This is a genomic window from Thermostichus sp. MS-CIW-25 (assembly GCF_054060015.1).
Window position 1 is genome coordinate 1 of record NZ_JBSSCS010000019.1, and the last position, 56,472, is coordinate 56,472.

At 58.5% G+C, this 56,472-nt stretch carries 50 protein-coding genes and 2 pseudogenes; 23 read left to right on the forward strand and 29 right to left on the reverse strand.

All coding sequences use genetic code 11. The annotated features are described in order from the left end of the window. Together ACVWZ1_RS08245 and ACVWZ1_RS08250 are read right to left on the reverse strand one after the other, a co-directional pair. Window positions 1–122 (reverse strand): annotated as a pseudogene (locus ACVWZ1_RS08245) (RNA-guided endonuclease TnpB family protein); the annotation flags it as partial. A 152-nt stretch (window positions 123–274) separates the two neighbouring features. Further along, entirely contained in the window at window positions 275–1,243 is a 969-nt protein-coding gene (locus ACVWZ1_RS08250) for an isopenicillin N synthase family dioxygenase (protein WP_457503092.1), read from the reverse strand. A 589-nt stretch (window positions 1,244–1,832) separates the two neighbouring features. Between ACVWZ1_RS08250 and ACVWZ1_RS08255 the strand changes: the two genes are divergently transcribed. From ACVWZ1_RS08255 to ACVWZ1_RS08285, 7 genes are all read left to right on the forward strand, one after another. Next, on the forward strand, window positions 1,833–2,306 hold the full coding sequence (locus ACVWZ1_RS08255) for a hypothetical protein (protein ID WP_457384155.1): 474 nt from the start codon (window positions 1,833–1,835) through the stop codon (window positions 2,304–2,306). A gap of 156 nt (window positions 2,307–2,462) precedes the next feature. After that, on the forward strand, window positions 2,463–3,545 hold the full coding sequence (locus ACVWZ1_RS08260) for a leishmanolysin-related zinc metalloendopeptidase (protein ID WP_457503093.1): 1,083 nt from the start codon (window positions 2,463–2,465) through the stop codon (window positions 3,543–3,545). Window positions 3,546–3,687: 142 nt separating this feature from the next. After that, window positions 3,688–3,966: a hypothetical protein gene (locus ACVWZ1_RS08265; RefSeq protein WP_414342915.1), complete on the forward strand. Its 279-nt coding sequence runs from the start codon at window positions 3,688–3,690 to the stop codon at window positions 3,964–3,966. A gap of 60 nt (window positions 3,967–4,026) precedes the next feature. Then, complete coding sequence (locus ACVWZ1_RS08270; protein WP_457503094.1) at window positions 4,027–4,374, forward strand: hypothetical protein; 348 nt, start codon at window positions 4,027–4,029, stop codon at window positions 4,372–4,374. Next, window positions 4,374–5,273, forward strand: a complete 900-nt coding sequence (locus ACVWZ1_RS08275) for a DMT family transporter (protein WP_457503096.1) — start codon at window positions 4,374–4,376, stop codon at window positions 5,271–5,273. The genes ACVWZ1_RS08270 and ACVWZ1_RS08275 overlap by 1 nt, the downstream gene beginning before the upstream one ends. Before the next feature lie 409 nt (window positions 5,274–5,682). Further along, window positions 5,683–6,795 (forward strand): glycosyl transferase, encoded by a 1,113-nt coding sequence (locus ACVWZ1_RS08280; RefSeq protein ID WP_457466377.1) that lies wholly within the window; start codon window positions 5,683–5,685, stop codon window positions 6,793–6,795. A 54-nt stretch (window positions 6,796–6,849) separates the two neighbouring features. Then, a complete protein-coding gene (locus ACVWZ1_RS08285; RefSeq protein WP_457503097.1) occupies window positions 6,850–8,175 on the forward strand; it encodes a class I SAM-dependent methyltransferase in 1,326 nt (441 codons plus the stop codon). Between the two features lie 141 nt (window positions 8,176–8,316). On the opposite strand, the gene ACVWZ1_RS08290 is transcribed toward ACVWZ1_RS08285, so the two are convergent. Further along, window positions 8,317–9,012 carry a hypothetical protein gene (locus ACVWZ1_RS08290; protein WP_414357768.1) on the reverse strand — a complete coding sequence of 232 codons (696 nt, stop codon included), beginning with the start codon at window positions 9,010–9,012 and terminating at the stop codon, window positions 8,317–8,319. A 687-nt stretch (window positions 9,013–9,699) separates the two neighbouring features. Here ACVWZ1_RS08290 and ACVWZ1_RS08295 point away from each other — a divergent pair. Then, window positions 9,700–10,983, forward strand: a complete 1,284-nt coding sequence (locus tag ACVWZ1_RS08295) for an efflux RND transporter periplasmic adaptor subunit (protein WP_414375006.1) — start codon at window positions 9,700–9,702, stop codon at window positions 10,981–10,983. Between the two features lie 118 nt (window positions 10,984–11,101). Beyond that, a complete protein-coding gene (locus ACVWZ1_RS08300) occupies window positions 11,102–14,311 on the forward strand; it encodes an efflux RND transporter permease subunit (RefSeq protein ID WP_457503099.1) in 3,210 nt (1,069 codons plus the stop codon). A gap of 63 nt (window positions 14,312–14,374) precedes the next feature. Here ACVWZ1_RS08300 and ACVWZ1_RS08305 read toward each other — a convergent pair whose 3' ends face one another. The 4 genes from ACVWZ1_RS08305 to ACVWZ1_RS08320 all read right to left on the reverse strand — a co-directional run bounded on the left by ACVWZ1_RS08305 (window position 14,375) and on the right by ACVWZ1_RS08320 (window position 16,731). Then, entirely contained in the window at window positions 14,375–14,632 is a 258-nt protein-coding gene (locus ACVWZ1_RS08305; protein ID WP_457503100.1) for a DUF2949 domain-containing protein, read from the reverse strand. A 193-nt stretch (window positions 14,633–14,825) separates the two neighbouring features. Further along, window positions 14,826–15,620: a hypothetical protein gene (locus ACVWZ1_RS08310; RefSeq protein WP_414344360.1), complete on the reverse strand. Its 795-nt coding sequence runs from the start codon at window positions 15,618–15,620 to the stop codon at window positions 14,826–14,828. A 108-nt stretch (window positions 15,621–15,728) separates the two neighbouring features. After that, the gene (locus ACVWZ1_RS08315) at window positions 15,729–16,472 is read right to left on the reverse strand and encodes a low-complexity tail membrane protein (protein ID WP_457503101.1); all 744 of its coding nucleotides are present in this window, start codon (window positions 16,470–16,472) and stop codon (window positions 15,729–15,731) included. 34 nt (window positions 16,473–16,506) lie between these two features. Next, a complete protein-coding gene (locus ACVWZ1_RS08320; RefSeq protein ID WP_457503102.1) occupies window positions 16,507–16,731 on the reverse strand; it encodes an NAD(P)H dehydrogenase subunit NdhS in 225 nt (74 codons plus the stop codon). Window positions 16,732–16,953: 222 nt separating this feature from the next. Between ACVWZ1_RS08320 and ACVWZ1_RS08325 the strand changes: the two genes are divergently transcribed. Then, a complete protein-coding gene (locus ACVWZ1_RS08325; protein ID WP_457503103.1) occupies window positions 16,954–17,541 on the forward strand; it encodes an FHA domain-containing protein in 588 nt (195 codons plus the stop codon). Between the two features lies 1 nt (window position 17,542). Here the strand turns inward: ACVWZ1_RS08325 and ACVWZ1_RS08330 are convergent, their stop codons facing one another. Then, window positions 17,543–19,012, reverse strand: coding sequence for a cation:proton antiporter (locus ACVWZ1_RS08330; protein ID WP_457503104.1), 1,470 nt, complete (start codon window positions 19,010–19,012; stop codon window positions 17,543–17,545). Between the two features lie 304 nt (window positions 19,013–19,316). Next, on the reverse strand, window positions 19,317–19,991 hold the full coding sequence (gene pth, locus ACVWZ1_RS08335) for an aminoacyl-tRNA hydrolase (protein ID WP_457503105.1): 675 nt from the start codon (window positions 19,989–19,991) through the stop codon (window positions 19,317–19,319). A 187-nt stretch (window positions 19,992–20,178) separates the two neighbouring features. Between pth and ACVWZ1_RS08340 the strand changes: the two genes are divergently transcribed. Together ACVWZ1_RS08340 and ACVWZ1_RS08345 are read left to right on the forward strand one after the other, a co-directional pair. Beyond that, window positions 20,179–21,396, forward strand: a complete 1,218-nt coding sequence (locus ACVWZ1_RS08340) for an HD domain-containing phosphohydrolase (protein WP_457503106.1) — start codon at window positions 20,179–20,181, stop codon at window positions 21,394–21,396. Window positions 21,397–21,678: 282 nt separating this feature from the next. Continuing rightward, window positions 21,679–22,800: a methyl-accepting chemotaxis protein gene (locus tag ACVWZ1_RS08345; RefSeq protein ID WP_414329063.1), complete on the forward strand. Its 1,122-nt coding sequence runs from the start codon at window positions 21,679–21,681 to the stop codon at window positions 22,798–22,800. 52 nt (window positions 22,801–22,852) lie between these two features. Here the strand turns inward: ACVWZ1_RS08345 and ACVWZ1_RS08350 are convergent, their stop codons facing one another. Next, on the reverse strand, window positions 22,853–23,254 hold the full coding sequence (locus ACVWZ1_RS08350; RefSeq protein ID WP_457466385.1) for a DUF4359 domain-containing protein: 402 nt from the start codon (window positions 23,252–23,254) through the stop codon (window positions 22,853–22,855). A gap of 322 nt (window positions 23,255–23,576) precedes the next feature. Here ACVWZ1_RS08350 and prfB point away from each other — a divergent pair. Then, window positions 23,577–24,705 (forward strand): peptide chain release factor 2 gene (prfB, locus tag ACVWZ1_RS08355; RefSeq protein WP_414375016.1). Its coding sequence is split into 2 segments (ribosomal slippage): window positions 23,577–23,648 and window positions 23,650–24,705, totalling 1,128 coding nucleotides; the frame shifts between segments, so codons are not numbered across the junction. Here prfB and ACVWZ1_RS08360 read toward each other — a convergent pair. The 4 genes from ACVWZ1_RS08360 to ACVWZ1_RS08375 all read right to left on the reverse strand — a co-directional run bounded on the left by ACVWZ1_RS08360 (window position 24,702) and on the right by ACVWZ1_RS08375 (window position 30,205). After that, window positions 24,702–25,808: an o-succinylbenzoate synthase gene (locus ACVWZ1_RS08360; RefSeq protein ID WP_457503107.1), complete on the reverse strand. Its 1,107-nt coding sequence runs from the start codon at window positions 25,806–25,808 to the stop codon at window positions 24,702–24,704. The genes prfB and ACVWZ1_RS08360 overlap by 4 nt on opposite strands. A gap of 312 nt (window positions 25,809–26,120) precedes the next feature. Next, complete coding sequence (locus tag ACVWZ1_RS08365; RefSeq protein WP_457503108.1) at window positions 26,121–27,431, reverse strand: M16 family metallopeptidase; 1,311 nt, start codon at window positions 27,429–27,431, stop codon at window positions 26,121–26,123. Window positions 27,432–27,491: 60 nt separating this feature from the next. Next, a complete protein-coding gene (locus ACVWZ1_RS08370) occupies window positions 27,492–28,796 on the reverse strand; it encodes a M16 family metallopeptidase (RefSeq protein ID WP_457466388.1) in 1,305 nt (434 codons plus the stop codon). A 194-nt stretch (window positions 28,797–28,990) separates the two neighbouring features. Next, window positions 28,991–30,205, reverse strand: a complete 1,215-nt coding sequence (locus ACVWZ1_RS08375; protein ID WP_457503109.1) for a site-2 protease family protein — start codon at window positions 30,203–30,205, stop codon at window positions 28,991–28,993. A gap of 405 nt (window positions 30,206–30,610) precedes the next feature. On the opposite strand from ACVWZ1_RS08375, the gene nrdJ reads away from it, so the two are divergent. From nrdJ to ACVWZ1_RS08390, 3 genes are all read left to right on the forward strand, one after another. Further along, window positions 30,611–35,218, forward strand: a complete 4,608-nt coding sequence (gene nrdJ, locus ACVWZ1_RS08380; protein WP_457503121.1) for a ribonucleoside-triphosphate reductase, adenosylcobalamin-dependent — start codon at window positions 30,611–30,613, stop codon at window positions 35,216–35,218. 133 nt (window positions 35,219–35,351) lie between these two features. After that, on the forward strand, window positions 35,352–36,353 hold the full coding sequence (gene pheS, locus ACVWZ1_RS08385; protein ID WP_457402369.1) for a phenylalanine--tRNA ligase subunit alpha: 1,002 nt from the start codon (window positions 35,352–35,354) through the stop codon (window positions 36,351–36,353). 144 nt (window positions 36,354–36,497) lie between these two features. After that, window positions 36,498–37,691, forward strand: coding sequence for an RNA-guided endonuclease InsQ/TnpB family protein (locus tag ACVWZ1_RS08390; protein WP_457503110.1), 1,194 nt, complete (start codon window positions 36,498–36,500; stop codon window positions 37,689–37,691). 18 nt (window positions 37,692–37,709) lie between these two features. On the opposite strand, the gene ACVWZ1_RS08395 is transcribed toward ACVWZ1_RS08390, so the two are convergent. The 14 genes and pseudogenes from ACVWZ1_RS08395 to ACVWZ1_RS08460 form a co-directional block, all read right to left on the reverse strand. Continuing rightward, window positions 37,710–38,006: a PipX family protein gene (locus tag ACVWZ1_RS08395; RefSeq protein ID WP_457503111.1), complete on the reverse strand. Its 297-nt coding sequence runs from the start codon at window positions 38,004–38,006 to the stop codon at window positions 37,710–37,712. Between the two features lie 191 nt (window positions 38,007–38,197). Continuing rightward, window positions 38,198–38,773, reverse strand: a complete 576-nt coding sequence (locus ACVWZ1_RS08400) for a TIGR04376 family protein (protein WP_457503112.1) — start codon at window positions 38,771–38,773, stop codon at window positions 38,198–38,200. 202 nt (window positions 38,774–38,975) lie between these two features. Beyond that, window positions 38,976–39,731, reverse strand: coding sequence for an ABC transporter ATP-binding protein (locus ACVWZ1_RS08405; RefSeq protein WP_011432379.1), 756 nt, complete (start codon window positions 39,729–39,731; stop codon window positions 38,976–38,978). A 54-nt stretch (window positions 39,732–39,785) separates the two neighbouring features. Continuing rightward, window positions 39,786–41,597: an MBL fold metallo-hydrolase gene (locus tag ACVWZ1_RS08410; RefSeq protein ID WP_457466392.1), complete on the reverse strand. Its 1,812-nt coding sequence runs from the start codon at window positions 41,595–41,597 to the stop codon at window positions 39,786–39,788. Window positions 41,598–42,109: 512 nt separating this feature from the next. Next, window positions 42,110–43,612: a cellulose synthase gene (locus tag ACVWZ1_RS08415; RefSeq protein WP_457503113.1), complete on the reverse strand. Its 1,503-nt coding sequence runs from the start codon at window positions 43,610–43,612 to the stop codon at window positions 42,110–42,112. A gap of 235 nt (window positions 43,613–43,847) precedes the next feature. Next, window positions 43,848–44,031, reverse strand: a pseudogene (locus tag ACVWZ1_RS08420) (hypothetical protein); the annotation flags it as partial. 86 nt (window positions 44,032–44,117) lie between these two features. Then, window positions 44,118–44,387 (reverse strand): 50S ribosomal protein L27, encoded by a 270-nt coding sequence (gene rpmA / locus ACVWZ1_RS08425; RefSeq protein WP_011432382.1) that lies wholly within the window; start codon window positions 44,385–44,387, stop codon window positions 44,118–44,120. Between the two features lie 76 nt (window positions 44,388–44,463). Further along, window positions 44,464–44,889 carry a 50S ribosomal protein L21 gene (rplU, locus tag ACVWZ1_RS08430; RefSeq protein ID WP_414398774.1) on the reverse strand — a complete coding sequence of 142 codons (426 nt, stop codon included), beginning with the start codon at window positions 44,887–44,889 and terminating at the stop codon, window positions 44,464–44,466. A gap of 271 nt (window positions 44,890–45,160) precedes the next feature. Then, window positions 45,161–45,910 (reverse strand): PRC-barrel domain-containing protein, encoded by a 750-nt coding sequence (locus ACVWZ1_RS08435; protein ID WP_457503122.1) that lies wholly within the window; start codon window positions 45,908–45,910, stop codon window positions 45,161–45,163. A gap of 43 nt (window positions 45,911–45,953) precedes the next feature. Next, complete coding sequence (locus ACVWZ1_RS08440; protein ID WP_011432385.1) at window positions 45,954–46,235, reverse strand: chaperone modulator CbpM; 282 nt, start codon at window positions 46,233–46,235, stop codon at window positions 45,954–45,956. Continuing rightward, entirely contained in the window at window positions 46,232–47,167 is a 936-nt protein-coding gene (locus tag ACVWZ1_RS08445; RefSeq protein ID WP_457503114.1) for a DnaJ C-terminal domain-containing protein, read from the reverse strand. Before ACVWZ1_RS08445 ends, ACVWZ1_RS08440 begins: the two co-directional genes overlap by 4 nt. Before the next feature lie 155 nt (window positions 47,168–47,322). Next, entirely contained in the window at window positions 47,323–48,084 is a 762-nt protein-coding gene (locus ACVWZ1_RS08450; protein WP_457503115.1) for a ChaB family protein, read from the reverse strand. 259 nt (window positions 48,085–48,343) lie between these two features. Then, window positions 48,344–49,198, reverse strand: a complete 855-nt coding sequence (locus ACVWZ1_RS08455; protein ID WP_457503116.1) for a M28 family peptidase — start codon at window positions 49,196–49,198, stop codon at window positions 48,344–48,346. Further along, on the reverse strand, window positions 49,195–49,977 hold the full coding sequence (locus ACVWZ1_RS08460; protein WP_457503117.1) for an HAD family hydrolase: 783 nt from the start codon (window positions 49,975–49,977) through the stop codon (window positions 49,195–49,197). Before ACVWZ1_RS08460 ends, ACVWZ1_RS08455 begins: the two co-directional genes overlap by 4 nt. A gap of 125 nt (window positions 49,978–50,102) precedes the next feature. Here ACVWZ1_RS08460 and lpdA point away from each other — a divergent pair, with 125 nt between their 5' ends. From lpdA to ACVWZ1_RS08485, 5 genes are all read left to right on the forward strand, one after another. Further along, complete coding sequence (gene lpdA / locus ACVWZ1_RS08465) at window positions 50,103–51,485, forward strand: dihydrolipoyl dehydrogenase (protein ID WP_457503118.1); 1,383 nt, start codon at window positions 50,103–50,105, stop codon at window positions 51,483–51,485. Between the two features lie 81 nt (window positions 51,486–51,566). After that, window positions 51,567–52,862, forward strand: coding sequence for a class I SAM-dependent methyltransferase (locus tag ACVWZ1_RS08470; RefSeq protein WP_457503119.1), 1,296 nt, complete (start codon window positions 51,567–51,569; stop codon window positions 52,860–52,862). Window positions 52,863–53,095: 233 nt separating this feature from the next. Beyond that, the gene (locus tag ACVWZ1_RS08475; protein WP_011432392.1) at window positions 53,096–53,233 is read left to right on the forward strand and encodes a hypothetical protein; all 138 of its coding nucleotides are present in this window, start codon (window positions 53,096–53,098) and stop codon (window positions 53,231–53,233) included. Window positions 53,234–53,318: 85 nt separating this feature from the next. Further along, window positions 53,319–54,392: an A/G-specific adenine glycosylase gene (gene mutY / locus ACVWZ1_RS08480; protein WP_457503125.1), complete on the forward strand. Its 1,074-nt coding sequence runs from the start codon at window positions 53,319–53,321 to the stop codon at window positions 54,390–54,392. A 100-nt stretch (window positions 54,393–54,492) separates the two neighbouring features. Beyond that, entirely contained in the window at window positions 54,493–54,768 is a 276-nt protein-coding gene (locus tag ACVWZ1_RS08485; protein WP_011432394.1) for a hypothetical protein, read from the forward strand. 63 nt (window positions 54,769–54,831) lie between these two features. On the opposite strand, the gene ACVWZ1_RS08490 is transcribed toward ACVWZ1_RS08485, so the two are convergent. Beyond that, window positions 54,832–55,164 carry a ribbon-helix-helix domain-containing protein gene (locus tag ACVWZ1_RS08490; protein ID WP_011432395.1) on the reverse strand — a complete coding sequence of 111 codons (333 nt, stop codon included), beginning with the start codon at window positions 55,162–55,164 and terminating at the stop codon, window positions 54,832–54,834. A gap of 153 nt (window positions 55,165–55,317) precedes the next feature. Between ACVWZ1_RS08490 and rnc the strand changes: the two genes are divergently transcribed. Then, entirely contained in the window at window positions 55,318–56,040 is a 723-nt protein-coding gene (gene rnc, locus ACVWZ1_RS08495; RefSeq protein WP_414399536.1) for a ribonuclease III, read from the forward strand. Continuing rightward, the gene (locus ACVWZ1_RS08500) at window positions 56,037–56,264 is read left to right on the forward strand and encodes a hypothetical protein (protein ID WP_414399535.1); all 228 of its coding nucleotides are present in this window, start codon (window positions 56,037–56,039) and stop codon (window positions 56,262–56,264) included. Before rnc ends, ACVWZ1_RS08500 begins: the two co-directional genes overlap by 4 nt. Window positions 56,265–56,472: the final 208 nt, after the last annotated feature.

Here is a 56,472-nt window from a genome sequence, read left to right on the forward strand (position 1 = left end):
TCTGGTGTGTTTTGGTTGACCCAGTTCAATGCCTGTACAAAGGCATCCATCGTCGCGTCCAATTTGGCGGCTTGCGACGGGGACACCTTGAGCTTGCAGGATATAGTCAGGACTTGGCTCATAAGTTCATTGTACTTCATCAAAGCGCATTCCTCCCGGCAGTGACCCTACGGGTACAGTGCGGGGCTCCTGCGATTTCTAGCTGAGACAGGCTGGGAACTTCATACTCGTAGGGCAGGGCTGGGATCCGAAACATAGAGACCCCCAGTTGGGATCAATGCTGGGGCGGGGATCCTGCCTCGGCCAGGCCGATTTCCCTCAACCGCTGGGCCAAGTATTCTCCGGCAGTCAGGGAAGGGAACCGAGGGATCCCGCCGGTGCGGGCCACACAAGTCGGCAAGGGTGTGAGATCCACTTCTGCACGCGGATGCACAAAGAAGGGAATGGAAAAGCGGCGCTCTTGGGGGTTGTCGGGGTTGGTCACCCGATGGGTGGTGCTGCGCAGCAGGCCATTGGTGAGGTTTTGCAGCATATCCCCAGCATCGACAATGATCTGACCAGGGAGGGCCGAAATGGGCAGCCAAGATCCATCTCGTTGCAGAAGCTCTAGACCTGGCGCGGTGGCTTCACACAAGAGCGTAATCAAGTTGATGTCTTCATGGGCTGCAGCTCGTAAACTCTGGGGAGGGGCTTCAGCAGGGATCGGTGGATAATGAATCACCCGCAAGAGATTGGCTCCTCCTTCCGCCGCTTTGGGCAGGTATTCGGCAGGCTCCCCCAGATACAGAGAGATTGCTTGCAACAGTCCCTGGGCACAGGTTTCCAATTGGGCGAACAGCTCTAGCATCACCCTGCGAAATTGGGGCACCTCCCGAGGCCAGATGTTGGCAGGAAGGTGGGGATCCCCTTCGCGCCCGATGTGCCAAAACTCTTTCAAGTCAGGGTAGGGGTGATTTTTGGCATGTTCTTTGCCGAAGTGGGTGTACCCTCGTTGCCCCAGCAGCGCCGGATCCTCATAGGCTCTCTTGGTCGGCTCTGGCAAAAGAAAAACGGCTTCTGCGGCTTCATAGGCTTCCCGGATCAATTCCGGCAATAGGCCATGGTTGACCAAGGCAAAAAAGCCAATCTGTTGCAGCGCTTCCCCCACCTGGCGGACAAACTGCTCCCGCTCACCTGACGTTCCGTTTTGAAAGGCGGCGAAATCGACAACTGGCAGGGTCTGGCGTTGGGGAGTGGTTACCACGGCAAAAGTCGTCTCCGGCGAAGAGTCAACGCTATTTCTAGGCAGCGGGCTTGGTGTCCTATGCTATCCTTCCTAGGGGGACAAGGGGAGAGGTTTGAACCGAAGATGATCTGTTCGGGGCCCATCTGCGATATCTAGAGTCTAAAGCCGCTCGGCTATTCACCTTCCCACAAGATGTAGGTAAAACCCTGCCAAACCTCTGTTGCCTTTGCCTGGAGATTGCACCTTAGTAGTGATTAGTAGTGACCTGTGCCCTTTTCGGGAAGGCTGTGATAGAGTCGATAAAAGCAAAGTTATGACTGAGTTTTCCCCAAGAGCAGTTTGAGCGCTGGGTAGGCGAAATGGAGGGAGTTGTTCTGTTGTTGCAGTGGCTTAACTTGGTAAGGCAGGGCAGGCTACTTCTTCCCTCTTTAGCCGATTAAAGTTTTTGTGAAGTTAGGGATTAAGTTGGGGTCTCTGTTGCTTGTCAACCATAACCGCGCCTAGAATTGCCGAGGATTGATGTTTCTGGAGATGGTTTGCAGACACTATTGATTTTGCTTTCCTTTGCTTGCTCTCAATCTATTGACCTTTCGAGACCGACTGCCCTATGACAGACACTCATCCCTGTGCCCCCTGTATTGTGAATACGGGAACTCTGGTCAATAAGCGGGATATTTACCGACTCCTATCCGATTTGGCCCGTGTTCGCTACTTCGATATTGTCGATGGCTCAGTGCGGAAGCAAGGGGAAGGCTGCGTGGTGGATGTTTTTCAGGATCCCACTGCTGCCACACTGGTGGTAAACCGTAGCCTCTACTTAAATGTGAACAGCTTTGACTATGCCTGTCTGCGGGATCCCGCTTCCGAAGAAGAGATTGCCAACCTGGGCAAGGAGCAGCCGGGCGTGGTTATCGACTTGGTTCAGGACGGACGTATTCTGCGCTTGGTTCCCCTGGTGGAGCCGCGCTCGGATCCCGAGGAGCTCTTGGGGGATAACCAGGCGCTGCGGGCAGCGGTGGATGTTTTGGCTGCGGGCTGGGGCATAGAAGAAGAAGGATCTTCTGACTCTTTGGATTGTTAGATTGAGGGCTTCCGACCTGAAGATATAGACCTCCAAACCCACCTCTTCCTGGCCTTGAAGTTGACCGGTGCGGTGTGGCGCAAATCATGCTCAGGAGGAGGGTCGCAACCGGTATGATCCAACTGGGCCGTGAGGCTCTTTGCGTTTGGGGGTGGTGTGAAGGTTTTTTCGGGGCAGCGACTGCTTTTGGGCAGAGTGTGGGGCCTGCGCCTGCTTGGATCCCTGGTGGCTGTGCTTCTGGTACTGGCGCTCAAGGCTTGCGGCGGAAGTGGTGGCTCCTCTTCTGTGAGTGTCATTCCCACTCCCATTCCAACCGTCATTCCCACTTCTACTCCAACTGTCGTTCTCACCCCTACTCCGACTGTCGTTCCTACCTCTTTGCCCTCGCCGACGGCTGCCCCTGTTTCCCAGTTCACCATTGACGTTCGCTTTCCCGACAACAGTCTCACCCCCACCCAGCAGTCGATCATCCGCAGTGCTGCTCTGCGCTGGCAACAGCTCATCGTTGGCGACCAGCCGGATCTGCCTCCCACCACCATTCGGGCCGACGAATGCGATCGAGGGTTTCCCAGCACGCCACTCAATTTCCCCATCGACGATCTGCTGGTGGAGGTGCGGGCCAGAAACCTCGGCGACGAGCGAATTTTGGGGGGAGCTGCTCCCTGTTTTGTGCGGGCCTCTAACGGTCTGCCTTTCTACTCCGTCATTTTGTTCAACAGCCAAAACCTATCGGCTTTGGAAGAACGAGGGGATCTGCCCATTACCGCCCTGCACGAGTTGGGCCATGCCTTGGGCTTCTTGCCCATCGTCTGGGATCCCAAGGGGCTAACGGTGGGCTTGGTGGGACGGGATCAGCCTACGCCCCCTAGCTATGATCCCCGCTTCATCGGCCCCAGGGCGGTCAGCGCCTTCGCCACGCTGGGAGGAAACGCGCCCTCTGTTCCTTTAGAAAACGAGTTTGGGGAGGGATCCCGAGATTCCCATTGGCGGGAGAATGTCTTGGGCCGCGAGCTGATGACCAGCCGCATCGACCGGGGGGTAGCCAACCCCTTGAGCATTCTCACGGTGGGAGCAATGGCAGATATCGGCTATGAGGTGAATCCAGCAGCGGCGGATGGCTTTGCTTTGGGGCGCGGCAGGGGGGTCTCTCAACCTTTGGAGCTGCAAGAGCTGGAGTTGACCCTACCCCTACAGCGATTTGACGCCGAGGGCAGGCGGGTGGGGGATCCCCAGGCCTAAGAAAAGGAGTATATCTACTCATGGCCAAGAGGCTACCTTTTAACAATAATGAAGGTCGAGTTGTATAACTTCACAACATCGACATAACATCGACAAGTTCTCAACATCGACAAGTTCTCACCTCATCTCTTTGCAATTAGCTATGGGTATCCTCAAAAAGCTTTTCGGCGGCCTGTTCTCCTTCTTCGGCATTCTCTTCGGCGGCTTGGTGGATTTTGTTACCGGGCCTTTTCGTCCTGCACCGGCTTCCCCCAGCTCTGCTCCGGTGGCTACAGCTGTTCCTGCCAACAAGCCCAAGGTGGTGGTGGAGAAGCCTTTTGTGCCCAATGAGATCTCGGCTCCGCGTCCTAACCGTCGCCCTGGCCCGGCTTTGGATGTGTTCCGGGCTATGGTTCAGGAGATCCCTTCGGCGCGAGCTTAGTCTGCCCATCTTCGGGAGCAGCCCGTAAGATGGAGGTGACACCGCTGGAGACTGCTCTCTATGTCCGATCTCTCTTTCTCAGAACAAGAACGGCTGAAACAGCTTGAGCGTGAACTGGAGCAAGCGGCGGCGGCCTCTGGGGATCCAGGAACATCCGTTGCGTCTCGGGGGAAAAGTGCCGTTCGAGCTTGGATTGAGACTTGGGGGCGTCCACTGGTGACGGTCTTCGCCATTCTGGGCTGTATTCTTCTGGTTGGGCTGTTCTTCCGGGTTTTCGGCACTGTTCTCAGGTGGGCGGTGGTGGCGGGGTTGGGCTATCTGCTCTATGCCTGGGTGGTGGCACCGCGGCTGGGCCTTCCCACCGGAGCTAAGTCGAAGCCAGAGGACAGCAATCTCGACAGCTTTTGATGCCTAGGGATCCCTGGCGAGCCTATGTTTACTTGGCGGCGGCCATCTTGGGCTGGGCCACGGCTGCCAGCGCTTTTAAGTTTGGGTTGCGGTACCTGTCGCCGACGGTTCTGCTGATTTTTTCGGCCTTTAGCTCTTGCCTGATCCTGGGGATCGTTTTGGTGGTTACAGGGCGGGCAAGGTTGATCGGCAGGCAGAAGGGATCCCAAGTCCGCCTATCGGCTCTTCAGGGGCTGCTCAACCCCCTTGGCTACTATGGGGTGTTGTTCCAGGCTTATGACCGCCTGTCGGCTCAGGCGGCGATGGCTTTGAACTACACCTGGCCGCTGGTGCTGGCTCTTTTGGCGGTGCCGCTGTTGGGAGAGCGCTTTCGCTGGCGGCTGGTGTTGGCCTTGGGGGTGAGCCTGCTGGGAGTGGTGCTGGTGGCTACGGGGGGATCCTGGGGCACCTTGCAGGTGGAGGATCCCTGGGGGGTGCTGCTGGCGGTGGGCAGCTCTGGACTCTGGGCGCTCTATTGGCTACTCAATGTGCGGGATGGGCGAGATGCGGTGCTGAAACTATTCATGGGGTTTCTCTTTGGCAGCCTCTACGGTCTGCTGCTGCTGCCGTTGCAGGAGGTCTCTTGGAGCCTTGCCGGGCTGGGTTGGGCAGCTTACATTGGTCTGGCGGAGATGGGCTTAACTTTTGTGTTTTGGCTGCGGGCTTTGGAGTTGGCGGGCCACCGGGGATCCCTGGCCAACTGGGTGTATGTGACGCCTTTTTTGTCGTTGGGGTTGATTGCGGTGCTGTTGGGCGAGACGATTGCGCTGGGATCTGTGGTGGGCCTGGGCTTGATCTTGGCGAGTAACCTGTGGGGATCCCATAGGGAAAAGCCCCCCGCGGATCCTGTTCTGTCTTGAGGTGGTCGCGTTCGCGCCAGCGGGACGGAGTCCTATCGCGTTAGCGGGACGGAGTCCTATCGCGTTAGCGGGACGGAGTCCTATCGCGTTAGCGGGACGGAGTCCTATCGCGTTAGCGGTGCAGAGCATGACTCTAGTCAATAATAAGCTCAACTATACTGAAAATAATGTATAATATGTTCAGTACGGATTACTACCAGTTGATCTTTCTGTTTACTTTCGAGTCTGCCAACATGGTAGCCAAAGCAAAGCAGAAAATTGGTAGTAAGACGACACGGAAACTGCGCTTTGGGTATTCTACTCAAAGCTTTGCGGGATACCGCCATTCTGTTTGGAAACAAACAGAATGCTATCGCTGCATAGTTGAACAGTGATGTTCAGCAGTGTTCAGCGTAAATGTATCAGCACAATGAATCCCGTTCCTCTCTATGTGGCGGCAACAGCTCACGGGTTTGGGCACGTTACCCGTCTGGCGGCGGTCGTGAATGCTTTGCTGCGGCGGGATCCCCATGTTCTGCCCATCTTTGTTACGCCGGCTCCCCGCTGGCTCCTGGAGCGTTACGTGGAGGGGAAGTTTCTCCATCGGCCGCGGGCGTTGGATGTGGGGGTGGTGCAGCCGGATGGGCTGCAAGCGGATCTGCCGGCTACGTTGGCTGCCCTCAAGGCGTTTAAAGCCAGCGCTGCGGAGCTTGTTCGAGAAGAAGCGGATTTCATTCGAGCCCAGGGGGTGCCTTTGGTGTTGGCGGATGTGCCGCCCATTGCTGCGGCGATTGCCCAGGCTGCTGGGATCCCTTGCTGGATGGCCAGTAATTTTGGCTGGGATTTCATCTACCAAGAATACGGCCCTGAGTTTCAACCGTTTGTGGCCTGGGTTCGGGAGCTCTATGGGCAATGTGACCTTCTGTTTCGCCTGCCTTTTAGCGAGAGCATGGTCGCGTCAGCGGTGCGGAGCACTAGCGCTTTTCCGCGTCAGCAGGAGGTGGGGCTGACGGGATCGGATCCCCGCTACGGGCCGGAGGAGGTTGCCGCCCAGTTGGGGTTACACCCGGAGCAACCCAGGGCTTTGTTTACCTTTGGCGGGCTGGGGGTGCAGGGGTTTCCTTACGAGCGGCTCCAAGATTTTCCCGACTGGCAGTTTCTCACCTTTGATCCGGAAGCTCCTCCCTTGCCCAACTTGCGGGTTTTGGATGGGCAGGTGTGGCGACCGGTGGATGTGATGCCCCTCTGCCGCTGGGTGGTGTCCAAGCCGGGCTATGGCACTTTGGCGGAGGCCCTGCGCAGCCGCACACCTATGGCCTGTGTTACCCGCTCTGGGTTTGCCGAGTCGCCGTTGCTGGTTGAGGGTCTGCAGCGCTACGGCTGGCATCGCATCCTCTCCCCAGAGGAGTTTTTTCAAGGATCCTGGGACTTTTTGCAGGATCCCGCCCACCCGCCCCAGAGGCCGGATGGGTTGGATCTGCAGGGGAATGAAACCCTGGCTGCGGCCTTAGAGGCATTCCTGCGGGGGAGGGATCGCGGGTAGGATAGGGGGCAGCTTTCTGCAGCGGATCCCTTCACGGTAGCGGTGTGGAGCCCTATGGCTAGCAGCTCGTTCGGGTCAGCGGTGCGGAGCACTGCGGAATCTTTGCGGCAACTGTACGAAGAACTGCCCTACCCCAATGTTTCCATTGAGGCCTCGGGCCGCAACGCCATTGAGGGGCTGTACCGCCTGAGCTTGACGACGGCTCAGTACGCTCGCACTCGCGCCATTGTGCCCAGCGAAGGCGCTCTCATTTTGAATGCTGGCTGCGGCTCGGGCTGGGAAACGTTGATCTTGGCGGAGGCCAATCCGGGGGCGCGGCTGGTGGTGTGCGACCTGTCGGCAGAGTCGGTACGGGTGACGGAGCGACGCTTGCGCTACCACGGTTTTGGAGAGGTGGAGTTGTATGTTCTCGACCTGTTGGATATCGAACAGTTGGGGTTGGAATTTGATTTCATCAGCCTTAACGATGTGCTCTATCTGCTGGACGATCCGGTGGCGGGGCTAAAAGCCCTCAAGCGGGTTCTCAAACCTGACGGGATCCTGCGGGCCAACCTGCACCACGCCTACCAGCGGGAGGTCATCTTCCGCATGCAAGAGGCGTTTCGGCTGCTGGGGCTGTTTGATCTACCCACTCCTGAGGCCTGTCAGCGGGTACGGGAATTCATGGCCAGTTTGGCCTCGGACGAAATGCGGGCAGCCCTGCGCTGGAACCCTGAGATCTACAAAGACGACACCAACATCCGGGCCAACTACCTCTTGCCAGGAGACAAGGGCTTCCTGATCCCCGACCTGATGCGCATGCTCGAGGAAGCTGAGCTGGGCCTGGTTTGTCTGGTGGACTATGCCGACTGGGATCCGGCGCTTTTGTTCAAGGAGAGGGCCATGCCCCCCTGGTTGCAAGCTGAGTTGGACAAGCTCTCGCCTGCGGATCAAAATCACTTTTATGAGCTGATCTACCCCAACCATCGCCTCATTGACTTTTGGGCGGAACACCCCGGCTCTTCCTTGGTCTTGCCCTGGAGCGACGCCGATTGGCTGGGGGGCAGAGTGCAGCTCAACCCCATCCTGACCGACAACGTCGAATTTCGCCAAAACTTTGCCAAAGCTCACGAGAAAAAGCTGGAGTTTGCTATGAATTGGCCGGGGGCTAGCTATGGGCGCCTGACCATCTCAGCCCCTCAGATGGCTTGGTTGGGATCCCTGTTGCAGGGGCCAACGGCAGTGAAAGCCTTGATTGAGCAAGCGGCCCAGGTCAACACGTTAGAGCCGGAAGCGGCCCAGGAGGAGGTGCTCACCTACCTGGCGGGGCTGGAGTCGTTTTTGTTTGTGATGTTGGATCCTGCACCCGTTCCAGGAGAAGGAGTTTTTCCAATCGCTTGAGATCCCCGAGCCTTTCTCCCAAGGGTAGAGGGAAGCCAATGGGCCGGTTCACGGCAACTTGGAACGACTATTGAGGGATTGAGGCTCTGCCGGGCTGCAAGAACGGTCTTGGGCAGATGTCAGATGGGAAGAGATCCCTCTCTAGCGATCCACCAGGCGCAGCTCGAAGGTGAGGATGTTGGCGGCCAAAATCTCCAAAGCCCCGCCCTCAATGAGGTCGCGAGTGAGGGCAGCCCCGGAGCCACTTTGTTGGATCAATTCGCGGCTGCGGCGCACCGTCTCCTGTCGCTGGGGATCATCCACAACCACCTGCCGCTGATTGGACAGGCTGAGGCGATAGAAGTTGGGCAAATCTCCCCGGGTGGCATCAATGGCCAGATTGGTCTCTTCGGGGGCCACACGGAAGGGGGCGCGAGCGGTGAGCAGAGCCACCTGAATATCTTGATCCCGCCCATCGAGACCCTGCAGCTCGGAGATATCGATCTGGAAGTTGAGGGTATCGCGGTCGCGGGTGAGGCGATTGACCCGTACCTGGTTAAAGCCGACCGCAAACTCTCGTTCCGGCTCTCCAAACCGCTGGATGGTGGCCTGCAAGACCGACTCTTCGTTGAGGGGGGTAACCCGAATGAGGTAATCCCAGTCCCGCACAAAGGTGTACTCGTTGGGCCCCACACGGACGTTGGGATCCACCAAGTTGGCGGTGGGACCGGGGCTACCGGCCCGGCTGAGGGCCACCACGTACCAGTAGTTGGGGCTGATGGGCAAACCCAGAGTCATGCGTACTTCCAACACAGGCCGGGCCCAAGCTGCAACAGCCGTGAGAGCTGTTATGGCCATGGCCCCGAAGCAACTCCACAGCCAGCGCTGGGGAGGAAAATTAAGCTGCGGCGGGCGAGAGCAAGTGATGGCTGTAGTTCTCATTCAAGCCTTTTCAAGGGCAGTTGCCTGTCTGATACATTCACGCTGAACTCTCCTGAACATAGTTCAGGAAAGAAGCGATCGCATCCTGCCTATCTCTGAGCAGGAAGGCGGTATCCCGCAAAGCCCTGAGGAATACCCCCGAGCGCTTTCCCCCTTCACTTCCCGGCAACCGTTGCGGTGGACTTAAGGATCAGGGGGAAACTTGGTCTACTATATCCCTCTCAATGACTTTTGCCAAACCGCCTAAAGCTCAGTAAATTCAGCAAAGTTCAGGGTTTTGGGGGTTAGAGGCATGCTCTCCGGCAGGGGGTGGAAGCCTGAACTCCTTTCCTGCTGATCTGGGAACAGTCTAGCCAGGAGTGGCGTGCCCTCAAAGGGTATCCTTATCGCGTTAGCAGGACGAAGTCTCATTGGGGTGGGGCGAAGCGCGGCGAAAGTTTTTGTTAAGCATACACCTTAGTTCCGGACTGGGAAGATTTCAAGCGCTTTTGCACAGGTTTGGGGAGGCTCTCGTTCATTACCTTGGTTGGTTAAGCAAGTGCAGGGGTGGGATCCCTTTGTCCACCTACCTGTCCCTATGCCTATTGTGGGAGCAACTTGACGATGCGAGCGCGAACGGCCTTGCCGCTGCTGTGTCTTTCTTTGCTGTTAACTGCCTGCCGAGCTGGAAGGCCGCCCCAGGAGATGGAGGGGGACGGCCAACCCCCCACGCCAGTGGGAATAGGAGTGGTGGAAGAACGGATGATTGAGGAGGCGTCGGAATTTATCGCCAGCCTCGGATCCCAGCAGGTGGCCAGCATCCGGCCCCAGGTGAGCGGACAGGTGACTCGGGTGTTGGTGCAGTTGGGATCCCAGGTGGCTGCTGGGGCACCTCTGTTTGAGATCGACAGCCGTCAGCAACAGGCGGCGGTGGCCGGCCAAACGGCGGGGATTGCCGCGGCCCAAGCCAACCTGGAGAGCAGCCGTGCTCTGCTCAGCCAGTTGCGGGCGGATCGGATGCGCCTAGAGGCAGCGGCGGAGTTTGCCCGGGATCTGCACGAACGTAACCTGCGCCTATTGGCGGAGGGGGCCATCAGCCAGTTGCAGGTGGATCAGTCCAGCCGCGATCTGCGCCAGGCGGAGGCGGCTTTGGCAGCGCAACAGGAGCAGATCCGCGCCCAGGAGGCAGCGATTTTGCGGGCAGAGCGAGAGGTGCAGCGGGCCCAGGCAGAGGCGGAGCGGCAGCAGGTGCAATTGCAGTTTTTCCAGGTCACGGCTCCCTTTGCGGGCATTGTGGGGGATGTTTTGGTGAGGCAGGGAGACTACGTGACACCGCAAACGGTTTTGACTACCCTGACCCAAAACCAGGCACTGGAGATCAACCTCAATATCCCCCTGCAGCGGGCCCCGCAACTGCGCATCGGCACCCCAGTGCAGCTCCTGGACAGCCGCGGCGAGGTGATCGGCACCAGCCAGATCTCCTTTATTGCTCCCGAGGCGGAAGCCAGCACGCAGTCGGTTTTGGCCAAGGCCCTTCTGGAGAATCCAGCCGGGCAGTTGCGCTCGGCGCAGTTTGTGCGGGCTCGTGTCATCTGGGAGGAGCGACCGGCCTTGCTGATTCCGGTGACAGCGGTGGCCCGCTTGGGAGCGCAAACCTTTGTCTACACAGTGCAAACGACGGAGCCGCCAGCAGAGGGCATGCCCCCGGGGGCGGTGGCGGTGCAAAGGCCGGTACGGCTGGGATCCATCCACGGGAACAGCTATGAGGTGCTGGAGGGCCTAGAGGCCAATGAGCCAATTGTGCTCACTGGCCTGCAAAAAATCCGCGATGGCGCACCGATTATTGATGAGGTGATCCTTCAGCAGAGGGGGCAGCAACAAGGTGGAGAGGGGGGATCCCCGCCCTAGAAGAGGCTGTGCATTCTCAGCAATTCTTATTTGCCCCAGTTTTGGCCCAGTCATCCAAGCTTCAACTTGAAGGGCGACCAGCTCAACCGGTATCTCATCGCAGCGGATCCTTAGACTTATGTTCGTTGACTTTTTCATTCGCCGTCCTGTTTTCGCTACCGTCTGCTCCATCATCATTGTGCTGGTGGGGGCGGTGAGCATTCCCCTACTGCCGGTGGACTACTACCCTCAGGTGGCGCCGCCAGCCGTAACTGTGACAGCCGTTTACCCTGGGGCCAATGCCGAGACGGTGGAGACGACGGTGACCAACGTGCTGGAGCAGGAGATCAACGGCGTCGAGGGCATACGCTACCTCTCTTCGGTGAGCAGCAGCAACGGTACCAGCCAAATCACGGTCACCTTCAGCCCCGATCGGGATCTGGACATAGCGGCTGTGGATGTGCAGAACCGAGTTGCCCGAGTTCAGGCGCGGCTGCCGGCAGAGGTGATCCAAAACGGCATCAGCGTGGAAAAGGCCGGCGACAGTGCTTTCGTGCAGGTGGTGGCGCTGCGTTCGCAGGCAGGGGAATATGATGAGCTGTTTTTGAGCAACTACGCAGAGCTGTTTGTGCGGGATGCTTTGCGGCGCATCCGGGGCGTGAGCGATGTCATCATCTTTGGAGAGCGCACCTATGCCATGCGCATCTGGCTGGATCCGACGCGGCTGGCCAGCTATGGTCTGACAGCTCTGGATGTGGTGAACGCGGTGCGCCAGCAGAATATCCAGGTGCCTGCCGGCCAAATTGGCAGCCAGCCCAGCCCGCCGGATCAGGAGTTTCAGATCAGCGTCCAGGCAACGGGGCGGCTCTCACAGCCGGAGGAGTTCGCCCAGATTGTCCTCAGGGCCAACCCCGATGGCAGTTTGGTACGCATTGCCGATGTGGGTCGGGTGGAGCTGGGAGCGCAAAGCTATGATACGTTCTTCCGCATCGGGGGACAGGAGGCGGTGGGGATCGCCATTACCAAGCAGCCGGATGCGAATGCCTTGGAGGTCTCGCGGCAGGTGGAGCAGACGTTGGAGGAGCTCTCCCGCAACTTTCCGCCCGGCTTGATCTACGAGATCCCCTTCGATGCCACCCTGTTCATTACCGAGTCGGTGCAGGAGGTGATTTTCACTCTGTTGCAGGCGATTGGCCTGGTGGTGTTGGTGCTGTTTATCTTTTTGCAGGATTGGCGCATCACCCTCATTCCCACCATCACCATCCCGGTAGCGCTGCTGGGTACTTTTGCTTTTGTGCGCCTGTTTGGCTTTTCCATCAACACTCTGACCATGTTTGGCCTGACTCTGGCCACCGGTCTGGTGGTGGACGATACCATCGTGGTGGTGGAAAATATCTCCCGCTATATCCGTGATCGCGGCATGCGGCCTCTGCAGGGGGCCTCGGCGGGGATGAATGAGGTGTTGGGGGCGGTGATTGCCACTACGTTGGTGCTGTTGGGGTTATTCCTGCCGATTGCCTTTTTTCCCGGCACCAGCGGTCGCATCTATCAGCAGTTTGCCGTCACCATTGCGGTGGCGGTCTCTCTGTCCACGTTCAATGCCATTACTTTGGCCCCGGCGTTGTCGGCACTGCTAATTCGCCCCCGCTCAGAGCAGATGTTTTGGCTGCTGCGCTGGTTTGACCGCGCCGTGGAAGGGATCCGAGCGGCCTACTGCCGCCTGCTGGAGCTGGTGGTGAGGCTGCGGCTGCTGGTGGTGGCTGGATTTGTCGCCTGTTTGGGCCTCACCTACTGGCTGTTCCAGGTTGTGCCGACGGGGTTTGTGCCGGATGAGGATCAGGGCTTTTTCATCACCATTGTCCAGGGGCCGCCGGGGGTTTCCCTCAACTATACCGACAGGGTGATCCGGCAGGCCGCCGCTATTTTGGAGGGGATCCCTGAGATCGAAAATCGGGTGATCGTGGGGGGGTTCAGCTTTACCGGGCCCTCGCCGGGGAATGGGCTGATCTTTGCCACCCTCAAGCCCTGGGAAGAGCGGCGGCAACCGGAGCAATCGGCGCAAGCGATTGTCAACCGGCTATTTGGGCCTTTTTTGGGCGGGATCAGCCGCGCATTGGTGATCCCGATCCTGCCGCCGGCCATTCCCAATTTGGGGGTTGCGGGCGGGTTTACTTTCCAGCTTCAGGATCGGGGGGTGAACGATTTCAACCTCTTGGAGCAGACGGCCAACACCCTGTTTTTTGTGGGCAACTCGCCGCCCCCGCCGGGCCAACCCCCCTTGGGCTTGCGGATTAACCCGCCCACCTTCAACGCCAATTCGCCGCAGCTAGAAGTACAGGTGGATCGGGAGATGGCCCAGTTGCTGGGGATCCCTCTGTCGGATGTCTTCGGCACGCTGCAAACGCTGTTGGGGGGCACCTACGTCAATGATTTCGACCTGTTCAACCGCAATTACCGGGTCTACGTGCAGGCAGATCAGATCTTCCGGGCCAACCCAGAGAGCATCGGCCAGTTCTACGTGCGCGGGGGCCAGGGGCAATTGGTTCCGCTGAGCACTTTGGTGCAGGTGGAGGAGACCACCGGCCCGGCCATCATTAACCACTTCAACCTTTTCCGTTCTGCCGAAATTCAAGGTAGCCCCCTGCCGGGCTTCAGCTCAGGGCAAGCGATTCGGGCAATGGAAACGCTGGCCGCCCAGTTGCTGCCCCAGGGGTTTGGCTTCGAGTGGTCGGGCCTGTCGCTGGAAGAAATCGAGTCGGGAGGACAGGCGCCGCTGATCTTTGCTTTGGGCTCGGTGTTCGTCTTCCTGGTGCTGGCGGCGCAATTTGAGAGCTATGTGGATCCCTTGATCATTTTGTTGGCGGTGCCGCTGGCGGTTCTTGGGGCTCTTTTGGCGCAACTGCTGCGGGGCTTGACCAACGACGTCTTCTGCCAAGTCGGGTTGGTGATGTTGATCGGGCTGGCCAGCAAAAACTCTATCTTGATTGTGGAGTTTGCCAACCAGTTGGTTGCCCAAGGGATCCCACTGCTCAAAGCTGCCACCCAAGCAGCCGAGACGCGCTTCCGCGCCATTCTGATGACCGCCCTGAGCACTATCCTGGGTATTTTCCCTCTGGCAGCGGCCACGGGCGCAGGGGCAGCCAGCCGTCAGTCGCTGGGCACGGCGGTGATCGGCGGTATGCTCGTTTCAACGGTGCTCAGCTTGCTGATTGTGCCGGTGCTCTACCTGGTGATCAAAGGGATCCAGGCGCAGATTTTGGGGGGATCCCCTTCGCCTGTGGATCTGGCGCATTTGCCGCCGCCGGAGGATCCCAAAGAGGTGCTGCCTGGTGGCGACAGCGTTGGGTAGCAAGAGGGATCTGCTTGCTTCTTCTCTTCTGGCGGAAAAGCGAGTGGGGGAAGGGGGCACCTTTCATCCACCGAGGGCCCTGTCCTCGAGCAGTTCGGACTCGGCTTCGCTGGGCATTTTTTCCCAGAACTGAGCCAGGTGTTGCAGGCCCACAAAGCCCAACTGCCAGAGGATCAAGGCTAGAGGGCCGTGCTGCTGCCGTTGGATCTTCAGGGCCAAAGCCAGTTGTTTGGGCTTGAGGAGCTGCTGCTGGGCAGCAAACTGGCAGAACTGTCGATCCCATTGGCTGAGGGCCTGTAAATCCGGCAGGGTCGGTTCCATAGGTTTGGCCGGGCAGGAAAGGATTGAATGTCGAGGATCGGGATCCTCGTACTGATTCTGGGGATCTTCTTGCGGATCCCTTGCAACAGGTTTCTTCCAGGGTACGTGAGCGCCCAGGCATCCCCAAGGCCAGTTCGGGCAGAGAGGACTGAGCTTTGTCGCAAAGCTGGCTTATAGATCCTGGCAGGACGGTCTATCCCCAGGGGTCGTCGTCGAAGGGACTATCTGACCAATAGCCACTCTGCTGGGATGGGGGGGGCTGTTGGGGGAGAGGAGGCGTGTAGGCAGGGGGTGGCGTTGGGATGGGGGTGGGTTTTTCCAGATCCTCAAGTCGAGGCAGGTCGGCGGGCTTGGGCTCGACACCAAGGCTTCTCAGCTTGGCTTGCGTTTCTTGCACTTGAGCATTGAGCTCTTCCAGGTAGGCGCGGTAGTGGTTGGCAGCTTCCAGGTACTGCTTGGCTTTCTTTTCGTTTTCCCGGACGACCGCCTCCAGTTCTTTGGTGCGAACGGTGTAATCGGCCTCTTGGTTGGTGAGGTTTTCGATAGCTTGATTGAGTACAGCCCGCCGGCGCTCCAGTTGGGCTACGATTTCCGACAACTGTCGTTCTCGCTCGCTGAGGCTGCGTTCGCGGTTTTGGGTTTGTTCCAGTTGAAAGCTAGCCTGGCTGAGCTGCTCTCGCAAATACATCACCTGGGGCTCCGTCTCGTTGCGTTCCTGTTGCAACTCAAAGACCCGCGCTTCCAAGTGATCTTTTTCCTGCTGCAACACTTCCCGCTCGTTCAAAAGACGGGTGTAGAGCTGGTTGAGAAAGTCCACCTCCATCACCACTTGGCTAAGCTGAGTGGCGTATTCCCCAACCAAAGCCAACTCCCGAGCGAGGTTTTGGGTTTCACTGGTGGCTTGATCGGTGAAAAACTGGGGAAGTTGGGTGGTTTCTCTGAGGCGTTGGGTAAATTGCTTGAAGCGGAAAGAAAAGTTGCTCGCCATTGCCGGTGCGGTAGCCTCGAAGATCAGGGGAATGCCGATGGTTGGATTTCACAGGGCTTGGATTGCTTCCAATCTAACATTGAGCTACAGCTTTTGCGGAAGCTTGCCTTAGGTGGGATCGGGGGGAGTTTCAGGGGCCGGCATGGCAACTTCCCCAGAGGGATCCCGTTTCTCGGATTCGAGCTGGGGGTTTTCTGCCGCTCTGTTTTTAACCTTGTCTTTTTGGTCTTTCGAGGTGCCTTCTGAATCTTGGCCGGAGATGCGGCGCAACAGCCGTTGCAGGAGTGGGCTGCGGCGATCGCCGATGACGGAGAAGCGGCTTTCGATCTCTTCGACGGGGACGGGATCCATTTGAGCCAGCTCCGGCTCGCTGAGGAGGAGTACCCGTATCGTTGCAATGGGGATCTGCAAGAACAGGTTGGATCCCCAAAACCCGAAGGCGGCTATGGCCAGGCCGGCCAGGCGGGTGCCGTTGCCAGGGGTGAGCGGGGCAAAGAGGGGGGCAAAGTCGTAGAGGCGCTCACCGACTTCCAGCATCAGGATTGCCGCCAACAGCGTCAAGATCTTGTGTTCGGGGCTGAGGAAGGCGGCCAAGATGCGGCGCTGGTCGGGGGTAAGTTCTTCCGGGGGGACAGAGGCCACCCACAGGCTGAAGATATCCAATGGCTTGCGCCACTGCAGGGCAAAGACCAGCCCAATGCCCACCACGGCCACCCAGGCCTGCTCTACCCCCACCGGCAGGAGGGGATCCCCTGTGGCCAGCCCGATCAGGGTCAGCCCTACCCAGAAGGGGAGGATGAGGATCCCAGCGGCATGGATCCAGAGGAAAGGTTCCTGCCAATGGCTGCGCATGGGGAAGTTCCAAGAGGGACAGGGAAGAGCAGGGCTAGGGGCGAGATTTGTCCACCACTTCCAATTCTGTGAGGCGGAAGGTGACCAATTTATCCCAGTTGCCGCCTTCAAAGAGGACAGCGGCATGGTCGTCGGTAACTCGCTGTACCTGTCCCTCGAAGCAGTAGTAGGTGTCGTTGGGGTTGATGACCCGGACGGCAACGCCGGGGTGGATCGGGGGAAGGGCTTCGAGGAGGGTTGGGGCTGGAGTCGTGTTCACTGTTCGGCTATCCTTTTTTCTTCTTTCTTGGCAGAAACTCTGCCCTACTATTATGAGGGAAAGCCCCTCTCTTGCCGAGTCTCCCCTTGTTGACCTTCTCCCCACAGCGGTTCACCGAGGGTTGGGCAATGGGCTGAGGTGTGGCTTCCAGCCCGCTAACACGAAAGGGGCCTGCACTGCGACTTCGACGGTCAATCCAGCTCCAGCTCAAGGCCCCAGACAATGGCTACTGACATAAAGTCTTCCCAGTCCCAACTCTGGCATGTGTTGGTGATCGATGATGAGCAGGGACGGCGGGCTGTGGCCCTCAGCGCTGCCACCTATTCGATTGGCAGGGATCCCAGCAATGCGATTGTCATTCATTCGGCGGCAGTTTCTCGGCAACACGCGCTGCTGCTGCGGCTACCCCACAAAGATGGCCAATATACCTACCGGCTGTTGGACGGCAATATCGAGGGCAAGCGCAGCACCAACGGCATTTCGGTGAATGGGCAGAGATGTCTGAGCTGGGATCTCAAGGATGGGGATCAGATCCTGTTGGGGGATCGGGTGCGGATGCAGTACTGCATTCGCCAGTTGTCAGACGAAGATTTTCAGCAGTATCTCCAGTCTGTAAGCTTTCGCAGCGTGAAGGCGGAGGTGGTGGATCGACGCTCCACAACCATGCAGCGGTTTGATCCGCCCTCGATGCAGGCAATTTTGCCCCAAGAGGAGACGACGGAGAGAATTGACGTGAAGCCTCAACGCCGCAATCCGCTGCGGCTGCTGTTGCAGACGCTCTGGGGGCGTTTGAGGGGAAAGCTGAGATAATTTAGCCCTCAGGAATGCCCACCCGTTCTGAGTCTGGGAGCGATGACGCGGTCTCGTCGGCGCCGCCTTTGCGCTCTTGCTCTGACGCTTCTGCCTGCAAGTCCAGGAGGGAGGGGGAGTTGGCTTCCCCAATCAACACTCCCCGCAGCCAGAGGGGAGCGACAAAGGTGGTGGCAATCACCATGACGATAATGCTGACATCGAGGGCATCGGAGAGAACCCCACTGGCGGCCCCCACACCGGCAAACACCAGGCCCACCTCACCCCGGGGAATCATGCCCACTCCGATGGCGTAGCGGTTGATGCCCGGCTTGCCAAAGGCCCCCAAGCCCGCTGCTAGCTTGCCCACAATGGCAACTCCGATCAAGAAGACGGCAATGATCAGCCCCTCTCGGTTGACGGGGAGGGTGGGGTTGAGTACGGCAAGGTTGGTTTTGGCCCCGACGCAGACGAAGAAGATGGGCACCAATAGGTCGGAAATGGGCTTGATCTGTTCTTCCAGCTCTTGCCGTTTCTCGGTTTCGGCCAAGATCAGGCCAGCGGCAAAAGCGCCCAAAATCGCTTCTAGATGAATGATTTGCCCCACATAAGCCAGCAGAAAGGCCAGCACAAGGGCGGGCAGAAGGGGGTTACCTCGGGTCTTCAGGCTGTTGAGAAGGGCCACAAAGTAGGAGCTGAGAAGGCGCCCCAGAACAATAGAGCCGACCAAGAAGAGGATGGCACTGAGGATGATGATGCCGATATCGGAAAGGTTGACTTCTCCGTTTTTGGCCAAGCCCGCCACCACGGCCAAGATGATGATGCCCAACACGTCATCCAAGACGGCGGCACCAATGATCACTTGCCCCTCTGGGGAGGTGAGTTTTTGCAGCTCGGCCAAGACGCGGGCGGTGATGCCGATGCTGGTTGCTGTGAGGGCAGCGCCGGCAAATATGGCGGGGATAACGGGCACATGAAACAGGTAGAGCAAGCCCAGGGTTCCGGCCAGGAAAGGCACAGCGACCCCGATGACGGCTACGGCTGCGGCTTGAGGGCCGACCCGCAACAGCTCGGCCAGATCCGACTCGAGGCCGATTTCAAACAAAAGGACGATCACCCCGATCTCGGAGAGGATGTCGATGATCTGGCTTTGGGAGGAGAACACCTGTACCAGGGATCCCTCGTCGAGTCCGGCAGTGGCTTGCAGAAATTGCATCAGTGCTGAGGATTGAGCCAAGGTGTGCAGCTCTTGGCCGGAAACTTGTCCTTCCGGGAAGACAAGCAACCCCAGAGCGGAGGTTCCCACCGTAACGCCCCCCAGCAATTCTCCCAGCACCGGCGGAAAGCCGAGGCGAACGGCGATTTCTCCGGCAATACGGCTGGCCAGATAGATGACCACCAGAGCCATCAGCACCGCCGCCAAGATCAGGGGTAAAAGATTGGCAGCCCCTTCCGGTTCAAGGGGGGCAGCGGCTTCAACAGCAAGCAACACTGAATCTAGGTTGTTCAACAGCAAGATCTCACCCTCAAATGATGAACAGCTTTTTGTCTCGGGCCGGCCCTGGTGGGAACGTTGCCGTTCCCATTCCTTTCGCCCTTCTGCTGGAAGACTGTTACAGAAGCTAACCTCCCTTGGGAACTGTTGGCAACGCCCAGGTAGGCACTCTTATACTCCAGATAATTGATACTTATCTGGAGTATTGTCTCCACAGACGTTCCCATGAGCAGGACGAAGCCCTTACCACTTCCTCTCCTGGAAAACCCCTCAGAACCGGCAATCCAGGACAAGCTGCTCCTCAGGAGGAAGCCTCGCCTTGGCCCGGTGCAGGGTTGGATCCATCCAAATCGGACGATGGCCCAGACAGATCCAGAGGATTAAAGCGGTTCATGGCCGTCATCAGTCCCTCTTGCCAGCAGCACTCCACGGCCTCTACCGCCATATTCAACACCCGCTCCAGCACCTCTTGTTCTGCAGGGGCGAATCCACCCAACACATGCCCGACCACATCTTGGCTGCCCTTGGGTTTGCCCACCCCCAAACGCAGCCGTGGAAACGCCTCGCTCCCCAAGTGCTGAATGATGGACTTCATGCCGTTGTGCCCACCGGCAGAACCGGATCCCCGCAGGCGCAGACGACCCAGCGGCAGATCCATATCGTCGTACACCACCAGCACAGAGGCGAGATCTAACTTGTACCAATCCAGCACCGCCCGCACCGATTGGCCGGAACGGTTCATGTAGGTTTCCGGCTTGAGCAAGCGTCGCTTTCCTCCCAGGGCAAACCCTTCTCCGTAGCTACCTTGGAATCGCTTCTCCAAAACCAACGGGATCCCCCAGCGCTGCGCCAGCCGATCCACCACCATAAAGCCGCAATTGTGGCGGGTATTGGCGTATTGAGGGCCGGGATTGCCCAGGCCCACAACGAGCTGCAGGGAAATCTCATCGGTTCCCTTGGGCTTGACCTGGGTCACAACGTTTCTCGCCTCCTCGAGCTAAAGTAAGGCATCGCTGCTTTGAGTGGTGTTGGCGTGTTTTTGGGCTGCTGGTCGCCCCGGAGGTTCGGATACCCAGCCGGCGGCAGGAGAACTCTTGGGGGCGAATGACTCTGCCATTGTTTATTGTCAACGCTCATTGTGAACGCTTCTGACCAAACCTGCTATGAGCCTGCCCACCCCCTTCGGTCTTCACCCCAGCACAACCGAATTCGAGGCCTTGGATGCCTTACGCCTCAGCCAGCGTCTGATTCAGGTGGGGATTGCCCTCTCCTCAGAAACGGATCTGCTGCGGCTGCTGGAGTTGATTGTTGCTCAAGCCCGAGAACTGACCCACTGTGATGGGGCCAGCCTTTTTGTCCGAGAGGGAGAAGAATTGCGGTTTTTCGTGGTCAACCGCCATGAGGAGCTGCGGGATCTGCGCCTGCCCCTCAGCCCTTCCAGCATTGTGGGCTATGTGGTGCTCACCGGGGAAAGCTTGAATTTGCCGGATGTCTACCGCCTGCCCGCCGACCGGCCCTATGCCTTTAACCCACAGGTGGATCGGCAAACCGGCTATCGCACCCGCTCCTTGCTCACCGTGCCGATGCGGGATCCCTCAGGCAAGATCCTTGGCGCCCTGCAACTGTTGAACCGCCTAAAGCCGGATCACCCCACCCCCCTAGCTCCTGACCAGGTGGCTGAGTGGAGCCAACCTTTTTCTGAGCTGGAAGTCAGCGTGGCAGAAGCCCTAGCCTCCCAGGCGGCGGTTGCCTATCAAAACGTCCAATTGCGGGAAGAGCTCAAATCTGCCCACTTCGAGACCATCTTCTGTCTGTCTGTGGCCGCAGAATACCGGGATCAAGATACCTCCTTTCACCTGAAGCGGATGAGCAACTACTCTCGCATCATCGCCAAGCACTTGGGCCTATCCAGCCATGAGCAAGAGCTGATCTTCTACGCCAGTCCCATGCACGATGTGGGCAAAATCGGGATCCCGGATGCCATCTTGCAAAAGCCGGGGCGTCTGACCCCAGAAGAACGGCAGATCATGAACCGTCACCCTGAGATCGGCTACGAAATTCTCAGCAAGTCCGACTCCGAGCTGATGCAAAAGAGCGCCATCATCGCCCTTACCCACCACGAGAAGTTCGACGGCAGTGGGTATCCGCGCGGCCTCAAAGGAGAAGGGATCCCTCTAGAAGGGCGGATTGTGGCCTTAGCCGATGTCTTCGATGCCTTGGCCAGCCGTCGCCCCTACAAAGAAGCCTGGGCTTTGAATGAGGTCTTTCAGTTTGTAGAAGACAACAGCGGCAGCCATTTCGACCCGCAAGTGGTGGCCGCCTTTAACCGAGGACGCAGCGAAATTCTGGAAATCTACCACCGCTATCCAGAAACCCGCTAAATCCAGCTCCAGATCAATCAGGGATCCAAGATACCAACCCAGAACATTCAGCTCCAAAGGGATCCATCCCCGCAAACTGCAAAGAAGGGATCCCAGGCCATCCTTTCCGTACAATCCCGCAGAATCTTATGGGCAAAAGGTGGGATCCCAGGGCAAACTGAAGGTAGTCGATTTTCTGCAGGAATCACCCCATCAAAGGCCGATTTAGGGCCGACTTTTTGTGTTGCTCTACACATTAGCATCCAACCCATCTGTACCCAACGTGTGCCAAGGATCCCTGTGATGGCTACCCTGACAAATCCACCCACTCCTACCCTATCGATCAACACCAAGCTGCGCGATTTGGCCTTGGTGGAGTTTCAGGTGAGCGAGTCCACCCCTTGTGAGAACGTGGTGCGCCGCCTAGAAGATGACAGCAGCCTTTCAGGAGTCATCGTGCTGGACGAGCGGTCACAGGTGCGGGGAATGTTGACCCGCCGCGCCATTCTGGAGTGGATGCTTAGCAAGCCCTACGGCCTGGATGTGTTTTTGAAGCGTCCCATCAGCTCCATGGTAGAGTTCCATAGCCGGGATTTTCTCTTGCTCCCCGGCGACTGCGATGTCATCCAAGCAGCCGACCGGGCCTTCCAACGGCCCGAAGAGACCATCTATGACCCCGTGGTGGTTCAACTGGGATCCCAGGACTACCGCCTTCTCGATGTGCCGGTGTTGTTGGTGGCCCAGGCCCAGGTGCATCTGGCCACCCAGCGCAAGCTACAGGAGCAGCAGGAAGAGATGAAAAGGATCTTGGCAGAGCTGGAGCAGGAAAAAAACCGCAGCCTCCAGTATGCTCGGGATCTGGAGCGGCAGAAAGCCGAGATCCTCAGCCAAAACCTGGCCCTAGATATGGAACGCCGGCGGGCCCAACAGCGCTCTGAGGAGCTGGCTCGCCTCAACGCCCGCATCATCGAGATTAGCTCGATCCTCTCGGAGAAGGGCAAATCCACCTTTGCCGCCACCTTTGCTGGGGTAGAAGCGGTGCGCACCCTCTTCCAGGAAATTGCCGACAACAACCAGGAGCTATCCCGCGAACTCAAGGAGATCAACACCATCGTGGATTTGATCGTGGAGGTGGCAGGATACATTCGCCTGCTCTCCTTTAACGCGGCTGTAGAGGCCAACCGCAGCGGTGGTGCCGGTGGCTTTGGAGCCATTGCCCAGGAGATCCGCAAATTGGCCGGGCGAACCACTGAAGCCAGCAACCGCATTCGCAGCTTGGCAGATCGCATCCAGCGCCAGAGCCAATCCACACTGCAATCGGCCCAGAGCAGCGCTGAGGTAGTGCAATCCCTTTACCAGCAGGCCCAGTCGGCCCAGTTGGCCCTGGAAGAGCTGCAAACCCTGTTGGAACGAGCCCAAATCTAGCCTCCCTTTTGAGATTCTTCTGGATCCTGAGAGCCTGAGGTTGCCATGGTGGCTAGGGGGCAGCTTTCCCCTCTCGAATCTCATAAGTATAAAATTGCCCAGCCACGGCAAGGGTTTCAAAGTGGTAGGTGGGCAAGGAAATCCCCAGCGGGCCAAAGTTGAGCAACGACAAATCGGTGGTATAGAGGCTGAAGAGGATAAAATTCTGCCGGCGGGTTTGGCGCATGAACAAAGCTTCCAGTTCGGGCTGAAGCTCTCGGACAAGGGCATGACATTCCTCAATCAAAGTGACCAAGAAAGACGGGATCTGAGCGCAGTATTCTCGCGCAGCGTAGGCGGCCAGTTGTTGCCCTGCATGGGTTCTGTACTCTTCTAAGGTGGGATTGGTGATGGCCAAAGCAGCCACTCCTCCCGCCAAAACCAGCCCGGAAAGCAAGGAAAAGACCTTTAGCATCGCAGCCTCCGAAACCAGGTTTTCCATTCTGCTACAGGCTTGAGCCACCTCAACAGGGATCTTCCGGCAGAAGCCAAAGGGTTCTGTCCCGCTGACGCAATCGACCAAAGCCGACCCGTCGATCCCGTAGCCCTTTCGCCAGCCGCCTGCGCGGGATCAACAGCCAAACGCTCTACCCCGAAAGGACTCCTAGGAACCCGGTTCACCGGCGCTGCACGGCAACAGTGTTCCGGCAAGCCCGCAGAAGGGCTATATCCCTTGATTGAGTTGCTGGCCCACAGGATAGGATGGGATCCGATGTGCAGATGGTTTGATGTTCTCTATGGAACTTGCCGATCTAAGACGCACCCTAGAATCGCTCACCTTGCGCCTGAGCAACGCTCAGGACTATCTTTGACCTGCCTCACCTGGAGCAACAGATCGCCATCCTAGAGCAGGAAGCCTCCCAGCCCCAGTTTTGGAATGATGTAGAGGCAGCCCGCCGCCACATGCAGCAGCTCAACAGCCTCAAAGCCTCCTGGGATCAGGTGCATCGCTGGAAGGATCGCCTAGAAGATGCCGTCAGCGCCCTTGAGCTGCTCCAAGAAGAGCCCGATCCAGAACTCTTAGCCGAGACAGCGGGATCCCTGGCAGTGGTGGAGCGGGAGTTGGGCCAGTGGGAGCTACAGCAACTGCTCTCCGGCCCCTACGACAAAAACGGTGCCATCCTCACCATCACCGCCGGCGCAGGGGGAACCGACGCCCAGGACTGGGCGGAAATGCTCCTGAAAATGTACACCCGCTGGGCCGAAAACCAGGGCTACAAGGTCAGCCTCTCGGAATACTCCGAAGGTGCCGAAGCCGGCATCAAGTCCGCCACCCTGCTGATCGAAGGCCCCTACGCCTATGGTTATCTCTCTGCCGAGAAGGGTAACCACCGGATGGAGCGCATCAGCCCCTTCAACGCCAACGGCAAACGGCAAACCAGCTTCGCCGGCGTAGAGGTGATGCCGATCCTGGAAGAGGAAAGCGAGTATGAGCTGAAGATGGAAGATCTGGAGTTCGAGACCTCCCGCTCGGGTGGAGCAGGTGGCCAAAACGTGAACAAAGTGGAAACAGCAGTGCGGGTGATCCACAAGCCCACCGGCATTGCTGTGCGCTGTACCGAAGAGCGCTCCCAACTGCAAAACAAAGAGCGGGCCATCCAGATCTTGAAGGCCAAGCTGATCGAGATGGAAGAAGAAAAACGCAGACAAAAGCTGGCCGAGATTCGCGGCGAGATAGTGACTCAGGGCTTTGGGGGGCGTATTCGCACCTACACCTTCGATCCTTACAAGTTGATCAAGGATCACCGCACCAACGCCGAAACCTACAATGTCGAGGCCTTTATGAACGGTGAGCCGAGCGAGCTGATGCACTTTATTCAAGCCTACTTGCGGCAGGAAAATGCCAAGCAAGCCGCTGCCGTTTAGAGTCGGCTCCAGCGCTCCCACACTGCCTGCATCAGAGCAAGCCGCTCCTCCGGTGAGGCCATTTGGAGCTGAACGGGATCCCCTTCTGGAAAGACCCCCCCTACCCCCCACCCCACAGCTCTGGGGCAAGCCGTCTTCTCCTGCAGGGATCCCGCCCAGGCCAGTCCATGCCAAGCGCCGATGGCAGTCTCCAGCGCCGAAGAAAAGACCAGATCCAGGCCGGGATGGCGGCTGAGATACTCCCGCAGCGCGATGCAGGAGCCCACCAAAGATGGCTTCACCACCAGGATCCCTGTCCATCCTGAGCGATGGACGGCTTGCAACTGTTCCAAGCAGGCCACCGATTCATCCAAAGCAATGGGGGTCTGGTACTGGCGGCTGAGCTCCACCAAATGGGCGTGCTGATCCGGCGGCAGAGGCTGCTCCAAAAACTCAATCTTGACCGGCGAGTCCTGGTTAAGCCGATCACAAACCATCAGCCACCGGTGGGCCTCCGCAAGCCCTAGTCCCCCATTGGCATCCAAACGCAGACGGGATCCCGGCGGCAACCGCTCCAGCCATTGCTCCAGCTTCTCCAACTCCTGCTGCATGGGATCCCTCCCCACCTTGAGCTTGTACACCGACCGCGTGAGTGGGACGGAGTCCTTGTAAGATTCCGGCGGCAGGGTCTCCCCCAAAAGTTCACAGAAAGAGAGTAGAGAGAGATCCTTGTTCAACCAATCGGGATCCCGACAGGCCAGCCAAGCGCCTTCCAACCCAAACCGGCAGGCCGGCAGTGCTTCTGGGATCCCCAAAATATGCGCCTCCGACAAAAGAGGGGGCAACTGCCGACAAAACTCCAGAGCCTGCTCTAAGGTCTCGCTGCCAAACCAAGGGATGGGAGCAATTTCCCCATATCCTTGACAGCCTGTCTCCCGATCTGTAAGTCGGATCAGGATCCCTTCGCGCACGGACCACAGTCCGTGGTGGGTACGCAGGGGCCGCCGAAAGGGACGCCGATAGGAGCAAAACGCAAAGGAAAACCGCTCTTCCAGCCGCCTGAGCGGTGCAGACTCCTCTTTCTGGGTATCCCCTGCGGGTGATCTACTGTGCCTACCAACCACAAAAAACCAAGCAGGATAGATAGATAAAGAAGGGAAAAACTCCGGCTTTCTCAGAGGTCTGCTCTTCAGATCAAAAACGATCCCCGTCGCTTTCTTTAACACCCTGAGATTGACTCATAATGGCTCATAATAATATTTTTATAATAGTATTTATTTATAATAATGACCTCAATCCAAAGTTCTGGTCACTTCAGGTCAGGGTGAGACACCTGGGCTACTGAAAAAAGCCTTCTGGCACAATGCATTATGCATTATTGCTCCGCAACGCTGACGCGACGACGCAACCAACGTTTTAGGTGTGGGTGCAGTGTCCTAGTTTGAATCGAAACGACCATAAAACACCGGCTCAACTTCTGCCAAGGCAGCTTCCGGCCCCACCAGAGCAATGGCCGAGTTGGTCAGGTAGGTTTTTGCGGCTTGATGGAGCTGCTCTGGGGTGAGTTGCCTGACCCTCTGCAAATACTGCTGGTCAAACTCCATGCCCAAGCCCAAAATCTCGTACCAGCCCACCAGTTGGGCCACCTGGGCATTGGTTTGTTTGCTGAGGGCGTATTGGCCCAGAAGTTTGCGCTGCGCCATTTCCACCTCCGCCGGATCGAGGGGATTGGCCTGCAGACGGTGGATTTCTGCTTGTAGGCGTTCCAGAGCCACCTGGGTGTTCTCTGCTGCAGTGCCCATGTAAACCCCAAAAGGGGCGGGATCCCGACGGGTGGCAAAAAAAGCCGAGACCTCATAGGCCAGGCCACAGCGCTCCCGCAGTTCCACGAACAGACGGCTGGACAGACCGCTCCCCAAGTAGGTGGCCAGCAACTTCAGGGCCGGATAATCCGCAGAAGCAGCAGGGGATCCGCGAAACCCGATCAAGATCGTCGTCTGCTGAGTGGGCTGGGGCAACCTCAGCAGTTGGGGATCCCTCAGAGGGGGTAGGGGAACATCCCGATCCTCTGGAGAGGGGCCGGGAACAACCCAGTCCCCCAAAGCCGCTTCCACCTGGGCAGCCATTTGCTCCGGCGGCTCTGGGCCGATCACCACCATCACCATTCCATTGGGACGACAGTAGGCCGCGTGATAGGCCACCAAATCCTCGCGGGTCAGGGATCCCACCGTCTCCAGCCGTCCCAACCCCGGCAGGGCGTAGGGATGATCCCCATAGAGGGCCTGTCGCACCTGATCGAAAGCCAGGCTGAAAGGCCGTTCCTGCTGGGCGCGAATGGCTTGCAGCATCAACCCCTGCTCTCGCGCCACCTCCTCTTCAGGAAAACTGGGATCCCGTAATATCTCCGCCAGCAAATCCAGCAGCTCCGGGAAATCGGCAGCCACACAGCGCAGGCTCACCTCGAAAGAGTCGGCAGAGCTGTCCACCGATAGCGAGGCCCCCAGCGATTCCACCCCAGCAGCAATGGCCTGGGAGTTGCGCCGATGCGTGCCTTTGGTGAGGACAGCCGCCATCAAGTGGCTCACCCCCGCCTGTTGCGGTTGCTCTGCCCGGCTGCCACCGCGGAAAAAACAGTGGGCAGCCAAGATCTCCACCGTTGGGTTCTGGCCCAGCAACAGCGTGATGCCATTGGCCAAAAGGACGCGCTGTAAACGGCCACGTTGGGTGGCAAGCAGAGCAGAGTTCATGCAGGCAAGGGATCCCGTCCAAAATCCGAAAGTCAAGAGTCCAGAGCGTCGAGGCAGCGCTCACCGACAGGCCAGTTGCAGCTCCGAGGCCATTGCTGGATCGAGGGCAGTCGGCTTGAGAACGGTGACTACATAAGCCTCCGGAGACAAGTACTGCTGAGCCAACTCCCGGATCTGAGCCGGAGTAAAGGATTGCACCAGCTCCAGGTACTCTTGAATGCGTTGCACCCCGCCCAGCGTCTCGTAGTAGCCATAGATGCCCGCCAATTGGCTGGGGGACTCGGCGGAGAACAGAAACTCATGGATGAGCATACGCCGGGTGCGATCCAACTCTGCTTGGCCAATGCCATCCTGCTGCAGCTTTTCAATCTCGTGCAGGATCGTCGCCTCCACCCGCGCCACATCCTTCGGCTCCAGCTGAGCGCCGATACAAAACAGTCCCCCCTCCTTCAACACCAGCGAAGAACAGCCAATGGCCCTCACCCAGCCCCGCTGTTCCCGCAGCAGATGCACCAGCCGCGAAGTACGGCCATCTCCCAGCAGAGAAGCCAACATCTCCAGGCCACAGGCTTGCTGCCAATCGTCAATGCCAACAGTAGGCCAGGCCAACTTCAGGCGGGCTTGCTCCAAGCGGGCATGGTCGCTCTCCCGGCGCAGGATCCCTTGGGGACGAGGCTGGGGCGGGATGGGGGGGCTGGCCGGTGCTGGCCCAGCAGCAGAGCTGCCAAACTGCTCCTCCACCAAGGCCAACGCCCGCTCGGGATCGATGCCACCCGTCACCACCACCGTCATGGATTCAGGCCGATACCAAGCGCGGTGGTAAGCGCGCATCACCTCAGGGGTCAGTTGCATCAAGCTTTCCGGTGTGCCCAACACCGGTCGTCCATAGGGATGCTCCCCATAGGCGGTCTGCATCAAAAGCTGATAGGCCGTGTAGTCCGGGTTGTCGGCGGCGCGGCGAATTTCCTCCAGAACCACCTGCCGCTCCCGCTCAAACTCTGGATCCGGGATCCCGGCCCGCAAAACCACCTCTGCCAAGTAGGGCAGGGTATCCGCCAGGTCGGCAGCAGCCACCGTAATGTAGTAATGGGTGTAGTCTTGGCCGGTGGCAGCATTGGTAACTCCGCCCCGTCCTTCCACGGCCCAATCCAGCTCACCAGGGGCCAGCCGCTCGCTGCCCTTAAACACCATGTGTTCCAAAAAATGGGATAGGCCCAGCCACTCCGGCGGCTCATGGCGTCCGCCTGTCCGTACCCAGACATCAACGGTTACAGAATCGGCAATGGGGATGGGATGAAGGATAACGCCTAACCCGTTGCTCAGTCGGTGGGTGTAGGCGGGCAAAAGACGAGGAGAGCGGTTCAAAATTCTTAACTGATGGAGAACAGTCTTAATTGTAGATGGAGAGGGGCTTCGGGAAATAGTATCTGAGACTACTTTTCTCGGCCTTCTCTCCCCGGCTTGCGGAGGCAAAACGCTCCGCCCCTTTTGGGGAACCTTTTGTGGAAGAGGAAGAACCTAGGCGCCTTGGGCCGCCCCCTGTCCACCCATCTCCCCAACTAAGGCTCTTGATGGAAATCCGGGGATCCCTGCCAAGCCAGACTGGGGGATCCCTCGCTTGCCAGATTGTCCTCCACCTGAAATCCAGGGGGCCACTCTTGGCTGTCTCGAACCCGTTGCACCACCTCCTGGGGCAGCGTCACCCCCAACTGCCGGGCAGCCATGGCCACCACATCCCCGCGATCGATCAAGCCGGCAATGGCACCGGTGGGCGTGAAAACCAAAATGCGGCGCGGTTCCGCCTGGCGCATCATCTGAATCACCTGGGGAATGGGGGTCTCTTCTCGTACCCCCTGCAGTTGCTCCATCGGCTTGAGAATAGCCTTGAGGGTGAGGCGATCCCACTGGCTGCGCTCGATGTCGTTGAGCAGTTCTGGCCTGACCAACCCGCGATAACGGCCATCTTCCTCAGCAAAATAAACGTCCGCTGGCTGAGTTGGAGCTTCCGGCCTGAGAGAAGAAGGCACCAGATAGCGATCCACAAACTCCCGCAGGCTCATGTTCGCGTCCAAAACCCGAAACTGGCGGGTCATCACATCTGCAGCTTTCAGGCGGGCCAGCACCTGCTGCAGTTGCGCGTACTGGCTGTAGCGGCGGGCGGTGTTCAAAATAAACAGGCCGATCAACCCCACCCAGAGGCCGTTGAGGCTCCCCCAAAATACCACCAGCAGACCTAGCCCCACCAAACCCCAGCCCACCCCCTGGCCGGCTCGGGCCGCCCACAGCATACCCTTTTGCCGATCCCCTGTCCAACCCCAGATGGCCGCCTTGAGCATTTGCCCCCCATCCAGAGGCAAGCCCGGCAGCAGGTTAAACAGGGCAATCGTCAGGTTGATGGCAGCCAAGCTGGCAAGGGTTGAGGCCAGCATCGACTCCGGCACAGCCCAAGCCCGGGCCATGCTGAAGAGCACAAACAGACCCAAGCTGAGGAGAGGGCCTGCCACCGCCACGCAAAAAGCCCCAAGGGGGCGGGGAACTTCCCGCTCAATCGCCGCCATACCCCCAAAAATAAATAGGGTTATCGAGTTAACCCGTACTCCATAGGCGCGGGCCACCAAGCTGTGGGCCAACTCATGGGCCAGCAGAGAAAGAAACAACCCCATCGCCGTCAACACCCCGTAGGAGAGCACCAGCAGGAGGGCCGCCGGGAACCAGGTGTAGTCGATGAAAAAGGGGATCCCCCACAAGCTACCGATGCGCAGGCGACTGGTCATGACGATACAACTCCTTACACAGCTCTCACTGGGGAGAAGGCCCAGGAAGGTGCCGTTGAAGACGACAAGCAGCCCCTTAACTTGGGATCCCTCTCCTCCAGTGTAGCCCTTCTGCCGGGCCCTCCGTTTCCTTGAGGCTTCCCCCCGGCAGACAGCGGGCCCCGCCCTATCCCTAGAGGATCTTGAGGATCTCCTCGGAGCACAACACTACCTACAACACCAGACCCCCGAAGATTGTGATAACGTGGTTGGGCATTGGGTCGTCGGGGCCAACCAGCACTCAAAAGTTGGAACGACCGAGCTTTAGCAGGGGAGCTTTGCAGGAGGGGTGTGGCTATGGTGTGGACTTCGTCCCACTCAGGCGAACAGAGCGAAGAAGTGCAGGGACTTGATCCCGCCCAGACGATGGGAGTCGTGCCTCCAGGCGAGTTTCCGGCCACAGCCCCGGCGGCCAGCCCGGTGTTCTACCGCACCTACAGCCGTCGCCGCCCAGATGGCAGCCGCGAGACTTGGAGCGAGGTTTGCGATCGCACCTTGGCCGATATTGCCCGGTTGGGGCGCTTCACCCCTCAGGAGCGGCAGTTGGTAGAACGTCTGCAGCGGCAGTTGAAGGCGTTGATCTCCGGTCGAGCCTTGTGGGTGATGGGCACCGACTGGATCCAGAAGCCGGAAAACTTCTCCGGCGCCTACAACTGCACCAGCACCACCGTGGTGGACTGGCAGGCTTTTGGCCTGATGATGGATTTGGCCATGATGGGCTGCGGCACAGGAGCGGTGCTGGAACCCCAATTCATCAACCGCTTGCCTCCCATCCTCAACCGCCTTCAGGTTCACGTCAAGGGATCCATCGGCGCCACCCCTCCCGAAGAGCGGCAGGAACACACCCGCATCCACCGGCAGGGATCCCAGGTGCACATCCAGGTGGGAGACAGTCGCCGCGGCTGGGTGGATTCGTACCAAGCGCTGCTGGAGCTGGCCTCGGATCCCGGCTTTGGCGGTCAGGTGGACGTGACGGTAGATCTGAGCGATATCCGCCCTGCCGGCGAGAGGCTGAAGGGATTTGGGGGCGTGGCCAACCCCATTAAGCTGCCCGGCTTGTACGAGCGCTGTGCCGCCATTCTCAACAGGGCAGTAGGGCGGCAGTTGAACTCCGTGGAATGCTGCCTGCTCATTGACGAGGCGGCGGTGACGGTTGTGGCGGGGAACATTCGGCGGTGCTTACCTGAAAATGCCTTGGTGCACACCTCACAAGGTTTGGTGCCCATCAAGGACGTGCAGGTAGGAGATTGGGTTCAGACCCCCCTTGGGTTTCGTCGGGTGGTCAACAAGTTTGACCAAGGGATCCAAGAAGTTTACGAAATAGAGACCAACGCCATTCCTTTCTTCTCAACCCTGAACCATCGCCATGCGGTTTTGGCAGACGCTCAGGGGAACATCGAATGGAAAAGTACCCACGAATTGGCTGAGGGCGACCGCCTGCTGCACAACACCCAAGTTCTCCCCGGCACGATTACCCATCTGCCTGAGGACTTTACGGGATCTCGTCCAAAACAAAGTCATACCGCAAAACCCCTGACCATCCCGCCCCTGACTCCAGAAGTGGCCTGGTTGATTGGGTTCACCCACGGGGATGGGTATGTTGCGCTGGGACGCAACCGCTACGGCAAGCCCTACGGTCGGGTAGAGTGGAGTGCGAATGCTCTGGATCCGGAGCTGCTTTCCCGTCTCCAAGCCAAGCTGGAGCAGGGACTAGCTGCGTTTGGGCTGACAGCCACTTGCAGCTACTTGCAAGGGGAGAACACCGCAAAGTTCGTGTGTTCCTCCATCCGGCTGGCGGAGTATTTCCAGCGGCACATCAAGAAACCGAAGCAGCCCCTGCAAGTTCCCGACTTTATCCTGCGCGGCACCGTTGAGGTACGGTCAGCTTACCTGGCGGGCCTCATCGACAGCGATGGGTCGATCTGCAGTCGCCCGCCCCAATTAGCAACAACCGTTCACCGTTCCTTTGCCCTTCAAGTGGCGGCTGTTCTGTCTAGCCTGGGTATTGCAGGCCGACTCAAAATTATCTGCCCCCATCAGGAGAACTGGCAGGTTAAATACAGTCTCACCCTGCCGGCATTCAAGGATCGGTACAACGCCTTGGTGGCTCCCTACTCAGCCAAAGGGAAGTTGCCCCAGGGGCTGAAGATGTATGGCTTCACAATTCCGGGTTCCATGCTGCGGGAAGTGTACAGCTACACCGAGATGCGCGGCATGGGTTTCCAAGGAGCTCGGTCGGTGGAAGCTAACTATGAACGTTACCTGGCTGAGTCAGAGGTGGATCTAGATATCCCTGTGACATTCAAGGGCTTAGGCAGCCACGACTGGATACAAACCTACGACATTGAAGTCGAAGAGGCCCATTGCTTTTACTGCAATGGCTATCTCACCCACAACAGTGCCGGTATGCGCCAATTTGCTGCCGACGACGAGCTGGGATCCACCGCCAAAGACAACTTGTGGCAGCAGGACGAAAACGGCAACTGGAGAATTGACCCCGAGCGAGATGCCCTGCGCATGGCCAACCACACGCGGGTGTTTCACCGCAAGCCGACGCGGGAAGAATGTATTGAGGCCGTGCGCAAGCAGTTTTACTCCGGTGAGGGCGCCATCCAGTGGGCCGGGGAAGCCGTAGCACGGGCCAATTGCGACCTTATCCCACCCGACCTAAAACCCGACTTTCTCAAAGCCTATGAGGCAGGAACGGCCCGAGAATGGCTAAAGGGACGGGATCCCTCCCTAGGGGAAGAGGAACTTCAGGATCGCCTGTGGCGCTATGGGCTGAACCCCTGCGTGACAGCCGATACCTGGGTGCACACGGGCGATGGGCCGCGCCAGGTGAGAGACCTGATTGGGAAGCAGCACAGCACCTATGTCAATGGAGAACTATTCAGTACCACACCGGAGGGGTTCTTCTACTCCGGTACCAAGCCTGTGCTGAAGCTTTTGACCAAGGAAGGGTTCTCTCTGCGGCTGACAGGCAACCATCGGGTTCTCAAAGTCACCGCTCAAACCCAAAAGGCACAATACACCGAGTGGGTACCGGCAGAAAGCCTACAACCGGGCGACCGCATCCTGCTGCACAACCATCGCGATCTCACCCCGTGGGATGGGGCGGGTACCTGGGAAGAAGGCTGGCTTTTGGGGAATTTGCTGGGTGACGGTAGCCTTACGGCAACCCCGTGGAACGACACGGCTTTATTACGCTATTGGCAAGATACCCAAGCCGAAATGAGCCAGTATGCGATTCAGCTTTTGCAAACGGCAGTGGGTTACGAGCCCCGCCAGCCAGAGGCATATCACTATGCGCAGCTTGGGTTGCGGGTTATCGGCTCCAGGGGGTTGGCAAAACTGGCGGCCCAGTTCGGCATGAGGCCCGGACAAAAGCAGATGACAGAGGCGCTCGAAGCCACCAGCTTCCAGTTTCATCGAGGCTTCTTGTGCGGGCTCTTTGATGCGGATGGCAGCGTGCAAGGTAATCAGGAGAAAGGGGTTAGCGTGCGGCTCTCTCAAAGCCATCTGGGTACCCTCAAAGCGGTTCAGCGCATGCTGGCGCGGCTGGGCATCATTGCAGTTTTGTATGAGAATCGCCGTCCTGCTGGATATCGCCTGCTGCCGAACAGTGCTCGCCAACCTGCACCATACGCTTGCAAAGCCCAGCACGAATTGGTTATTGCCAACGACAACTTGCATCTGTTCCAGGAATGGGTCGGCTTTCGGGAACCGCACAAAGCCCAAAAGCTAGAGGCACTGCTGAATGGCTACAAGCGCCAGCTCAACCGAGAGCGGTTTGCTGTGACGGTTGCTGCCCTTGAGGCAGACGGGGTAGAGCCGGTGTATGACTGTACTGTCCCCGGCCCAGCGTGCTTTGATGCCAATGGGTTTGTTGTCCACAACTGTGGCGAGATTATTGGCCACACATTCCATTGCAACTTGGCCGAGATCCACCTCAACCGTTTGGATCCCCACAACCGGCAAGAGCAAGAGGAAGCCTTCACGGCGGGAGCCCTCACGGTGGCAGCCCTACTCCACCACCGCTTTGTGGAACCCCGCTTTCAGCGTTCGCGGGAATGGGATCCCATCGTCGGCGTCTCGTTCACAGGGCTGTTCGATTTCTGCGTCAAAGCCTTTGGGGTAGAGTGGCTGCGCTGGTGGCAGGAAGGGAGACCGGATACGCCCGCCGGGAAGGAATTCAAGCAGCAGGAGCGGGAATACCTCAGCCGCTGGAAGGAGATTGTCCACCGCGTGGTGTGGGACTACTGCGACCGCCACAGCCTGCGCCGCCCCAACCGCTGCACCACGGTTCAGCCCGCCGGCACCAAGTCGCTGCTCACCAACGCCTCTCCCGGCTGGCACCCGCCCAAAGCCCAACGCTACATCCGCCGCATCACCTTTGCCAAAAATGACCCGGTGGCGCTGGCCTGTCTGGACTATGGCTACTCGGTGGTACCTGCTCAGGCGGACAAAGATGAAAACGGGAACTTGCTCAACGACCCCTTTGATCCCCGCTGTACCGAATGGCTGGTGGAACTGCCTGTGGAAGTAGAATGGGCCAACCTGCCCGGTGCTGGCCAGATCGAGATCGAGCAATTCTCGGCCCTGGCCCAGTTTGACTTCTATATGCAGGTTCAGAAGTACTACACCACCCACAACACCTCCGCCACCATCGAGCTGCGGGAGGACGAGGTGGAAGCCCTGGGATCCCGTATCTACGAAGCCATCCGCGACGACGAGGGCTACATCAGCGCAGCGCTGCTGGCCCGCTTCGATGCCCCCTTCCCCCGCCTGCCTTTTGAGAAAATCGACAAGCCCACCTACGAACGACTGGTGGCCGAGGTCAAAAAGAGACGGCGGACAGATAACTTCTTCGCGGCCCTGGCCCGCTACGACCGCAACTTTACCTTGGCAGCAGAGGGACCGGCAGGGTGTGACGCTCTGGGGTGTCTGCTGCCAGATTCGGCGCCTCAGAGCTAGTTCCCCAAAAGGGTTCCCCCTGCTGCCGACCAACCCCATCGGATGCAAAGGCGCGACCGGGCTCCCTGCTGTGATACCTTTGTAGGGATTCCCTCAACCCCCAGGGATCCCTTCTGCCCTTGGAATCGGCCCCATGCAAGACGAAAAAGACACGCTTTGCCAACAGCTTCTCACCCTGCAAAGCGAGGCCCTCGCCCAAGTGGAACAAGCTGCCGATCTGGATGCTTTGGAGCAGATCCGCATCGACTACCTGGGTAAGAAAGGCAAGCTCTCCAAAATCTTGGGGGGGATGGGGAAGTTGCCCCCAGAAGAACGGCCTGCCATTGGCGCTTTGGCCAACACCTTTAAAGAGGCCCTCCAATCCAGTCTGGAGCAGCGCAAACAGGCCCTTGGTGAAGCTCAACTGCTGGCCCGCCTAGAAGCAGAGCGCCTGGATGTCACTATGCCCGGGCCCCGTCGGCCTCTGGGGCGGATCCATCCGCTGCAGGCCACCATCGACCGCATGCTCGATATCTTTGTGGGAATGGGCTACACCGTGGTGCATGGGCCTGAGCTCGAGACGGAGTACTACAACTTCGAGGCCCTCAACACCCCTGCCGACCATCCGGCGCGGGATATGCAGGATACCCTCTACCTGGCCAATGGCTACCTGATGCGTACCCAAACCTCCTCGGTGCAGGTGCGCTACATGGAGCAACACCAGCCGCCGCTGCGCATTGTGCATGCCGGTCGGGTGATGCGCCGCGATACCGTGGATGCCACCCACTCCGCTGTGTTTCACCAGATGGAAATTTTGGCGGTGGGCGAGAACCTCACCTTTTCCGACCTGAAGGGCACCCTCAACACGTTCATCACCCGCCTATTGGGCAAGCGAGAAACCCGCTTTCGGCCCAGCTATTTTCCCTTTACCGAGCCTTCTGCTGAGATGGACGTGCGCTTTGGCTCGAAATGGCTGGAAATCTTCGGCTGCGGCATGGTGGATCCCAATGTATTTCAAGCGGTGGGCTACGACCCGGAGCGCTACACCGGATTTGCGGCAGGGATCGGCATTGAGCGGATGGCCATGCTCCTCCACGGCATTCAGGATATCCGCCTGTTTTATACCAGCGACCTGCGCTTTCTGTCTCAGTTTTAGGTGGCTATCTTATCTGAGGAACAAAACCCTCGTCCTGAGCCCTGCAAGACCTTCAGAAAACCCTCTTTCAGCTAGAAATCGCAGGAGCCCCGCACTGTACCCGTAGGGTCAGTGCCGGGAGGAATGCGAGGTTACAATAGAACCATGACCCAAGTTCTGACCGTCTCCTGCAAGCTCAAGGTGTCTCCGTCACAAGCCGCAAAGTTGGATGCGACAATGGATGCCTTTGTGCAGGCGTTGAACTGGGTCAACCAGAACACGCCGGAGAAGATCGTCAACGCGGTCAAGCTGCAATCCCTTTGCTACTACGAGATTCGAGCCCGGTTTGGCTTGTCCAGTAACTTGGCTCAACAGGTGTGCAGACGGGTAGCGGGTTCCCGCAAAGTGGCTAAGCAGAAAAAGCGTCCCGTCAAGGAGTTTAAGAGCGGCTTTGTTACCTACGACGCTCGCATCTTTTCGTTCCGTCAAAAAGACTGGACGGTGTCGCTGACCACGGTGGAAGGGAGAGAACGCTTTGAGCTAGCCATTGGCAACTACCAGCGTGGGATGCTGGCTGGTTCCAACCCCAAATCTGCCACCCTGGTCAAGCGCAAAGATGGCTCCTACTACATCCAGATTTGCGTAGAGAAAAAGCCACCCAAGCAACAAGATACCGACAAGGTGATCGGGGTGGACTTTGGAAGGACAGATATTGCCCATACGTCAGACGGGGACAATTGGAATGGACAGCAGTTGAACAGAGTCCGCGACCACTACTCCAAGCTGAGGGCGGCACTCCAACGCAAAGCCAGTAAGGGCACACGCAGTTCGCGGCGCAGATGCAGAGAACTGTTGCAACGGCTGTCTGGCAAGGAGAGACGCTTTCAGGCGTGGGTCAATCATCGCATCTCCAAAGCTATTGTCTCTAGGGCAAAAGCTACCAACAGCGCTATTGCTCTGGAAGACTTGACAGGGATCCGGGAAAGGGTCAATCAACAGCCACGCAGCAAAGCCGAACGGCGTAGGACCAACAGTTGGGCGTTCTACCAACTACGTCAGTTTCTGGAATACAAGGCGAGGGTTGCAGGGGTTTCTCTGATTCTTGTGCCGCCCGCCTACACGTCGCAGACCTGCCACAAGTGTTTGCATATCCATCCCGATCCTGCGCAATCCTATCGCAGTGGTAAGTCGTTCAAGTGTGGACACTGTGGATGGGAAGGGGATGCGGATTTGAATGGTGCGAATGTGATTGCGCTCTTGGGGGCTGTCGTAAACCAGCCTAGAGGTTCGGGACTGTTTTGTTCTCTGGTAGAGCAAAGCAGGCTCAGGGCTGCTGAAAGCCCGCTCCGTACCGCTTAGCGGTCGGAGTCGGGTAGTTTACGAAAAGGTTTGCTTGTAGATCAACTGCAATTGTTCTAGCTCATCTTGGCGGGCAGCACGGCGCAGCAGGCGCATTTGCTCTTCGATGAGCTGGCGAGCCTCATTACGGCTAATCGGATCGAAGACCAACTCCTCCATGGCAGCAGGATCCCCGTTGTTATCCGGCGGCCTGAAGTAAACCCGAAAAAAGAGCCTTTGGGCGTAAAGGGTCGTGAAGAGAGCCTGATTTTCGTCGACCTGACACAGGCTGTAGAGCAGACCAAATGTGGGGTGATTCAGATACAACTCATTCATGCCCAATAGCGTATCACTCTTGGGGGAGAGGAGAGACTTTTCTTCCCGGTCGGTGCCAGAGAAAGTTCTGGAAATGATGTGGCTATGGCTCTTGAGACCAAGGGCTTAAATCACAAGTTCCGCCCAGCTCGATTTTGGCTGTTGCGACTGGATTCAACATTAGCAAACTAACAAGATTTTGGGTCAGGCTGTTACCGCCGCTGCTGTTCCCGCACCTTCCTCTTCGTGTCATTCAATTCGTTTTCCACCTCTAGCTGACGAAATTGCTCTTCCAATTCATCCCAAGCCTCGAAAGGTTTTCCCCAAGGGCTGAAATTCCGGTCCGGGTTGTCGATGCCTTTGGCTTGCGCGGCTCTTACCTCCTGCAGCTTGGTCTTCACCTCTTGGCGGCGCTGGCGAATCTGCGGCAGCAGGGCTTCCATTTGTTGGATTTTCTCCTTTTGGGCTTTCATTTGACCCCATAGCTGGCTGCCCCTCTCCAACAGCTCAGCTTCCCGGCGTCGCGCTCCTTCGGCCAGATCGGGGCGATTGGCCCGCTGCGCCTTCTCAATGCGAAAGTGCCAGGTTTTAATCTCCTCAGCCAAGTTGAGAATGCTTTTTTGGAGAGCTTCCTCTTGGGCGCGGCTTTCCTGCAACAGCCGCAGGGTATCCGATTCCTGCTGGCGCAACTGCTCATCGAGGGCTTGCAGCTCGATCTCAGGGTGGGCCCTGAGAAATTCTTCCAGGCGGGTTTCCAAAAACCGGATGATATCTTCGATCAGTTTCATGGACGGATCCTCTTCCCAAGCCCTCAGTTGCGTTTAGAGTAGCCCAAGCTGGGCCATCCTAGATAGGGTTATCCCATGCCCGTTTAAGACATTCCCTTCGACCTTCACCCAAAGTGAGGCCAGGGATCCATCCGGCACGCCAGTTCACCGCAACTGGGAACTCTCCTGAACCCAACTGCCCCCAGGCGGATCCCTGTCTTTCTCAATCCAGCAAACGGCCATCCCCAACCCGGATAATGCGCTGGGCGGCCTGGGCTACTTCAAGGTCATGGGTGACCACGACCAGGGTGATGCCCTGCCGGTGGAGCTCTGCAAAAAGGTTCAGCACTTCCTGGCCGGTATGGCTATCCAGAGCCCCAGTCGGCTCATCAGCCAGCAACAGTTGGGGTCGGTTGACAATGGCACGAGCAATCGCCACCCGCTGCTGCTGGCCGCCGGAGAGTTGGGCCGGACGCTGCTGCAGTTTGCTCCCCAAGCCCACTTGTTCTAGGGCTTGCTTGGCCCGCCGGCGTTGCTCCGGCTCCGGGATCCCAGCATAGGCCAAGGGCAGCATGACGTTCTCCAGCGCTGTCAGGACGGGCAGGAGATGGAACTGCTGGAAGACAAAGCCGATTTTTTGGTTGCGAATGTGGGCCAAATCGCGATCGGTCAGGGTGGAAACTTCCACCCCATCCAGCCAGTAGCGCCCTGAGCTGGGCCGATCCAAGCAGCCGATGAGGTTCATCAGGGTGGATTTGCCGGATCCAGAGGGCCCCATAATGGCGCAATACTCTCCCGGCTGGATCGCCAAGTCGATATCGTAGAGGGCCTGAAAACTGCCCTCCGGCAGTGGATAGACTTTGTTCACCCCAACCATCTGCACTACGGGCGGGCTGGCCGCAGCCAAGGCCTCGGCTGGGCGCTCCAGGGATCCGACCGGCCCACGGCGATGATTTGCCCAGGAATCTTGCTCAAGCATGGTTGGCACCGCGACTTGCCCCATTCTAGCCTTTGGGCTTCCCTGGCTTGACGGCTAACCGGAAGAGCGGATCTCCTGCGGCTGATGGTAGGGGCAGCTCCCCTGGGGATCCACCCTGAGGCGGTAGAGGGGAGAGCGTTCCTGATCGCAGCGAAAGGCTTGGGCTTGGGAAGTCAAGATCTGGCGGGCAAAGCGACAATTTTGGCACTTTTTGCCACCGTGATGACTGGATACAGAAGGCTGTTTTGGACGCGGCACGATCCCTGCTGGAGAGGGAGCAGCCTCTGCCGGGCGGATCAGCTCCCGTGGAGAAAGGCCGCGCAGCACCAGTTCGGATCCCTGCCAGCGGGCTTCCACTAAGCCGGTATCGGCCCAGGCCGGCCAACGGGGATCCTGGGTGATCTGGGGCGGCAGACGCACCTGTACCCCCGCCAAAGTCCGCGGCGACCCCTGCTCCTGCCAAACTTCTTCCACCTCCCCCTCATAGCGCAAAGGGGGATCCCTGATCTCGGCGGGGGAACCGGCCTTCAGCTCCGCGAGCCTAACTGGGGTTTGTAGGTGCCCATCGGGCAACTCCAGCCAATGCCCAGGCTGAGGGCAGTGGACATGGTAGCGATTGCACAGCTCCGGCAGATCCGCCAGATCCTGAGCCTGCTTGGGGTCGGCGTGAACCAAGACCAAATGCTGGGGGCGAAAGGTGTGGATGATCTGGGTGAGATGCCCGACATCGTTGTGGCTGTGCCAGGTTATCCATTCAACGGCAATGCGGGAGCGCAGCGGCGCCGGCCAACGCTCAAACGGGGTAGCCAGTTCCACCTCTGGCAGCCGCACCAGCAGACAGGAGCGCTGCGGTTGGGCCAGCAATCTCGACCAGATGGGATCCCAAGCCTCAGGCCCAGCATCGGCATCGCACAGCAGCAAGCCTTGGGGCAGAGGATCCGCCTCGGTAAGGGGCTGCACCTGGGGGTGTAGGCGGTCTTCCCAGAACAAAGGCTGATAGGTGGCGAAATTGCGCACCGCCTCCGGCAGGTAGGGAAGCAAACGCTCATAGAGATCGCAGCCTGCCGCCAACCCTGGCGCCACCCACACCTTATCGCCGCGCGACGCTTTCGCAGACAGCGCTTGGGGAGACTGGGTAAAGCGATGGTGGGCTTTGAGGAGAAAGATCAGCTCCTGCCCCAACCCCAGCACCGGCAGGGGAAACAGCACCGTTTGCCCCGCTTCCAGGGCGCTGAGCAACCGCTCCACCAGGCGATTTTCCAGGTGACGACGGGCCGGATGACGGGTGGATCCCAGCGAGGCTTCCATAAGCAGCACATCCGGCTGCCAGTGACGCAAAGCGGCGAGATCCAAGCCGGGGGCAAAGCGAGTTGAGGCCAGCGAACAGTCGCCCGTGTACACACAGGTTTGGGCCGGAGAGGTTTGGGTATTTTGCAGCAGGGTCGCCGCCGCCCCTGGCAGATGCCCAGCCGCAAAGAAAGTGAGCATCAGATGGGGCAAAATCTCTCGCGCCCGGCCCAAAGGCAGCGCCCGAAAGGGGGGAAAGCGAATGTCCCGGTCGTAGCCCGGCCAAATACCGCGCTCCCACAGACCAGCGGCCAAATGGGCGGTCACCGGCGTGGCGTAGAGAGGTACCTGAGGATAACGGCGATGAAAGGCAGGCAGCCCCTGCACATGGTCGAAATGGGCATGGCTGCAGATCACCGCATCCGGGATCCCTGGCAGAGCCTTAAAGAGAGCAGGAGCGGGCAACCCACAATCGAGAAGCAAGCGGTGGCATCCGATCTCCACCCAATAGGCACAGCCCTGTTGACGGGGATCCGTACCCAGGGGTAGCAGTCGCAGGGGCGGTCTCTCTGACTCCACAGTTGCGTCGTTTTTACCTACAAGCCTACAAGACCACTTAAAGCCTGAAAAAACGGTTGGGAACTCAGACAGGGACTCCCCCCAGCGCTTACTAACGCACTCTCTTTTCTAGCAAATCAACTCGGCGTCGTTTTATGTTCTGGGTCTCTACAGTCCTAATGAGTCCCGATTCTAGGTCAAGCTAAGATACCAATCTAGATTCCAGCATAGCTTTTGCCATCCAACCCTTTCCACATAGCAGAGAGATAGAATCCCAACAGCCAGGTTCCGGAGAGGGTTGCCAGCTCAGGAGCAGATCGTCAGTTTGGACGCGGGCTGTCTTGGCTCTGCACCCCTAAGAATCTCCGCTCGTGCCAGCGGTGCGAAGCCCTTACAGTCGCTTCAGTCTGGGGTGAGACACCCGGACTACTGAGAAAAACCTTCTGACCCGGTGCATTATTGCTCCGCAACGTTATTGCTCCGCAACGCTGACGCGAAGACGCGACCCATGTTTCAGGTGTGAGCGCAGTGCCTTAGTTTGAATCCAGATGACCGTAATTCTCCTCTGCCCACTCGGCGGTGCGGTTGTTGAGCAGGGCAAGGCCGGCAAAATCGTGATCGTCGGGGCGCACCGTCAGGATCATCAGGTTGTAGAAGGCCCAGACCAAGCCAAACAGCAGCTCAGGCCAAGAGGGATCCCAACTGCCGGCAGAACGCAGGGATCCCACCCCCATAGCCAGAAAAGTCAGCACAATAGCCAGAGCCTGAGGCCCCAAGGAGAGCTGGGAAGGCTGCTCGGGATAGGGGGGCACTCCCTGCAGACTTTGCACCAGCGCCTGGATGGACTGAAAAAACTGGCTGCCCGTCTGCCGTTCCGACTGCCAAGCTGCCCCCCACAAATGCGGGGGAAAGGCCAAGAGCCAACTGATGCGCCCTAGGAGAGCATAAGGCAAAAACCACGCGAAGAAGACCCGGTCAAAGGCCGGCACTGGCATCCACCCCGTGCAGAGAAAGACCATCGGCACCGCCAAGTAGACCAGCTCCGCCATCCCACCGGCAGCCCAGAGGGCCAGCCACAGGTATTGAAAGCGCTGCTGCTGTGTGGTCGGCTTGCCCCAGAAGGGATTTTCCCTCAAGGCCGAAAACAAAGCCAGCAAAGCAACGCGGCGGTTGCGCAAGGGCAACAAAACACCCGTAACCTGGGTTTGGCGAACCAATTGAGACTGCCAGCCGCGGCAGTGCATCTGACACCCCAACTGCACAGGGCGACGAATGTCGATCCGCGGGATCCCTTCCAAAGCCTTGCGCCGGATGAGACAGCCAGAACCCAACAGGGGTGCCGCCTGGTAGCCCTGGGATCCCACCGCCAAGAGCTGCTGCAGTGGGTGAACGGCTCTGGGCTGGCCTAGGGTGCGCAGCATTGCCTGCACAAAGCCAGTTCGGTTGACAATTGGAGCCCGCTCCGGCGAGTCGTAAAAGTGGGGCAAGGTCTGCCACAGGAAGTCCCGCTCGAGAAAATGGCCCGGCTGTACTAGGAGGAGATACTCCCCTTGGATATGAGGGGATCCCATCGCGTAAGCCAGGGGGTCGGCTGTGGGGCTAGGGCAGGCCCAGTATTCGCAGGGAATGGCCCGGGCCGCCTTGGCCATCTCCTCATCTTCTACCCGATCCACAATGTGGACAAACAACCGCTCCCACGGGTAGTCGAGGTGCAGAGCCGAGAGCACTGTTTGCCGGGTTGCCTCCAGAGAATCCCACTGGCGCAGCACCAGTACATCCACCCGCGGCAATTGGAAAAACGACCGCCGCAGGACCTCTGGGGATGGGATCGTCTCTCTCGGCACTTGGGGATAGCGGCTGAGGGTAAAGCCCACCGCCGCCAGCCAAACATACAGCTCTGCCCCCCAAAACAAAAGGGATCCCAAATCCATCAGCCCGGCTGTCAGTCGCCAGTAGAGGTACATCACCCCGGCAATGAGGTGAAGCAACCCTGCCCAGCGAAACAAATACACCCGCATCAGCTTTCTGCCTTCCACGCTTTTGCCATTTTCGCCCTCGAAGGGTCAGGGATCCCTAGCTCCTCTTCTCTTCCGGCTGGCCCCAATCCTCAAGAACGAAAAAAGTTCAGGAATCAGCAACAGCAAAACCCTGTCTGCTCTGGAGCAGACAGTTTTCAGCCCGGCAAGCAGCTTGGTCGACAGAAGCGAGAATCTTCTCTTGCGGAAGAAACTGATACATTTACGCTGAGCACTGCTGAACATCACTGTTCAACTATGCAGCGATAGCATTCTGTTTGTTTCCAACCAGAATGGCGGTATCCCGCAAAGCTTTGAGTAGAATACCCAAAGCGCAGTTTCCGTGTCGTCTTACTACCAATTTTCTGCTTTGCTTTGGCTACCATGTTGGCAGACTCGAAAGTAAACAGAAAGATCAACTGGTAGTAATCCGTACTGAACATATTATACATTATCTTCAGTATAGTTGAGCTTATTATTGACTAGAGTCATGCTCTCCCAGGCAGTTTCAAAGCTGGGCCTTTCCCTACTGGGCAGCCACCTCAGCTGGGTAGACACTCACCTTTTGCCGCCACTTGCCATAGCGCTCAAAAGTCACAATGCCGGTGACCACAGAATACAAGGTGTCGTCGCCGCCGATGCGCACGTTCACCCCTGGGTGAAACTTGGTGCCCCGCTGCCTGACCAGAATGTGGCCGGGATGCACCAGCTCGCCCCCATAGCGCTTCACCCCCAGCCGCTTGGCATTGGAATCTCGACCGTTGCGAGTGCTGCCCGTTCCCTTCTTATGAGCCATAACGCCTCCTATGCAACTGCGTGATCAACAGAAACGAGATAAAAAAATCGGGATTCAGGACACCTGAGTTCAGAGTTTATTCCTCATCCACAGGGATCCCTGTCGCCGCTGCCGAAGGGGCTGCCTCTGGGTTAGACTCTGGAGCCGCTTCCGTACGGGATGGTGCCGTGGCTAGGGGCACCCCATTGAGTTCAATAGACTCGATCAGCAGACGGGTCAGCGGTTGCCGATGACCCCTCTTTTTGCGGGTCTTTTTCTTTGGCCTCATCTTGTAGACGATGATTTTATCGCCGCGCCGATGCTGTAAAACCCGTGCCCTGACGACCGCCTCCGAAACGTAGGGATGCCCCAACGTGATTTGTCCCTCGTGGTTGATCAACAGCACACGAGACAAATCGAAGGGGCTGTTCTCCTCCACTTCCGCCAGGCGATCGACCTCGTAAAAACGCCCCGGCTCCACCCAAAGCTGCTTACCGCCGGTTTCCACAATTGCGTAAGTCATCTTTCTCCCTGCCGTACAGGTGCCCTGCGGGGGTCTTGAAACCTGATCCGAGCATTGACAGCGCTCCCAGATTCTAGCGGAAAAGGCCGCCATCTGTCAGCTAGAGTTGGGCGAGGGTGGCCATTTCCAACGGGTTTGCAACAGTTCCGACGGCGCAGTGGGACGGAATCCCCCTGCTGCTGACCCTCACCCCCAGCCCCCTTAGAGGGAGAGGGGAGTTAAGAATCAACTTCGCAGCATCTGTAGCGACCGTAGGCTAGAGGTTGAAAAATTATTCGGTCAGCTTCTCCCAAGCAGCCTGAAGGGCAGCCTGCATGCGCTGAGCGGCGCGGCTGAGGCGGTGTTGCCAGGTTTCCCACTTGTGTTGCAGAAACTCTGCCGCCTCGTCCAGTAGGGAGAGATCGAACTTGCCCCCTTTGGCCAGCTCGTCCCGCACCTGCTTCACCTTAACGCGCACCACCTCCGGCGGATCCTGGGGGCCAACCAACGCCTTGAGGCGATCCCCCATGCGCTGGATAAGCTGTTTCACCTGCCGAGATTTTTCGCTCCAAAAGTTCTTTAAGCCTTCTGCTTCCGATTTCAGCCGCTGCGGAGCATCCTCCTTAACCACCACCGCGTCCACATCAATGGCTTCCACGTCCTCAGGCAGGAGAACGGCGCGCCCCCCCCAAGGCTCGGCAATGCTGCCACCCAGAATGTAGGCGGCAATCGCTCCAGTCTCCCAGTCAAAGAGAAAATCCTCAATCCAGCCGACCTCTCGATTCCCAATGCGCACTGTGCGACGGTAAAGAGAGCTAATGGGGGTTAGGGGGGTAGCAAAAACGGTGGAGTAGGTCAGCAGCGCGTCTGGCCCGATGAGAGAAATCTGCTCCAGGGGGGTGTACCCCTGCTGGCTGGTGAAGTAGCATACCCGCCCTGTTGGGTCAACCCAGACTTCTTCTACAGTGCCCAAGGCGGTAGCAGTGCTGCTATCGAGGGCCAGCAGGCCCACCACCTGGCTACGTCGGATGATCTGTTCCATAGGGTTCATCGAGTTATCTCCTTGATGGGTTAGCTGGGCAGCCTCAAAATCCGCGGTAGTGGCGCAGTTGCCCCCTGAGCCGGGCAATTTCCTGAGCCATGTCCAAGACCATCGCTGCCCCCGTCCAGTTAAGCCCCAAGTCTCGGTGTAGGCGGCTCATTTGCAACAACCGCCTGAGCTGTTGGGGGGTCAGGTAGCTGCTCTCGGCCTCCACTAAGCCTTGGGCCAGCAGCCATTCCAGCAGGTGGGGAGGGATCCCCAGCAGTTCCGTGGCCTGCTCGAAGGTATAGAGCCGTTCTTCTACCCGCACAATGGCCAAACTCATAGACTCACCTCCTGCAAGTGGGCGCGGGGATCCCAGCTACGGCTTTGGCGCAGCTTTTCGTAGAGATCCCGCTCGGTCTGGGAAAGGGATTTGGGTGCCACCACCTTCAGCCGCACCAGCAGGTCGCTCCGCTGGCCTTGGGGATCCCGCCAGCCTTGGCCCCGCAGCCGCAGGGTTTGGCCGCTGTCTACCCCGGCAGGGATCTTCAGTTGCACGCGACCCGTAGGGGTGGGAACTTCCGCCGTCCCTCCCAAAGCCGCCTCGTCAGGAGTAATGGGCAGCTCGCAGAGCAGGTTGTCTCCGTCAAAGCGGAAGAAGGGATGGGGGGGCAGCTCCAAAGTGAGGTAGAGATCCCCTCTTGGCCCGCCAAAGGGGCTGACCTGGCCTTTGCCCTTGACGCGGATGCGACTGCCCGGCTTAGCGCCGGGGGGAATGCGGATAGTTAGCGTTTCTCCATCTAGGTTCAGCCGTTTCTGGGTGCCGTGGAAAGCTTCTGCCCAGCTGAGACCCAGAGTGCCCTCCACATCCTGCCCCGGCAAATCCACCGAAACAAACGGCCCAAAGCCGCCGGCGAAGCCCTGGAACCCGCTGCGGCGGGATCCCATACGGCCCAACAGCTCGTTGATAAACTCCTCGAAGCTGGTGTACTGGGCGAAGCCCTCCATGCCGGGCATTCCAGCCGCAGAGCCGGCACCCACCCGCTGCCAGTACTGCCCAAACTGGTCGTAGCGCCGCCGCTTTTCCGGATCTGAGAGCACCTCGTAGGCTTCGTTGATCTCCTTGAAGCGCTCCTCTGCCGCCTTGTTGCCGGGGTTGACATCGGGGTGATACTGGCGGGCCAGCTTGCGATAGACGCGCTTGATTTCCTCGGCAGAGGCATCTCTGCTGACGCCCAGGATCTTGTAATAATCCTTGAAGTCACTCGCAGCCATAGGCTCACCCCTGCAAGGTTAGGTTAGAGTTTTTCGGGCTATTCTCAGGATATAAGGTTGCAGCTAAAAAAAATTGGAGCAGACCCAGAACGCGTACAGGCAGAGCGGCGAGATGGCGCTTTACTGTGCTCTCGCTACTTCGGAAACTTTTTGGGCTAGGGCTTGCGTTTGGAGAAGATCCCTTTCTCATCTCGTGTGAAAATTTGCTTGACCTTTTCCCAAGCTTTGAGGAGTGCATGGGTGGAGTTATTGCTCTCTTGTTTGGCTTGGTTGTAGGCTTCCACAAAGGTTTGCTGCGCTTCTTCCGAGAGGTCAGCGCGGATTTCCGGCGAGATGCTCTCTGGGGTTAAGTCTCCCTCTGGCTCACCGGGCAAGTTCAAGTCGGCAATGGAAACTTCCTCTCCGCCAGCACTCTGCAGCAGCAAGTAAATTTCGCCCGACTTCTCTTCCGGTACTTGCACCACCAACAAGAACTCGCCCGCCTGTACCCGGGTTTGGTAGATGGCGGCTTTCTCCTGCGGCATACCCAAGGCAATCAGGGCGGATCCCAGGCCCGCTCCCAGTGCTCCGTACAAAGCGCCGCCCGTTGCCCCCAACAAAGCGGCTCCCAGAGGCCCAGCGGCCACCACTGCCCCCAAAAAGGGAATGAACAGCACCCCCACGCCAGTGAGCAGCCCCAGCAGGGATCCGAACAGGGATCCATAGATGGCCCCATTGGTCAGACCGTCCAGAACCACCTCTTTGCGGGTGATAAACCCGGTAATTTTGGCTTCGGTTTGAAAGTTGCGGCCAATAATGGAGATGCGATCGTTGGGAATGCCACGGTTCAAAAGCCGCTGGATACACTCTTGCAGCTTGACCTCTTCTTTGAAAGCGGCGGAAACACACTTTTTGGGAGCTTGGGCAAAAGCGCTCATACGCAATCTCCTGCTGAGTTTTACAGTGCCAAGGCAGGTTTTTTAACCTTTTCCCTGCTACTACTCTCGTCTTACTACTCTCGTCTATTGTCTCCCCTCTTCAGCAAAGGACTCGGTCGCAGAATCGCGAACCCCCTGGAGAAATCTCCGTACTGAGGATGCCAACTCTACCCTTACCCCCAGCCTCCTTCCAGAGAGAGGGGAGTTAGGACTTAACGCATGCTACTTGCTGCCGGAACGACTGTGGTGTTTGGAAGAGCTACAGCGAGCGGATCCCGGCCATCAAGCCCTGGCAGACCCCCGTCAGGAAATCTGGATCTAGGGTTTCCAAGGTATCGCTCAGCTTGTGGTAGTGGGGGTTGCGCAAGAAAGCGGTGTCGGTAACCATAACGGCGGCGTAGCCCGCATCCCAAAAGGGGGAGTGGTCGCTCAGGCGAGTGGCAGGCAGGATTAGGCCCCGCTGCCCGGCCAGCAGCCAGCAACAAGGGATCCCCGCTTTTTGAAAATCACGCTGCAGCTTGAGCAGATCCCCCCAGGTGGGCCAGTTGCCGATGAGACCGATGTAATCTCCCCGGTTGGGGTAGAGCTTCTCAAGGCCAGCGGGGTAGCGTTGGGATCCGGGGGTGGGATCCCGGTAGCCCAGCATTTCCAAAGACAGCATCAGCCGTAGGGATTGCCTCTGACGTTGAAGAAACTGGGCGTAAGCCCCACTGCCCACCATCCCCCGCTCCTCCAGGTCAAAAGCCACCAGCCACAGGGGGGAAGGGGCAGGGTTGGCGGCAAAATGGCGGGCCAATTCCAGCAACACCGCTATGCCGCTGGCGTTGTCGTCTGCTCCAGGGGTTGCCGGGGCAGCGTCAAAGTGGGCTCCGATGAGGATGGGTTGGCGGCCAGAACGGGATCCCGGCAATTTCAAGATCCAGTTGCGGTGCAGGCGGCCACCGGCCTCAAAGGGGAAGGACTCCAGGGATCCCCACATAGAAAGCTGCTCTTGGATGTAGCGCTCCACCTGTTGATGGCCCAAGGGCGACCAGTCGGGATCCCGGGGCTGGGCCACTTGCTGCAGATGAGCCTCTAGGCGCTGCCGCAGGTCTTGGAGATCTGACGCCATCATGAGCTTCCCACTCCAGACCGGGCAACTTGAGCATGGATCTGTCGGGCCAACTCCAGGGTGAAGTAGCGGTGGGATCCCACCGTTCCCGCCAACACCCGAAACGGATCCTCAGGCTCCCCCAGGTGATCCAACACCAAAGCTGCCCCGGAAAAATCCTGATCCCGGGTATAGTCGTTTACCGTCACCACAGTGGGAATACCGGCCTGCTGGGCCGAGCGCAGCCCATTCTCCGAGTCTTCAAAGGCCAGGCAGGCCTGGGGGGGCAGCCCCATCTGTTCCAGGGTGTAGAAGTAGATGTCGGGGGCGGGCTTTTTGGCGGGGACAATATCGCCGGCAGCGATCACTTCAAACCAGCTCAGGCTCTCCGGCAGCGCGTGCTCCAAAAGGGCCGTCACGTTTTCCGGCGTGGTGGTGGTGGCAATGGCTAGACGGATCCCAGCAGCTCTGGCCTCCTGCAGGAGGCGCTTCACCCCTGGGCGGAGTGGGATCCCCCCTTGGGCCAATAGGGCAGTGTAGTGGCGGGTTTTGGCCTGGTGCAGCCGGGCAATGAGGGCATTTAAATCTTCACCAGGGGGTAGCGGCGGCTGGCAGGTTGCAACGAAATGGCGAATGCGCTCTTTGCCCCCCGTAATGGCCAGGAGTTGGCCGTAGAGCTCCACCGACCAGTGCCAGTCCAGCCCTGCCTCGGCAAAGGCAGCGTTAAAGGCCACGCGATGACCATCCCGCTCCGTGTCCGCCAGCGTGCCGTCCACATCGAAGATCAAAGCTTGCAGTTCCATGCGTACCCCCGCTCCCCCCCAGCTACAAGCGACCCTATGCTACCCCATGGTTTGGGTGCTCTCAGCCTGGTTTCTGGGAAGGCCGACAAGATGAGAGAATGAAGCACCGGTTATCCAATCTCGCCATGAGCTTCGATTTTGACTTGATCATCATCGGTGCCGGCGTCGGCGGTCACGGCGCTGCTTTACATGCGGTCGAATCTGGCCTGAAGACCGCCATCGTTGAAGGTGCAGAAATGGGCGGCACCTGCATCAACCGCGGCTGCATCCCCTCCAAGGCTCTGCTGGCCGCCTCCGGACGCCTGCGGGAACTGCAACACAGCTCTGGGCTGGGCATCCAAGTGGGATCCCTTCAGGTGAACCGAGAGGCTATTGCCAATCATGCCGCCCAGGTGGTGGAGAAAATCCGCGCCGACATGACCCGCTCGCTGGAGAAGCTGGGGGTAACAATCCTGAGAGGGCGGGGCAAGTTGGTGGCACCCCAGCAGGTGGAAGTCCAGGAAGAGAAGGGATCCCACACCTACACGGCGCAGGATGTTATTCTTGCTACGGGCTCCCGCCCCTTTGTGCCCCCTGGCATCGAGGTGGATGGCCGGACGGTGTTCACCAGCGACGAGGCGGTGCGGCTGGAGTGGATCCCGGAGCGGCTGGCCATTATCGGCAGCGGCTACATCGGCCAGGAGTTTGCCGACATCTACACTGCCTTGGGATCCCAGGTCATCCTCATCGAAGCCCTGGAGACCCTGATGCCGGCCTTTGACCCCGATATTGCCCGCCTGGCCCAGCGGGTGCTGATTAAGCCCAGGCAAATCCAGACCTACGTGGGGATCACGGCCAAGCAGGTGATCCCTGGCCAGCCAGTAACGATTCACCTCTCCAACGGCGAGACGCTGCAGGTGAATGGCTGCTTGGTGGCTGCCGGTCGGATCCCGGTCTCAGAGGGGCTGGGCTTGGCCGAGTTGGGCATCGACACCGGCAAACGGGGGTTCATCCCCGTCGATAGCCGCATGGCCACCGATTTGCCTCACCTCTGGGCCATTGGGGATGTGACCGGCAAGATGATGTTGGCCCACGCAGCGGCAGCCCAGGGGAGAGTGGCCGTGGAAAACATCTGTGGCCGTACTGCCTACATGGACTACCTCAGCATCCCGGCCGCGGTGTTCACCCACCCGGAAATGGGTTTTGTGGGGCTGACCGAACCTCAGGCCAAGGAGGAAGGCTACAGCGTGGGCACGGTGCGCACCTACTTTGGCGGCAACTCCAAGGCCATTGCTTCGGGAGAGACAGAGGGCATGGTCAAGCTGGTCTTTGACAAGAGCACCGGCCTACTGCTGGGATCCCACATCTTGGGGGCACATGCAGCGGATTTGATCCACGAGGCGGCTCAGGCCATTGCTCGCCGGGCCACGGTGCGAGAACTGGCCGGCTTGGTGCACGTTCACCCCACCTTGGCAGAGACGCTGGAGGAAGCCTACAAGCGGGCAACTCACGCTCTGGCAGGGGCTTAGCAACGGTTGGGAAGATCTCCCCGCTCAAAACCTCAAGAAAACCGTAGGATGGGGGGGAATACGTGGGAGGAAGTGCTTTTGGTGAGCGAAGCCGAGATTACCGGGGCGGTGCAGGCCCAGTACGAGACTTTCCCCTATCCCCCTATTCCTTACGACCGACCCTTTGAGGGCTTCTCCAGTCTGGGCAGCTACACCTTGGCGCAGTACGCCCGCACCCGTAGGCTGCAAGAGCCCGCAGGAGCCAGGTTTTTGGTGGCCGGGTGTGGCACCGGCTGGGAGGTGCATGGCATTGCCGCCAGCAACCCCGGCTATGGGTCGGTGGTCGGGATCGACATCAGCCGCCCGGCCCTAGAGATTGCCCAGAAGCGAATTAAGCACCACGGCCTACGCAACTGCTCTGTGCAGTACGGGGATCTAATGGATCCCTCTACCTGGCCAGAGGGCAGCTTTGACATGATTAGCTCCTACGGGGTAATCCACCACACTGCAGATCCGGTGAAGGCTTTGAGCAATCTGGCATCGCGGTTGGCTCCCGATGGGGTGATGGCGCTGATGCTCTACAACCGTTCAGGCCGTTGGCATCTGTACCGCATTCGGCGAGCCTTGGAGTTGTTGGGCATCACCCCACCTGCAACCCCAGAAAAGATCGAATTTGTGCGGCAACTGCTGAAGGGAGCCAGCCCCAATTCCCTTTTGGCCAAGCACGCCAAGGCTCACCAAGAATACTATGGACAAGATGAAAACATTGTCGATAATTTCTTCCATGCCAATGATATTCCTTTCGACATCGGCGAGATTGCCGACTTGCTTGCCCAAGCCGGGCTGGAGTTTATCGATGTAGCCCCCTACTTGGACTATTGGAACGCCAGGCCGTTGATTGCCGCCACCCACCCGGAGTTCCATCGCCGCTACGAGGCCCTTGCTCGCATCGACCAACTGCGGGTCATGGAGTATCTGGAGCCCCTATATCACACGCAAAATCTCTTTTGGTGCTGCCATCAAGGTCAAAAGATAACAACTTGGGATCCCTTTACAGTCGAATTTTTTAAGGGATCCCGCTGGCAACTCAACCCCTTGTTCGTCCGCTATGGCAGCGTGCGCTACTGGGATCAAAAAATCCCCTTTTCAGATCTGTTGGGCAAGCTGGATCCAGCCCAGATCCTGACCCAGAAGATGGATATTTTCTGGCCTATCGCCCGGATCCCTGGCAAGATGATGGCCTCTACCCGCTACCAAGTGGTGGAGCTGCTGCTGCCCTTGGCCAATCAAGCCCGTTCTGGCGCTGAGATCCTGGCTGCCCATGAAGAGAGAGCCGACCACCTTCTCAACCTATTTCGACAGTGGGAAGCAGACCGGTTAGTCCTGCGGGTTGCCTAGCTTCTGGTTATTCCAAACAGTCCAAATCACCAGGGTCAAAGTCTGTTCCATGCTAAGGTTGTATCATGCATGACCGAGGACGGTGCTTCTCCCCAGGCATGTTTGCGCCGGCGGTGCGGAGCACCTCTACTGGGACATCTTCGCCACAGCTTTCCCTGTGAATAGAGCTGGCAGATCTGGATCCCGATCAACATCCCTGACAACCCCAACGCCAGAGCTGGTAGGAGGCAAGGATGGCTGACTACAATCGCGGCATTATGAAGTTCAAGGGGGCAGATAGCCCAATTGTCGTTTTGATCTCGGCAGGAATTGTGGCCGGTGTGGTTTCGGCCCTGATCTGGTGGGCTTTGCACTTTGCTTACGCAGCTTGAGTCTCAGCCCATATCAGAAGCCGAGGTCAGTTTTTCCTACATTGCCAGCCTTCCGAGCAAAGGAGGGGAGTGGGACGAGGCTTTCTTGCAACGCTTGCGGCAGTCTCTTCAGCGTTGGTACCGTGAACACGGGCGGGATCTGCCCTGGCGCCGCACCCGGGATCCCTACGCCATTTGGGTTTCGGAAGTGATGTTACAGCAGACCCAGGTGGCAACGGTCATTCCCTACTTTCAGCGCTGGATGCAGACCCTGCCCGGGATCCCAGCACTGGCGGCAGCCCCCCAGCAGCAGGTGCTGAAACTGTGGGAGGGCCTGGGCTACTATCGGCGGGCCCTGAACTTGCACAAAGCTGCCCAAATTTTGATGCGGGAGCGAAACGGCGAGTTCCCCAGGGATCTGGAGCAGGTGTTGGCTCTGCCGGGGATCGGGCGCACCACGGCTGGCGGCATTCTCAGCGCTGCCTTCGATCAGCCTTTGCCCATTTTGGATGGCAACGTCAAGCGGGTGCTGGCTCGCTTGGTGGCTTTGCAGCAGCCTCCGTCCCAGTGTCTGCCCCTGTTGTGGCAGCTTTCCGAGCAATTGTTGGATCCCGTGCAGCCGCGGGCTTTTAACCAAGCCCTGATGGATTTGGGGGCTACCGTCTGTCGTCCCAAAAAGCCTCACTGTGGCCGGTGCCCTTGGCAAGCGGATTGCAGCGCCTACAATCGAGGTCAACACCAACAATTGCCTATGTCTGCACCCCGTGCCTCCCGTCCTCACAAGCAAATCGCAGTTGCCATTGTTCTGCGGGGGAAAGAAATCCTTATCGATCGACGACTGGAAAGCTCAATGCTCAGCGGGCTGTGGGAGTTTCCCGGAGGCAAAATCGAGCCGGGAGAAACGGCTGCTGAGTGTGTAGTGCGGGAGGTGAAGGAAGAAATCGGCATCGACATCGAGGTGGTCGCACCGCTGGCCACCATCGAACATGCCTACACCCATTTCACCGTTACTCTTATTGCTTTTATCTGCCGCTACCTGGGCGGAGAAGCCCAAGCCCTGCAATGTAGTGAGGTGCGCTGGGTTAGCCCGGCGGAGCTGTCGGAATTTCCCTTCCCAGGGGCCAATCAAAAGTTGTTTCCCCACTTGTATGCTTGGCTGGCAGAGCATGGCAACCCATGATGAACCCACCCAGTCCGCCAAATGGCTTAGACCCTTCTGGAACGTTTGCCCCAAGACATTCGATAGGATAGTAGATGTCCTGCTGCCGTGAGCTACGGATATGCTTGTCACTCTGGAAAAAGCTGGGGAGATTCTGGCTAAGGGATCCCACACAGCCATCACAACCACAGATGGCAAGATCGCGCTGGTGCCCAAGGGAAAAGAAACCCTCAAACTGACGGCCAACGAAGCCATTAACCTAATGTTTTACGTCGTCCGCTCCGCTGAACCGGCAGAGACGGTGATGGCCCAACTGGAGGAGGCAGTTGCCAAAGCTCAAGCCCCCGATCCAGCCGAGGAACGGGCCAGAAAATATCGAGAACTTCGTGGCATCTAAACGGATGGGCACTCGTGCCGGTTGGATCCCTTCGCAAACTGGAGAGAGACCCCAAAACAAAGATTAAAAGCAGGAGGAGCTAAGGGCGACGAACTTTCCATCGGTGGTCCACCCCAGCAACATTGGCTCCTGCGGTTGAATGGCCCGTCCGGTGAGAGCACAGCATTGGGCTTGGTGGGCCGTGGCCGGGAAGCTGGCCCGAATATCCTCAGGACTGAGGGTGGCAGCCCCTTGAGAGTGACGCAGGACATAACTCCAAAGAATTTCCCGTATGAGGGCCTGGTAACCCTGATTTCCGGCCAACGCCTTCAGTCGCTGCTTCAGCTCACGTTCCAGCCGAATGCTGGTCACTTCCATCTGGGTCGTGGGAATGGGGGAATTGGCGCGAATGGGCATGCAGGGATCCTCCCTCGAAAAGCCTATACTACTCCTGTAGCATAGCTGGCTTACCGCCTGAGCGGGGATCCCGGCCTGGGTGAGATGGCTCAGGTCAAAATGGTTGCAAGCTGTGCAGTTCTGACCGCTAAGGCAACGTCAGCACCTGAGTGTATGGTTGAGTTGATCCCGCCCCGTCGCCGTGCCTTGGAGCATTTGCTGGCCCGCCTTGGATTCAGGGATCCGGCTTTGCTGGAACAACTGCGTTGGGATCTGCTGGATCAGGCTCTGATTCACCCTTCTCTGGATGGCCGACGGAACAACGATCGGCTGGAGTTGTTGGGGGATTCTGTCCTGCGAATTTTGGTCACAGAATTCTTGTTTCAGTCCTATCCCCATCTGTCGGTGGGAGAGCTGACCGCGATTCGCTCCGACCTGACCAGCGATGCTTACCTGGCAGAACTGGCGGATCTGCACGGCTTGGATCGCTACCTCGAGGTGGGATCCAGCTCTCAAAACGACTTGGCCGGACGGGGTCGGCGGCTGGCGGATGCTTTCGAGGCTCTGCTTGGGGCTTTTTATCTCAGTTGGGGTATTTACACGCTGCCCAGGCTGCATCCCTGGCTGGATCCCTATCTACACCGGCGAGTGGAGCAGTGGTTTCAAGACCCCACTCGGCGCAACCCCAAAGCAGCCCTGCAAGAACTCACCCAACGCCTTTGGGGCAGCCTGCCGGAATACCGCCTGGTGGCCGCCCAGGAACATCCCCCCCATTTCACCATGGAAGTCTGGGGGCAAGGACGGTGCTGGGGTCGCGGTGAAGGTCGCTCAAAAAAGGCTGCGGAAATGGCCGCCGCTGCCCAAGCCTACAAACACTTGCAGTCGGAGCAGACATGAGAGGCAGCCACCGCTACGAGTTGGCCAGTTGGTTGTTTTTGCTGGGGAGTGGCCTGTTTGCGGTGAGCGAGGTGATGACCTTGGGCAGTGACCCCTCTCTGTGGGATCCCGCAGCTCCAGCCTTTCTCAATCTCAAGGTTGTCCAAACCCTGCTGGGGATAGGAGCCAGCCTCCTGTTCGTCGTAGGCAGTGCTCTGTTCATCCTCGATGCCCGTCACCGCTGAGATGCGCCCCTTATCCAGCAACCACAATAGCCCTTCTCCGAGAGCGGAGAGAGGCGAATCAGATGAGAAGCTTGCTAATAAGGACTTCTTCCGGCTACGGGATCCGCAGGCGAGAGCATGACTCTAGTCAATGATACGCTGGACTATACTGAAAATAATGTACAGTATGTTCAGTATGGCTGCTTGGTATGGCCAGATATGTAAAACC

Coding starts and splice junctions, on each gene's coding strand:
- ACVWZ1_RS08300 (WP_457503099.1), top strand. CDS start 11,102: ATGTTCGTTGACTTTTTCATTCGCCGTCCTGTTTTCGCTACCGTCTGC.
- ACVWZ1_RS08390 (WP_457503110.1), top strand. CDS start 36,498: ATGACCCAAGTTCTGACCGTCTCCTGCAAGCTCAAGGTGTCTCCGTCA.
- ACVWZ1_RS08435 (WP_457503122.1), bottom strand. CDS start 45,910: ATGGAACAGATCATCCGACGTAGCCAGGTGGTGGGCCTGCTGGCCCTC.
- ACVWZ1_RS08455 (WP_457503116.1), bottom strand. CDS start 49,198: ATGATGGCGTCAGATCTCCAAGACCTGCGGCAGCGCCTAGAGGCTCAT.
- ACVWZ1_RS08365 (WP_457503108.1), bottom strand. CDS start 27,431: ATGAACTCTGCTCTGCTTGCCACCCAACGTGGCCGTTTACAGCGCGTC.
- ACVWZ1_RS08295 (WP_414375006.1), top strand. CDS start 9,700: ATGCGAGCGCGAACGGCCTTGCCGCTGCTGTGTCTTTCTTTGCTGTTA.
- ACVWZ1_RS08265 (WP_414342915.1), top strand. CDS start 3,688: ATGGGTATCCTCAAAAAGCTTTTCGGCGGCCTGTTCTCCTTCTTCGGC.
- rnc (WP_414399536.1), top strand. CDS start 55,318: ATGGTTGAGTTGATCCCGCCCCGTCGCCGTGCCTTGGAGCATTTGCTG.
- ACVWZ1_RS08350 (WP_457466385.1), bottom strand. CDS start 23,254: ATGCTAAAGGTCTTTTCCTTGCTTTCCGGGCTGGTTTTGGCGGGAGGA.
- ACVWZ1_RS08395 (WP_457503111.1), bottom strand. CDS start 38,006: ATGAATGAGTTGTATCTGAATCACCCCACATTTGGTCTGCTCTACAGC.
- ACVWZ1_RS08500 (WP_414399535.1), top strand. CDS start 56,037: ATGAGAGGCAGCCACCGCTACGAGTTGGCCAGTTGGTTGTTTTTGCTG.
- ACVWZ1_RS08290 (WP_414357768.1), bottom strand. CDS start 9,012: ATGGCCATAACAGCTCTCACGGCTGTTGCAGCTTGGGCCCGGCCTGTG.
- ACVWZ1_RS08305 (WP_457503100.1), bottom strand. CDS start 14,632: ATGGAACCGACCCTGCCGGATTTACAGGCCCTCAGCCAATGGGATCGA.
- ACVWZ1_RS08285 (WP_457503097.1), top strand. CDS start 6,850: ATGGCTAGCAGCTCGTTCGGGTCAGCGGTGCGGAGCACTGCGGAATCT.
- rplU (WP_414398774.1), bottom strand. CDS start 44,889: ATGACTTACGCAATTGTGGAAACCGGCGGTAAGCAGCTTTGGGTGGAG.
- ACVWZ1_RS08340 (WP_457503106.1), top strand. CDS start 20,179: ATGAGCCTGCCCACCCCCTTCGGTCTTCACCCCAGCACAACCGAATTC.
- ACVWZ1_RS08310 (WP_414344360.1), bottom strand. CDS start 15,620: ATGGCGAGCAACTTTTCTTTCCGCTTCAAGCAATTTACCCAACGCCTC.
- ACVWZ1_RS08375 (WP_457503109.1), bottom strand. CDS start 30,205: ATGACCAGTCGCCTGCGCATCGGTAGCTTGTGGGGGATCCCCTTTTTC.
- ACVWZ1_RS08445 (WP_457503114.1), bottom strand. CDS start 47,167: ATGGCTGCGAGTGACTTCAAGGATTATTACAAGATCCTGGGCGTCAGC.
- ACVWZ1_RS08315 (WP_457503101.1), bottom strand. CDS start 16,472: ATGCGCAGCCATTGGCAGGAACCTTTCCTCTGGATCCATGCCGCTGGG.
- ACVWZ1_RS08400 (WP_457503112.1), bottom strand. CDS start 38,773: ATGAAACTGATCGAAGATATCATCCGGTTTTTGGAAACCCGCCTGGAA.
- nrdJ (WP_457503121.1), top strand. CDS start 30,611: ATGGGAGTCGTGCCTCCAGGCGAGTTTCCGGCCACAGCCCCGGCGGCC.
- ACVWZ1_RS08485 (WP_011432394.1), top strand. CDS start 54,493: ATGCTTGTCACTCTGGAAAAAGCTGGGGAGATTCTGGCTAAGGGATCC.
- rpmA (WP_011432382.1), bottom strand. CDS start 44,387: ATGGCTCATAAGAAGGGAACGGGCAGCACTCGCAACGGTCGAGATTCC.
- ACVWZ1_RS08450 (WP_457503115.1), bottom strand. CDS start 48,084: ATGAGCGCTTTTGCCCAAGCTCCCAAAAAGTGTGTTTCCGCCGCTTTC.
- lpdA (WP_457503118.1), top strand. CDS start 50,103: ATGAGCTTCGATTTTGACTTGATCATCATCGGTGCCGGCGTCGGCGGT.
- ACVWZ1_RS08475 (WP_011432392.1), top strand. CDS start 53,096: ATGGCTGACTACAATCGCGGCATTATGAAGTTCAAGGGGGCAGATAGC.
- ACVWZ1_RS08255 (WP_457384155.1), top strand. CDS start 1,833: ATGACAGACACTCATCCCTGTGCCCCCTGTATTGTGAATACGGGAACT.
- ACVWZ1_RS08325 (WP_457503103.1), top strand. CDS start 16,954: ATGGCTACTGACATAAAGTCTTCCCAGTCCCAACTCTGGCATGTGTTG.
- ACVWZ1_RS08345 (WP_414329063.1), top strand. CDS start 21,679: ATGGCTACCCTGACAAATCCACCCACTCCTACCCTATCGATCAACACC.
- ACVWZ1_RS08440 (WP_011432385.1), bottom strand. CDS start 46,235: ATGAGTTTGGCCATTGTGCGGGTAGAAGAACGGCTCTATACCTTCGAG.
- ACVWZ1_RS08490 (WP_011432395.1), bottom strand. CDS start 55,164: ATGCCCATTCGCGCCAATTCCCCCATTCCCACGACCCAGATGGAAGTG.
- ACVWZ1_RS08275 (WP_457503096.1), top strand. CDS start 4,374: ATGCCTAGGGATCCCTGGCGAGCCTATGTTTACTTGGCGGCGGCCATC.
- ACVWZ1_RS08270 (WP_457503094.1), top strand. CDS start 4,027: ATGTCCGATCTCTCTTTCTCAGAACAAGAACGGCTGAAACAGCTTGAG.
- ACVWZ1_RS08460 (WP_457503117.1), bottom strand. CDS start 49,977: ATGGAACTGCAAGCTTTGATCTTCGATGTGGACGGCACGCTGGCGGAC.
- ACVWZ1_RS08405 (WP_011432379.1), bottom strand. CDS start 39,731: ATGCTTGAGCAAGATTCCTGGGCAAATCATCGCCGTGGGCCGGTCGGA.
- pheS (WP_457402369.1), top strand. CDS start 35,352: ATGCAAGACGAAAAAGACACGCTTTGCCAACAGCTTCTCACCCTGCAA.
- ACVWZ1_RS08280 (WP_457466377.1), top strand. CDS start 5,683: ATGAATCCCGTTCCTCTCTATGTGGCGGCAACAGCTCACGGGTTTGGG.